Here is a 57,671-nt window from a genome sequence, read left to right as displayed (position 1 = left end):
CTCGGTATTGTATGACTATTTAACGGGGTATGACCATCTCCAATTTATTGCGAGTTTACAAGGTATTTCCAAAGAACAAATCATCGAAAATGCAGATCGGATTGGAATAACGAGTTATTTAAATAAAACAGTAGGAAACTATTCACTTGGAATGAAACAACATTTATTGCTTGCGATGGCGACGCTTAATAAGCCGAAGTTATTGATCTTAGATGAGCCATTAAATGGATTAGATCCAACAAGTGCGATTAAAGTAAGGAATTTGTTGTTAGAGTTAAACAAAGAAGGAGCGACCATTCTTCTTTCTTCTCATAATTTGGCTGAAATTGACCGTGTAACTTCCCAAGTGCTTTTCTTAAAAGATGGTGTCCTAATCGAGGAGGATATCTCGCAATTTGAGCGAGAATGTTATCAAATCGGGGTTGACGAAGCACCAGCTGCGGTACAGCTTTTAGAAAATGAGGGTATACAGGTTCAGGCAGAAAAATCTATAAATACAATAACTATCTATACAAAAGATATCTCTATTAACGAAATAGTATCCCTTCTTCTATCCAATCAGATTACGATACTGGATATAGAGAAGAAGGTATTAGGATCAGAGGATCGCTATCGAAAGATTTTCGAAGGTCAAAAGGATGCAGCGCTATGAGGTTGCTTTCATTTGAACTGAAGAAATTATGGAAGCAGAAAAAGATTTATTGGCTCTTACTGCTTATTGCAATTAGCGTCGGTTGGTTATTTTACAGTAATTATTCTGTTTATGAAGAGAAAGAAAAAAGAGCATTAGAAATTACAGAAACGTATCAAAATGATATCAACAATATACGAAGAGAATTAGAAGAACTGCGTAGGCAAGACGCGATAGAGATACATCAAGAGCAACAGTTAGACATGATTGTAAAAATGAATAGTTCACTCTTACCATGGAAGTATGCGATCGGTCAAGGACAGTGGGAGCGGATACCAGAATTACGAGGAGAGTTTCTACAATTTTTACAGGAATATGCGAGTCTCGGGGGAGAGTTTCCTTCACTAGAAGGAATAGAATTGGAGATTGCTATAAAGAAAAACGATTGGTTTATAGAGCATGGTCTTCCTTATGAAGATGAAGCATTTCCCGTTTCACCACATTTATTTGTTCAACAACTTGTAGCAATGTTGTTTGGAATCATTGGATTAAGTGGTTTGCTACTATTGTTTGGAAATATCGTAACAATAGAAAAAGAGCAAAAAACCACTTTAACATTAAAAACGCAACCAGTTCGTCGATGGCAACAAACACTTTCTAAAATGGGTAGTTTACTGTTCGTTCAAGCGTTATTTGTAGGGACAGTGCTAGTATTAAGCATTGTGATTCCACTAATCTTTACCGAGTACAAGCTTGTGCTTACTTATCCGCAAGTGCTTGTCACAAATGGTGAAGTCTCTGTTATCCCTATTTCTACCTTTTTAGCAAAGAGTGTAGGTATGTTTAGTGTGGCAAGTTGGTTTGCCTTTGCGCTTGTACTTTTCATGAGCAATTGGATCAGAGAATCCTTTACTATGCTAGTCAACATTGCTTTCCTATTAGGAACTATCCTTGTTGCGACAGAGTTTTTCCCAGCACTACAATCCATACTAAATCCGTTTGCCTTTTTCAGTTCATTTAGAGAGGAAATGGTACAAGGCGAGATTGTCGTTTATTTCGTATCCACCATCCTATGGTGTTGTATCCTTCTTGCGTTAAGCATTTATTTTCATGATAAAGAGTTAGGATTGCTGCCGTCTTCAGGAGAGAAAACGCCGTTTCAACAAGGTAAAACACAAGCTGGACAGTCGAAACTACGAAACATCCTTATTTTTGAATGGAGAAAGCTTGTTAGAAGAAAACTATTTTTCCAAACAAATGTCGTGCTTCTGTTACTCGTATTCATGGGATACTATTTGCTTGCACAGCAGTCCCTCGAAAAAGAACAAGCTTTCATCCAAAATGTAGAGGGTACCATTGAGTTTTATAATAATTTTACGGGTGCTTTAAAAATATATAAAGAAGAGGCAGAAAGAAACGAAGAACATAGGGAGTTTTATGAGGAATTAATTAAAGAAGAAGAACTGAAAATCGCCTATTATAAGGAATACCAAGCACTAATGCGAGATGCATTAGCAGGGTACCACAACAATGAGTGGGATAAATTTTATGAATATCTTCTTCATCATAATAGGGTTATTAACCAAGAAGAAGGTATCTATAAGCTTTCTAAAATAGTGCATGATTACGCTAGCGTAGGAAGATTTACAGTAGGAGCAAGTATTGATGAAAAACTTTGGATGATGGAAAAAAATGTTCGACCGATTTTCCCAGGATATTTCATACCGACGATGCATCATTACTTCCAGAAAGATGAAACAGATCGATATGAAGATTATATAGAAGCAAATACAAAAGTAGATCATAGCGGATTGTATTCACTTTATCTGTTATTTCAACATCATGTGCATTTAGCTCCAATGTTATTGTTATTATTTTTACTTGGTGGTGGCTTAGCAACAGAACGAGGAAAGAAACGAACACTTTCATTATTAAAAACATTGCCAATAGCAGAAAAACAACTATTTTTCGGTAAAGTACTGCATTCAAGTATGATTGCCACATTAAATATTTTTGGATTATTTTCGTTAGTATTACTAATAGCTACGATATTTAATAGATTTGGTGATTGGTATTACCCAATTCTTAAATATCATAGCTTTAGTTATTCGAATTCAGAGGAATATACAGGTAGCAAAGTGGAAGGATATGGCTATGAATTCTTACCTCTAGGTGAGTATCTATTCCATACAATAGCACTAACCATCCTAGTGATGTTGTTTTTACTTACCTTTACCATCCTTCTATCTGTTCTATTGAAAAATATACTATCAGTCTTTGCGACATCTGGGATTCTACTCGTAGCGGGGTATGTGCTAACGACCCAATTCTTAACAGAAAAAGCACACCTATCCCCATTCACCTATTTCAACATCCCCAAAATAACAAACGGGGAATTAGCAACAATAATCGATAACCAAAAGATCAATATTGTATCAGGGAGTGCAATTCTATCACTGACTTCCATCGCGTTTATCATTCTAGGGTATGGAATATTACGCTTTAAAAATAAGAAAAATAAAATAATAGTAGATTCTGGTGTGAGAATGTGAATTGAGGGGCCAGACACTTTAGTGCAAAAATGCATCGAAGTGTCTGGCCCTTTAATGCATTTTTACGAATATTTGTCCTACTCCAAATCATATGATGAACTGTTATCCCATTAATAAGTTTTAATAGTAAGTACAGGGAGTGTTCATTCATTATGGAATTAGGATTATTGCTAATATTTTTGGTCGTGCTAATCATCCCATTAACTGTAAAAATAATAGAAAGAAATATGGAGATGTTTCTCCTTTTCATGGGTGGAATAACAGTAATAATAAGCAACGTGTTAAACTGGCCTCTTTTTATAACTGCTGCCACCGATCCAATTAAAATTACGCTTGCCGTTTTCGGGGCGGGATTGATTTTTAAATGGCTGCAAACTCCCACTCGTATCATGGTAGCCCATGTAAGAAAAAAAGTGAGATTTACTTACTTGGTCTTTTTCCTTGTCGTTATTTTAGGAGTAGTGTCAAGTCTCATTACAGCAATTATTGCGGCGCTGGTACTCGTTTTTATCATTTCCGAGCTAGAACTTGGTCGAAAAGATGAAGTGAGACTTGCCATACTGGCCTGCTTTTCTATCGGATTAGGTGCAGCGATTTCTCCTATTGGGGAACCATTGTCTACGATTGCAATTAGTAAGCTAAATGAAGATATTTTCTATCTATTTAAGCTTATAGGAAAAGAAGTGCTGTTAGCTTTATTTATCTTTGGGGTATTGGCGGCTATTTTTGTAAAAGACACGGCGAAGGTAGAGGAGAATGTTGGTGAAATAAATAAAAAGGAAAGTTATGAAGATATTTTAGTACGAGCATTAAAGGTATACTTTTTCATTATGGGGCTGACTTTTTTAGGGGCAGGCTTTGAACCTATCATTTCCACCTATTTTTTATCCCTAGATCCATCCATCATATATTGGCTAAACATGACATCAGCGGTATTGGACAATGCAACACTCACCGCAGCAGAACTAAGCCCTGAGTTAGAAGACGATACCGTACGAGTGCTGCTGTTAGGCTTACTAATAAGTGGAGGGATGTTGGTTCCTGGTAACATACCTAATATTATTGCCTCAACGAAACTTCGTATTACGAGTAAGGAATGGGCAATGTGTGGCGTACCTCTTGGATTAATCATGCTTGTTTTTTATTTCTTTTTTGTACTATAAACAATTGAGTTTTGTGGACACTTTGGCGAAAATGAGCCAATGAATCGGTGGGACATGAATCGGAGGGACAGACCAACATGAATTTAAAATTCACCACTCAAAATGAAAATGGTTGATTAGCCTTGTTTCCTTTGTGGCGATGATAGAGATAGCCGAGTGTTAAGGCCGGGTGTCAGTGATGCTAATAGCTCGAGGGACAGACGGGTCTTATAGACTTAGTGCACCACGGATTGTTGCCATGAGCACGCAGGGTAGATTGCACGAACAGTCTTGAAGCTCGGCTACCACTACTTATTGCCGAAGGAGGCATTTATTATGGAAGTCATTCATCCCCGTGTATGTGGACTTGATGTTCACAAGAATAGTATTACAGCTTGTATTATTATCAAGCGCAAGAAAGAGATTCGTACCTTTGGTACGATGACAGATGATCTTTTAGAATTACTTGATTGGATACAAGAGAACCAGTGTCCAATTGTTGCGATGGAAAGCACCGGAGTTTATTGGAAGCCCATATACAACCTACTCGAAGTCTCAGACATTGAAGCACTAGTTGTTAACGCTCAACATATTAAGAATGTACCTGGAAGAAAGTCCGATGTTCGTGATGCACAATGGATTGCTCAATTACTTCAACATGGACTGATTAATGGTAGTTTTATTCCTAACAGAGAACAGCGCGAATTAAGAGAGCTTGTTAGATATCGTAGAAGTTTAATAGAAGAAACTGCTCGTGAATCTAATAGAATCCAAAAAGTATTAGAAGGTGCTAATATTAAGCTTGGGTCTGTTGCTTCAAATGTTCTTGGTGTCTCTGGAAGAAAGATGTTACGTGCTTTAATAGAAGGGAATTTGAATCCAGAAATATTGGCAGAAATGTCTTTAGGTGCACTTAGAAAGAAGATTCCTGCTTTACAAAAAGCTTTAAAGGGGCTAGTTGGAACTCATCAACAATTTTTATTAGCTAGACAACTTGACCATGTCGAATACTTGGAGAAACAGATCGAGTTTATCGATAAAGAATTGGCTGAAAGACTTAGCCCTTCATCAGAAGAGATTAATTTGGTTATGTCAATTCCGGGTATCGGTAAGAGAACTGCAGAACAGATTCTAGCTGAAGTTGGAACGGACATGAGTCGCTTTAATAGTGATAATCATTTAGCTTCCTGGGCTGGAATGGTTCCTGGAGAAAACGAAAGTGCTGGTAAAAAAAAAAGCGCGCGCACACGTAAGGGAAATAAGTACCTAAGGAGTGCTTTAGTAGAAGCAGCTAAAACTGTTGGTCGTTCTAAAAACTTTTTTGGAGCTAAGTACAGGAGGATTAAGGCTCGTAGAGGCGGAAATATTGCTTCAGTAGCTATAGGACGCTGTATTTTAATAGCTGTTTATCATATTCTGATAACTAAAAAGCCATTTCAAGATCTTGGTGAAGACTACCATTTAAATCGCAAGAAAGATCAAGAAGTCAAACGTGCCATTAAAAGAATTGAAAAGCTGGGTTATTCTGTAGAAATATCAGAACTACCAGCCTAATTTCGGTTTTAATATTATACTTTAATTTAAAGGTCATCCTTTTTTTAAAAAAGGATTTAAGACCTCTTCTTTAGTATGGCTTTCTATCGGAATTTATTTTCAGGGTAGACACTTTGGTGCAAAAATGCATTGAAGGGTCTGTCCTTTGATGCATTATAAAAAGAAAGTGCGATTCATAGCAAGAATGAACCGCACTTTGAGTAGGAAAAAGAACAGAAAGTGCGTTTCAGAAGAGTGATGAAAGGTACTATTGGTAGAGTAGAAGAGGAAAGTGCCGTTCACAGAAGGGATGAACCGTACTTTGAGCAAGAGAAAGAACAGAAAGTGCGTTTCAAGAGAGTGATGAAAGGTACTATTGGTAGAGTAGAAGAGGAAAGTGCCGTTCACAGAAGGAATGAACCGTACTATGAGCAAGAGAAAGAACAGAAAGTGCCGTTCATAGAAGGAATGAACCGTACTTTAAGCAAGAGAAAGAACAGAAAGTGCGTTTCAGAAGAGTGATGAAAGGTACTATTGGTAGAGTAGAAGAGGAAAGTGCCGTTCACAGAAGGAATGAACAGCACTATAAGCAAGAGAAAGAACAGAAAGTGCCGTTCATAGAAGGAATGAACCGTACTTTAAGCAAGAGAAAGAACAGAAAGTGCGTTTCAGAAGAGTGATGAAAGGTACTATTGGTAGAGTAGAAGAGGAAAGTGCCGTTCACAGAAGGAATGAACCGCACTTTGAGCAAGAGAAAGAGAAGAAAGTGCCGTTCATAGAAGGAATGAACCGCACTTTGAGCAAGAGAAAGAACAGAAAGTGCGTTTCAGAAGAGTGATGAAAGGTACTATTGGTAGAGTAGAAGAGGAAAGTGCCGTTCACAGAAGGAATGAACAGCACTATAAGCAAGAGAAAGAACAGAAAGTGCCGTTCATAGAAGGAATGAACCGTACTTTAAGCAAGAGAAAGAACAGAAAGTGCGTTTCAGAAGAGTGATGAAAGGTACTATTGGTAGAGTAGAAGAGGAAAGTGCCGTTCACAGAAGGAATGAACCGCACTTTGAGCAAGAGAAAGAGAAGAAAGTGCCGTTCACAGAAGGAATGAACCGCTCTTTGAACAGGAGAAAGAATAAAAAGTGGGGTTCAAGAGCAATGAAAGGCACTTTCAGTAGAGTAAAAGAGAAATGGTCGTGACAAGCTCCCCTTCACTCAAAACGTGGTAACATATAATTTAGAGATCCGAAATAAATATGTAATAGAAAGAAGCGGAAAGGGACTTGTTAGTATGGTTAAACCTTATAGTTTGTTCATTTTAAGCACCATCATTTTAGGATTAGGTATTTGTCTAGTAACAATGGCTGACCTTGGTACGACTGCTATTACGAGCCCACCATATGTAATGAGCCAATTTGTCCCAATTAGCTTTGGAATGTTAGTGATGTTAATGAACACACTTTATGTATTCATTCAATTGATCCTTTTAAGTAGTAAATTTCCTAAAACACAGTATTTGCAGCTGCTTGTAGGTCCTGTTTTAGGTGTGGCAATAGATTCCTGGTCTTATATAATTTCTTTCATTCCACAACCGTTTTATTCTGTTCAATTATTCATGGTGGTTTTAGGCTGTGTCGTTATAGCACTAAGCATTGTATTACAATTGAAGGCGAACGTCGTGAATAATCCAGCTGAAGGAATTGTAAAAGTAATTGCCATAAAGACAAATCAACCTTTTAGCACAATAAAACTAATGTTTGATGTTGTTTTAGTTATCATTGCCTTAATAATTTCCACTACTGCATTGGGAATGATTTATGGGGTTCGAGAAGGAACGATTATTTCCACAATACTTGTAGGCGCGCTTGTAAAAGTAATTCAGAATCTAACTAACGTTGAAAGGTTTTCTCCAGAGCCAGTTAAACTTGAGAAATAAAATATTCATGGCCGGTGCCACAGTTTTTGGTGTGCTGGCCTTTTTTTCTGCCGGAATCCATTTCAGAATTACTGTTCGTTTAGTGAAAAACGAATGTTAAGTTTATTATAATTAAATAACGTTCGATATAAAACGTTAATTATATGAGAGAATAGGTTTACTATTCTTTTTTCGTTTAGTAATTGAACATTATGAAACTCTCTCGCCTATATAGATGTTTTAATTATCTGAATATTATTGAAACAATCGGAGTAATACATTATGATTAACTAGTAGTAATTATCTATGAATATAATGTAATAGTCTCAGGAGGGCATTTATGATTAGTTTTAGGTGGACAGTTTCAAAGAAACTTTACGCTGGCTTTATTAGTGTAGTACTTGTACAAAGTGTATTAATTAGCTTATTATCATCCATTACATACAAGGAAGGAATAATATTTCTTCTAGTAGGCCTTTTCATCGGTTTATTCATTGCATTTTTCGTATCACGCATGATAACAAAACCTCTTGAAATCGTAAATCTAGGAATGAAAGAAGTAGCAGAGGGGAATTTAACGATCGATCCTATAGAAGTGAAAACGAAAGACGAAATGGCCGATCTTGCAAATTCCTTTAATATAATGGGGACAAATCTTGCTAATTTAATTAGAAAAGTACAAGTAGCTTCTGAAATGGTTGCCTCCTCCTCACAACAACTACTAGCAGGTTCAGAGCAAACATCTAGAGCAACAGAGCAAATTACGGAAGCCATACAAGCAATTGCTAGTGGATCGGAAAACCAAGTGGGGAGTGTAGCATCTGCAAATCAATCTATTTTTGAAGTAGCAAAAGGGATGGAACAAGCTTCTCAAGCTATTCAAACAGTAACTGATTTAAGTATAGAAACGAATCATAAAGCACAATCTGGCAACGAAACGGTATCTGAGACGGTAGCTCAAATGGGAACCGTACAGAACCGTGTTTCAGAAATTGATATTCATATTACTAGTTTAAAAGAAAGCTCAAATGAAATTGGCGAGATTACCGATCTGATCTCTAAAGTTTCTATTCAAACTAATTTACTAGCGTTAAATGCGGCAATAGAAGCTGCAAGGGCGGGGGAGCATGGCCGTGGTTTTGCAGTAGTAGCAGATGAAGTAAGAAAATTAGCCGAAGAATCGAGCAATGCGACGGAAAAAATTCGCCAAGTTATTGAAAAAGTCCAAGAAGATATTGTAAATGTCTCTAAATCAATGAATGAAGGTACAAGCTCTGTTACACACGCAATCGAAAAGGTAAATGAAACTGGCAGGTCTTTTCAGGAAATTACGCAAATGATCGCAGGTATTACATCTCAAGCGCAAGAAGTATCTGCTGTTGCAGAGGAGATAAGTGCTAGTTCCGAAGAGATGGTGCAGCAAATGAAAGGTATTACAACTATCTCCGAACAAACTGCTGACAGCTCTCATATGGTTGCTGCTTCTGCAGAAGAGCAAAATGCCTCCATGGAGGAAATTGCTGCATCTGCAAATGCTTTAAGCAATATGGCACAAGAGCTACAAGATCATGTTTCTATTTTTCGAGTGTAAATAAATAGAATTAGCTATGAAGTAGTAATCCTTTGTAGTTGAATCAATTTCATAATTACTGTTCGTTTAGTGAAAAACGAATGTTAAGTTTATTATAAGTAAATAACGTTCGATATAAAACGTTAATTATATGAAAGAATAGGTTTACTATTCGTTTTTCGTTTAGTAATTGTACATTATGAAACTCACTCACTCAGTTAGCTAGCATAATAAACGTTCACCAATTACCAAGGTGGGCGTTTATTTTTTCTTTCTTCACCTTCTACCTTCTGCGATGCAGCAGACAGAAAGCTATATTGGTATTTTACTATTCCTCTTTATGAAATTTGAAAGCCCATTTATCGAACAAATTAGGTATTCTCACCATAAGTTACATTATTTAGCGAAAACAATTTAGTAAAGTGAGGTAAATAGTGTGACAAAACCTATGATTATTCCTTCTGCATACGAATCAAAGCTAAGTCCGATTGAAACGGAAATCGCGATTAAACAGGTGAAGGAGTATTTTGAAAGAGACTTATCGGATAAACTTCGATTAGTGAGAGTTTCTGCCCCCTTATTTTTACAAGCAAAAACGGGTCTTAATGATAATCTGAATGGCGTGGAGCGAACCGTAACGTTCGATGCCCTCGACATAAAAGGAGATAAACTCGAGATTGTTCAATCACTTGCCAAATGGAAAAGAACCGCCCTAGCTAAATATGGATTTCCAGTCGGTACTGGGCTTTATACAGACATGAATGCCATTAGAAGAGACGAAGAACTCGACAACCTGCATTCCATCTATGTGGATCAGTGGGATTGGGAAAAAGTAATTTCGAAACAGGAACGTGCCATTGAAACATTAAAAGAAGAAGTAGAAAAAATATATAGCGCTATGAAGTCTACAGAAAGGCACATTCAGGAGTTATACCCTAGTCTAGAGCCTGTTTTGCCAAAAAAGATTCATTTCACGACAGCACAGGAACTAGAAATACTCTATCCATCTTCTACGCCAAAAGAAAGAGAAGATGCGATTGCAAAAGAACATGGGGCAGTGTTTATTATGCAAATCGGTGGAAAATTACGTTCAGGTGAGAAACACGACGGACGTTCCCCTGATTATGATGATTGGACAATGAACGGAGATATCGTTGTTTGGTATCCAACTTTAGAGCGTGCCCTTGAATTGTCCTCCATGGGTATAAGAGTAGATGCTAAGGCATTGCTACGACAATTAAAAGAGGCAAACTGTGAAGAACGAATCAAATTGGATTATCATCAAGCCATCCTCCATGGAAGACTTCCATACACAGTCGGAGGAGGAATCGGCCAATCGCGATTATGTATGTTTTTCTTAAAGAAAGCTCATATCGGAGAAGTGCAAGTATCAGTTTGGAATGAAGAGATTACTAGGGAGTGTAAGGAAGCGGATATTTTTCTACTTTAATAGTGTGTGAAGTTATCCCCCAATAATGCCTAGGTATCAAGTGATCGTTTGCGTTAATTCCAAGAAGGATTGTCACATTTTTTATGGCGATTTTTTGATAACTACAGCTTTTGTAAATAATACTGGTTTACATCCAGTTTTACATGGACACTTCCTAATCTTCTGAAGTTAGATGCATAAGTATTTTATAATGTGAAAAGACGAAGGGACCACTATCCTCTTCGTCTTTTCGTATAGATTGACCTTCCTGCAAAAATTAATTGTTAGCTTCCTTAAAGAACCATCTCTGATACCGTCTCCCGACATAATAAGTAAACCAGATGGATAGAAAACTCCAGTACCATTTCCATTTTTTATACTTAATCAATTTTGTGTATTTTACAGCGATTATTTCCAACAAAGTGATAGAAGAAGTATAGCTAAAATAATATAAGAGCTTATTCCAAAAGTTCCTTTTTTCTGGATAATGAATATTAAATAGTACATTTAAGCTGGGTAATACAAAATATTCAAATGTGAAGCTGCTTTTGATCGATTTTTTGAACAAAGTCTTAAACGGATATCTTATCATATCTTTTTCCACAATAAGCAACCCAAAAAGCCAAGTGACTGCTTGTTTAAATAAAAAAGCAACCATTGCTTCGCGTAATCTATGTATTGGGATGAACTTAATTAACAAAAAAGTCATCGCCAACCAGGAAGTAATTTCTATTACTTTTTCTTTTTTGTAAGCCATTCGTGCGTGCACCTACCACTTATTTGGAAATTAGTTATACTTCCATGAATTTATTGGTTAGAAGTAATTAGTGATAATATGTACAAAAGCCAGCGGAATTATATGCGAAAGTAAATAAAAATATTAAAAACCAGCCCCAGTAAGTTGGTACTCAAACTAACAGGGGCTGGCTCCTATTATTAAATTTATGCTTTTGAATCCGTCGCTCTCCTCATCTGAAACTTTCTCATTGCCCAAACAATAAGAGAAATAACGATTGAAACGCCAGTGTACAATAAAGCCCATCCAACTAATCCTTCCCAACCAACATTTGCAAAAAGAGGTAACAGCACTGTAGGGATGTTTAAAACGATAAACACAATGATTGGTGTCAATACATACCTTTTGAATCTTACGGTGTTAATTAGAGAAAAAACAATAGTGAATATTGGTGCAATTAGCGCATAAAGTAAATATTCCATAAGGGTGAATTCCTCCTGAACTTTAAACATCTTACACTCTAATGTTAAATGTTGGAGTTGAAGAAGTAAATACTAATTTCAGAAAAGATAGAGTATTGAAAAAAACACCTTTACCTATATTAAACTTCAAATTTTATTTGATTATTACTACTAACCTACTTGACAATAAAACTAAAAAGTCTTAATATTCAAATTGTTTAAGCTCTTTTTCGAGATAATAGAATGCTCCATACTTATTAAATTAGCTTTAATACTTCCTCTGTAAATTACAACTAATAATTTCCATAACTTGAAATGGGGAAAGAAAGTGATTTTAATAAGGATTTTTTTGAAAGGAATAGGACAAGCTCTTGAAAGAAAAAAGCCTTCCACTTTAGCAGTAATACTATCCACTAAAACATCAAATCATACTTTCGCTTTCCACTAAAAATAAAAACTTCACTTTAATAATTCAATCTAAGTAATAGAAAAGCAATATCGTACAATTTATTAATATTAACAACTTCGCTAGGTGGTTTTCGCGGAAGGTATACTTTCGCCTTAATCTTTAATAGCACAAATGAAAGAATGGCAAGAAGTAAGGAATGCTCATTCAAAGTTAAAGAATGTAGTGGAATTTGCTTGAATTTGAATGGAAGACAAAGAATCTCCCATCTCGATTTACCTATTTCTAGAGAGCAAGGATAACATTGTTAACGAAAGCTTAAGGCGACTTGCAAAAGAATTAGTTATGCTGCATTTGGAAAAGTATCAGATTTAAAGAGTTCATAGAACAGAATAATAATTATTTTAGAAAGGTTGGTTGTAATGGCATATAAAAATCGCAATGAGTCAACAGAGTTACTTATATTAGATTACTTAAACAGCAGGATGGTTTTGTCAGAAAGTGATAAGCGACATTTCATAAATTTAAAAAAGGGCTATGAGGGAGAAAAGATATTTGATTCTTTGATAGAGACAATCCAGTCTGATTGTATTATTCTAAACGATTTACTTTTAAAAAATAAAAGCACTATGTTTCAAATTGACTCAACAATAATATTTAAAGATTTAATTTACTTATTCGAAGTGAAAAATTATGAGGGTGACTTTTTCTATGAATCTGATATATTGTATCGATTTCCTAAATCCGAAGTTACAAATCCATTAAACCAATTAAAGCGAACCGAATCCCAATTGAGACAAGTACTCAATAATCTTGGATATAATTTTCAAATTCGACCATTTATCATTTTTATTAACCCCGAATTTACTTTATACAAAACACCTCTTAACATGCCATTTATTTTCTCAGCACAAATCAAGAGATTATTAGAAAAACTAAACGGCTTTTCTTCAACGATAAAGGAAAATCACAAAAAACTAGCGGAAGCATTATGTTCAATGCATATTGAAGACTCGCCATATAAAACCCTTCCAGCATATGAGTACAGCAATTTGAGAAAAGGAGTTTTATGTGAGAAATGTAGAGCATTCTCTAATATTGTTGAAGGCAATACATGTATTTGTAAAGAATGTGGGAATAAAGAAAGGCTCGGGGCCGCTATCATCAGGAGCATTAATGAGTTTAAACTACTTTTCCCAGATCATAAAATAACAACAAATGTCATTCATGAATGGTGTAAAATAGTAGATTCCAAAGAGAGGATACAAAGGGTATTGAAAAAAAACTTTATAAAAAAGGGAACTCATCAATGGATGTATTATGAGTAAAAATTAAGTTATCAAATCGATGGAGTGCGGTTCATAAGAGTAATGAAAGGTACTTAAGCTAGAGAAAAGAGGAAAAGTACGGTTCATAGAAGGAATGAGCCGGACTAATAGTAGGGGATATGCCAGAAAGTGCGGTTCATAAGAGTAATGAAGGGAACTTTAGTTAGAGAAAAAGAGGAAAGTGCGGTTCATAAGAGTAATGAAAGGTACTTTAGCTAGAGAAAAGAGGAAAAGTACGGTTCATAGAAGGAATGAGCCGGACTTTTAGTTGGGGATGTGCCAGAAAGTGCGGTTCATAAGAGTAATGAAAGGTACTTTAGCTAGAGAAAAGAGGAAAAGTACGGTTCATAAGAGTAATGAAAGGTACTTAAGCTAGAGAAAAGAGTAAAAGTACGGTTCATAGAAGGAATGAGCCGCACTTTTAGTAGGGGATGTGCCAGAAAGTGCGGTTCATAGAAGGAATGAGCCGGACTTTTAGTTGGGAATATACCAGAAAGTACGGTTCATAAGAGTAATGAAAGGTACTTAAGCTAGAGAAAAGAGGAAAAGTACGGTTCATAGAAGGAATGAGCCGGACTTTTAGTTGGGGATGTGCCAGAAAGTGCGGTTCATAAGAGTAATGAAAGGTACTTAAGCTAGAGAAAAGAGGAAAAGTACGGTTCATAGAAGGAATGAGCCGGACTTTTAGTAGGGGATGTGCCAGAAAATGCGGTTCATAAGAGTAATGAAAGGTACTTAAGCTAGAGAAAAGAGGAAAAGTGCGGTTCATAAGAGTAATGAAAGGTACTTAAGCTAGAGAAAAAGAAGAAAGTGCGGTTCATAAGAGTAATGAAAGGTACTTAAGCTAGAGAAAAGAGTAAAAGTACGGTTCATAGAAGGAATGAGCCGCACTTTTAGTAGGGGATGTGCCAGAAAGTACGGTTCATAGAAGGAATGAGCCGGACTTTTAGTAGGGGATGTGCCAGAAAGTGCGGTTCATAGAAGGAATGACCAGCACTTTTAGTAGCAGGTACCAAATAGGGACGGGTTTCCTTCGCATTTTTCAAATGTGAAAGAAACCCCGTCCCCATTTTCCCCATTTTACAGCCCCTAAAAACAAAAAATATCTATGTTGATCAATTAAAATTAGATTCCCATCTGGATCCTCGATCGTAAAGGGAGCTGGTGCTTCATTTCTTTCATCTTGGTTTTTTCTTGAGAAAGGGACGAGGTTAGTCCGAATTTTCTTCTTATAAATTCAAATTCCGATGATCCGGTTACTCTGTTCTAAAATAATTCTATGAAGCTATTAATTTTAGTAGAAAATCCACGATAACACCGATTCATGTATCTATTCCTTCTCTATTAGTTTTGCATACGATAAATTGTATCTGAATTTTAAAGGAGGAAAAAATATGAAATATGATAGTCAAGATTGTATTAACCTAAACCAATCTGCAAATGTAAATCAGTGTCCGAATACTAACGTTGCACCTGCAATAACACCTGCTGGAACAAGAATTTTGAGAGTACCAGTAACACTCGCGGAAATAGCGGTAAGTAGTAATCTAGTTGCTAATGTTACGTTTCCGGAGCCAGTTTTAGAAATTAAAGACGTAAAAAAACGAGTGAAAGTAGTTCATTGCCGTCTATTGTTACCTTCAGCACCACCACAGTTTGCGGCTGGCCCGTATCCACTTTTCTTAAAAGGTTACGTTAGAAAAAACATCCAATACGCTACTCCTAGCGGAGATGCTTCAGGTTCTTGTGTATCTTCTGATATTAGATCACTAACAATAGATGTTCCGTTTGAATGTATGACACAGGTTACTTTAAACTTATCTCCAGCACAATTGCCGGTATTAAATACACGTTCGGAATTTGACTTCTTTCGAGCACAAAGTTTAGGTATTGGATATCCGGAAAAAGATCATTTATTGTCTAGTGATTTATCGCAATTCCATCAATCAAGCACGCAATTCTACAACCAATTACCATATTGTGAGTTAATCTCCAGTAACATTTTACAGTACGATGAGTCAACGGATCGTGAACCATTACAAGGGAACGCTCCATTTGAAGAAGGATTTTTCTATAATATGGTAGAAAAAATGTCCCTGCAGTTTTCGATTAAAGTTCTACAAAATCAACAAGTTCGGGTAACTGCTTTGTAATAGATGGTTTGACTTTCTTAAGTTTAAAAGCGCAATATTAGCATTTGCTAGTAATGTGCTTTTTTGTTATTGAGTAAACTCTAGAATTAGTACTTTGTGTATAACTCTGTATTTTGAGTAGGTTACGTCTAGCTACGGGAGCTTGCTCCATTAAGACTTCCCTCTCCTCCTGTCGATAAGTCAACATCGATTTATTCTTTCAAGGAAGTGTTTCGTTTTAGGACAAATTACATAAAAAGTAATTCGCCTAATTTTTTCCTGTCCCTAGGTTAAGGCCTAGTCTTAGTCATTTATAATGCATACGATGAATTATCTTGACTGAATGGAGGATTATGAAATGACGAATTGCAGTGATGATAACAAAAACAATGATTGGGAATGTAACACTGCCCACCAAATGGAAAGTGTGGAATGTGAACCAGTGGTAAGTGTAGGGAAAGTCGTGACGAAGGTTCCTGTAGTACTTACTGAAGTGAAAGTGCAAGTTAATATTAGTTCAAAAGTGAACTTCCCGGAGCCTGTTCTTGAAATAAAGGATATTAAAAAACGAGTGAAAATTATACAATCTCGTTTATTACTACCAACAAATAAACTATTTATAAAAGGATTTATTCGAAAAAACATTCAATACGCTAGCCCATGTAATGAAATTGAAAAAAGTACAAAAACAACAGTTGCCTCCGATTTACATTCGTATACGATCGATATTCCGTTTGAGTGTGTGACGGAAATAAAAAAATTTTGGAGCAAGCCAATAATGCCGGTAGTAAATACACGTAATGAATTCGACTTCTTTATATCTAAACAACTACCAACGGGGTATCCAGAAAAAGACCAATATCAATCGAGTGATTTGTCTCAATATCATCAGGAAAGCTCTCAATATTATAATGAACTACCATATTGTGAATTAGTATCTAGTTGCATCATCGAATGGGATGAAGCGACCGATAGAACTACATTGCCTTATGAAGCTCCATTAGATGAGGGAATATTTACGAAATTAGAAGAAAAAATGGTATTAGATTTAACTTTAAAAGTACTTCAAAACCAGCAAATTTGCGTCTCTTCTTCCAAGTGTAAACACGAGCACAATCAAAATGATTGTGACTGCTTGTGTGATTGTGAATAATTAAGAAGACTTATGTTCCAAGTTGATATAAGAGGGGAGGGAGGAAAGGCTGCTTATTAAAGCGGAAATTTCCAAAACAGGATGACCTACGATTATTATGAGTCAGAAGATAACCTCAGGAATATTCAAAATGTAGAAACACTGGATATGCCAAAGGGTGAGGAGAAGAAAAAGAAAAAAACAAAAGCAAAATCTTCTAAGCGCTCAAGAGAAAATTCGCTTAATAGGAATGTTAAGTCCGATAGTGTAACATTACCGAAGCCACTAATACTACCACTTCCACAAGTCGTATCTAATGTAATTTTAAATGAAGATAGCGAAATTAATATAATGAAACATGAAAGGATAGAATTAAATACTTCTAATGAAACGCTAAAGAGTAAAATAGAAGAATTGGATAATAAAGAAGAAACGAAAGAAATTTCATTAACGGAAGTAGAGAAATTAATTGAAAATATTTTATTAACAATCCATCAAACTTCACAACATATAGACCAAAATGCCGAAGTGGAAAAAAACGAAATGGCAGAACATCATAATGAATCAATAGACGAAGAGATTCGCGAAAAACTTGAAGAAGAGCAAGATTTTTTTCATGATGCAGAAGAACTTAAGCAACAATTGGATCATCTGTTCCGAGAAGAAGTGCCCATGATAAGCGATGAACTGGACACTATCGAAGAACTAGGAATAGAAGATAAGTATTTTGCTGAAAATGAAGAAATATTAAATCGACCATTAAAAGAAAAAAGTGTAAAAGAAAAAACAACGGAAGAATCCTCAAAAGAAATAGATGAAGCTATACGTCATTTATCAACTACTATTAATAATATACATGCGATGAATTCTCCGATAAAGGAAGAAGAACACGTCCATGAAGAGTTATCGGATATTTATAAAAAGGAACAGGAATTCTACTCTGCAAATGAGAAAAAAAATACCGTAGAAAAGCATCGTCGAGTAAGAAAATCTACGTGCGAAAATGACTACAACTTCTTCTTTAGAAAGCCATTAGGAAGCTTTCAAAACGACTCTGTTATGAGCAAGGATAAAAACAATAGTGTTAGAAATCTATGTACAGAAACTAGGATAGAAGCAAGTCATACCAATAAGAAAATGGTGCCAATATTCAAACTGCCTATTTTTCTAGCAGAAGTGAACGCAGTAATAGATATAATTGATTTTTCAAACATGTTGCCACCGTTTGCTGAAGTATTGGAGATGGATTGGAAAGTGCATGCCGTTATAGTTCACGTTTTATCATCTTCTAATACGGTTGTTGTATCAGGAGCTTTTAGTGCAGTTGTTGATTATGTACCTAAAAATTCCAGTTCCATTCTTTCTAAAAAAATTAAATTTCCGTGGGAAAAGAGTCAAAAAGTAAAGTGGGTAAATAAAATCGAATTACCTTATCGTGAAAAAACAGAATACTTGTTTTATAAAGAAGAAAAAGATGATTCTGTTCATCATAAGTTAGTAGAAAAATTTGCTGAACCAATTGAACAGAACCTCAAAGAAACAAATTTTGTTTGGCACACTGATGCAACTGGTTGTATACAAGGGGTTGTAAAGCTGTCACTACAACTATTTCAACTACAAAAGATAGACCTCGACTTATTAGGGAAGGAATGGGATGTCTAATAAAAGACACCCCATTTTTTCTACTCTATGCTCTGTTCATTCTATTTTTAATTTTATTCATCAGTGGTGATGGTTGGTTTTGTCCAATTGTTTTAGGTGTACATGGCACGTATTTTCGTGGATCCAATTGTTGCGTTTGAAGTAATTTAAGCGCTAAGAAGATTTCCATTTTTTCTGTAACCTTGTTAAATCGGCCAAAGCGATCGAAATCTTTATACAAATCTAACTCAAAGATGTCCGAATATAAAAGTTTGCACTCAATTGGTTCATTGTAATACTCGAATGTAAATGAACCTGACTTACAACGAGTAGCACCGTGTTTAGACTTATCGAGATATCGATATTCTTCCGTTAGAGAACTTTTATTACTGAAGAACTGTTGAGCAGGATTGAAGATTTCTACTTCTTGATTAAAACTAAAAGGAACATCTACACTATAATCCTTTACATATCCACTGCAGGACTCTACATATTGAATGTTTTTATGAACTACACCAGTCACATAAACTTTAGCGATATTATTTCTAAATCTATCAATGTGTGACTCACATTGCTTCAATGAAATATTCTTTCTAATTACTTTTATCTCTCTCGCTGCTGTTGGAAGATGAATGTCTGCTTCCACATTTGCAAACAATTCCACTTCTGCAAGTACAACTGGAACATCGATTACAGGAACATCCTGTACCTCAACAACTTGTGGTGCACTACTATCTACACTACTATCTACACGCTTTGTTTTTGCAGTATCACATGGCTGCGCTGGAGGACATCCTTTTTGCTGATTACAACTTGTATTTCTTCTCACATGTTTCACTCCTTTAAAGTATGGTTGCAAATCAAAAGAAACTAGTAATTCTTTTATTCATTCTTTTGACTTACTATTTTATATGCTCAAATTAATATTTTGCATAGTCGCTTAGTGGATGACATTCGCACTTTTTCTATTACATGTAGAAATATTATTCATAGAAAGTACTTGTTTTATTCTTTTTTTAGTTAGTAATCTACTAATTCAGTAGGGAATAACATATTTTACAATTGTCTAACCATTCACCTATACCAAAAAAAAACATTTTAATATAATGTTATATCTTCATACTGAAAAGGAGGGATTCCTATGTGTGGAAAATGTCATGATCATGATCATGATCATAAAAAACATTACAATGATTGCCATTGTAAAAGACCGCTTGGTTATGTGGAAAGTTTTTGTTGTGATGATTATAAAGAAGAACACAAATGCTACGGTGATAAAATAGTTTGTTGTTGTGAATGGGTAAAGGTTTGTCATTGTAAAAAGTGCAAGCCAGTAGAGAAGAAAAAAGACTGTTGTGAATGTCATCGTTGTCATAAATGTGGAAAAAAGAAACGTTATAGTGACTACTAAAAAAGTGCACTCCTTCTTTTTCGAGGAGTGCACTTTTTTTCTGTTCCAATATAAGGGATAGGCTGATAAAACTTTCTAAAGAAAAATATCACTGATTACTTTATTTCCACACTCCTAAAATAAAGCACATTATCGTAAAAGTTACTATATGATAGCCAGCATTAATGAAGAACAGCTTTAAAGATTTTCTTTTCAAACAAGTATGTAATTCCAATAGTTGTTGCGACCTAGAAAAATCCTGCCATGAAGCCAGCGGTAGCTCCTATCGCTGCACTTCTTTCTGGACCTAAAAATAGGACTAATACAAAAGAAATTATGAGAGCAAGGATAAATGCACCACCGAATATGATTCCCATATTCCCCTTTTTTAGCGTTTCCTTATTAAAGTTGTTTTCTTTCATCCACACTTTGTGGAAAAGGGCAGAATACCAGATACCACCGATAACAAAGGCTGATAAGGCTTCAATAAATACTGCAAAATAATTAATAGAATCTAATGATTGTTGCAAGTCCAAGTTTCTCCCTCCTTTTTCTTCTCTTAATTTCGACCGACACAACTGTACTTTTCCCCTATAAAAGTGGAGAGGAACTCCATTTGAAATGTAGATGGGGATAAGACAAGACACCTAAGTGCATTCCAATCTGTGCACAGTCTGACCCTCAATTTATTTACAAAATCACTTGACAACAAAAAAGAAAAATCCTAAAATTTTACCGTAAATATTTTCATTTTTCAGATAAGTATCTCATGTACCCCCAGATTCGTTCGGTTGGACAAGCCTAATTCCGTATATCCACAGTACTATCAACCACAAAACTCATTCGTGTTTTTCAAAAGAAACTTACTTCCCATTCAGAGGTCTATCCATTTTTATTAATAAGGCGAATGAATAAAAGAAAGGGTGATTTAATCCAGGATTATTTATCATTCATTAGCTTGGAGCAATGATCTTAGTAAATTTATCATTGAAAGGTTGGTTCGAATGGCTTATAAAAATCGTGAAAAATCTAGCGAGTTACTTACTTTAGAATTGTTAAACGATAGAATGGAACTTCTAGAAGATGACATGAGACATTTTTTAAATCTGAAGAAGGGATATTTAGGTGAAATAGAGTTTGATGCTCTAACAGAAAAATTACAATCAGAATGCATTATTTTAAATGACTTACTGTTGAAAAATAAAAGCACGCACTTTCAAATCGATTCCTTGATATTGTTTCAAGAATTGATCTATTTATTTGAAGTGAAAAACTTCGAAGGGGACTTTTATTATGAATCGAGTAAGTTTTATACATTAAATAGGAAAGGAGTAAACAATCCACTAGACCAGTTAAATAAATGTGAATTAAATTTGCGACAATTATTACAGTCATTAGGGTTTAATGTAAAAATTCGTTCGTTCATCGTTTTCATCAACCCCGAGTTTACTTTATATCAAACACCACTGAACATGCCATGTATTTTTCCGACCCAATTAAACCAGTTTATGCAACAGCTAAATAACACCCGTTCCACGATAAAACCGAATAACAAAAAGCTAGCTGAAAAGCTTGTGGCCATGCACATACAGGACTCACCGTTTAAATCTATACCAGCATATGATTATGAACAGTTGCGGAAAGGGATTACGTGTGTGGGGTGTCGATCGTTTTCTATACGGATAGAGGGTTCTACTTGTACTTGTAATAGCTGCGGACGAAATGAGAAGTTTTCAAATGCGGTAGTCAGAAGTGTAAATGAATACAAATTACTATTCCCTGAGAAAAAAATAACAACCAATACTATTTACGAGTGGTGTAAAATTGTTGACTCTAAACAAAGAATAAAGAGAGCATTGCAAAAGAATCTTATTAAAAAGGGAAATAACCATGGAACATATTATGAGTAAAACTCTTATGATTAATATTAAGTTCATTATAGCTGAAAAAATAAACTGAATTGTAGTGCTCGCACTCAATTTGAATAAAGAAAAAGTCAAAAATGAACATGGAGGTTGTGCTCGCGTTCAATTTGAATAAAGAAAAAGTCAAAAATGAACATGGAGGTAGTGTTCACGTTCATTTTGAGTAAAGCAAAAGCCCAAAATGAACATGGAGGTAGTGTTCACGTTCATTTTGGGAAAAGAAAAAACGAAAAATGACCATGGGGGATGTGTTCACGTTCATTTTGAGTAAATCAAAAGCCCAAAATGACCATGGAGGATATGTTCACGTTCATTTTGGGAAAAGAAAAAACGAAAAATGACCATGGGGGATGTGTTCACGTTCATTTTGAGTAAAGCAAAAGCCCAAAATGACCATGGAGGTAATGTTCGCGTTCAATTTGAATAAAGAAAAAGTCAAAAATGAACATGGAGGTAGTGTTCACGTTCATTTTGAGTAAAGCAAAAGCCCAAAATGACCATGGAGGTAGTGTTCACGTTCATTTTGGGAAAAGAAAAAACGAAAAATGACCATGGAGGATGTGCTCACGTTCATTTTGAGTAAAGCAAAAGCCCAAAATGAACATGGAGGATGTGTTCACGTTCATTTTGGGAAAAGAAAAAACGAAAAATGACCATGGGGGAAATGTTCACGTTCATTTTTAGTAAAGAAAAAATGAAAAATGACCATGGAGGATGTGCTCGCGTTCAATTTGAATAATGAAAAAGTCAAAAATGACCATGGAGGTAGTGTTCACGTTCATTTTGGGAAAAGAAAAAACGAAAAATGACCATGGGGGATGTGTTCACGTTCATTTTGAGTAAAGCAAAAGCCCAAAATGACCATGGAGGATGTGTAGATAAAGAAAATCCCATGCATGTGATATTCTACTAATTTCCAGATAACTAATTCTCCCATTCTATATACTACCAGCCCGATCTTTTACATATGTTCGTCACACTTTATTAACAATTTAGAAAAAAAGATTTAACAAATATGTTGCCTAAGTTTGTGTATGCGTTTATAATAATTTACGAAAGCGGTTTCCGAAACTGGTTTCTGAAGTGGTTAGACTTACTAATACTAACTAATATAACCGTAAAGACGTGTTAATAATAAATTAATAGTTTTAAAGTATACACTTTTTCGAAAGTGGTTTCGTAAATAATGAATATTTTTTTAACAGGTAATGAAAGGGGTTACAACAATGGCGATTATACAATTTCCTAAAGATATGAAATGGGGTGTTGCTACAGCATCCTACCAAATAGAAGGTGCCGTTAAAGAAGGTGGCAGAGGAACTTCCATTTGGGACACTTTTTCTAAAACGCCAGGAAAAGTAGTAAATGGCGATAATGGAGATGTAGCTTGTGATAGTTACAATAGATTCAATGAAGACATTGAAATAATGGACGACTTAGGAGTAGACTTTTACCGCTTTTCTGTAGCGTGGCCAAGAATTTTCCCAACAGGAACAGGTGAAGTAAACAAAGAAGGTCTTGCCTACTACCACAAACTAGTAGACGGTTTACTTGAAAAAGGAATTGAGCCGATGTGTACGCTTTATCACTGGGACCTTCCACAAGCTTTACAAGATAAAGGTGGCTGGGACAACCGTGAGACAATCGATGCTTTCGTAGAGTATGCAGAAGTGATGTTTAAAGAGTTTGAGGGAAAAATTAAATACTGGATTACGTTTAATGAGCCATGGTGCATTTCCTTCCTATCTAACTACGTAGGGGCACATGCTCCAGGTAATACTGACCTTCAATTAGCAATAAACGTGGCACATCATATACATGTTGCTCATGGGAAAGCGGTAATGAGCTTCAGAGAATTAGGTATAACAGGACAAATTGGTTATGCTCCAAATGTAGAGTGGAATGAGCCATATAGCAATAAGCAAGAAGATATTGAGGCTTGCAAACGTGCAAATGCTTACTTCATGGATTGGTTCTTTGATCCAGTATTTAAAGGGTCATATCCACAATATATGGTGGATTGGTTCGAAAAGAAAGGCGCAACGTTGAATATCCAAGATGGTGATATGGAAATAATTAACCAGCCGATTGACTTCCTAGGAATTAACTACTACTCAGGTGGTGTAGGAAGATACAAGGAAAATGAAGGATTATTCGATCACGAAAAAGTGGACGTTGGCTACGATAAAACTGACATCGGATGGAATATTTACCCGGAAGGTTTCTATAAAGTGTTAACGCACATTTCAAATACGTACGGCGACGTTCCAATTTACATTACGGAAAATGGCTCTTGTTACAATGACGAGGCAGAAAACGGTCAAGTAAAGGATGAAAGACGTACGAATTACTTGAAACAACATTTAGTTTCGCTACATCGTAGTATGGAAGCTGGCGTGAATATTAAAGGTTACTTAACGTGGTCTTTACTAGATAACTTCGAATGGGCAGAGGGCTTTACAATGCGATTTGGAATCGTACACGTTAACTATCGTACGTTAGAGCGTACGAAAAAAGACAGTTTCTACTGGTATAAACATACCATCGCAAAAAACTTCTTTGAAGTGTAATCAATAAATAGGTTGATAAGTTGTGAGCGTCACGACAAAAGGTGGCGCTTGGAACTTTAAATAATTAGAAATAAAGCGCTTACTCCTAGACATACACAACTAAAGCTTTCAAAGGTCCGCTTTGAGGAGGTGAGGAAGTAGAGTAGTATCTAGATGTACTTGTCATAATAAATATTAAATTTTTTGGATTCTAAGGGGGAAAAGAAAATGAAAAAGTTTTTTAAACTTGCAGCAGCATCCGTACTTTCTGTATCATTACTTGCTGCTTGTTCTAACGACGGTGGTTCAAATGCTGGTAAAGACAAAGATAGCGAAAAAATTGGCAGCGGAGACGTTGAGTTAGTATTTTGGGAGTTCGGTAACACTGGATACGATAAGTTAATTGAAGAATATGTAGCGGAAAACCCGCACGTTACGATTAACTTGCAAAATAGTGATATGAACGACTTACATGACAATCTATTTACCTCTATTTCTGCAGGAACTGGCGCGCCAGACATCACGATGATTGAGGAAGCACAAATTGAAAGATACCGTAATGCAGAGCATGCATTCACAAACCTTTTTGATCATGGTGCAAAAGATGTAGAAGGCAACTACCTTGATTGGGTTTGGAAAAATGGAGAAAATGCAGATGGTAGTTTCTTATTCGGATTACCAACTGATATCGGTCCAACTGTAATGTTCTACCGTACAGACGTATTTGAAGAAGCTGGTTTCGATGCTTCACCAGAAGCTGTTTCTGAGTTAATTCAAACTTGGGAAGATTACGAGAAAGTAGCACAACAAATTAAAGAGAAAACTGGAAAGTTAATGACTGACTCCGGTGAACTTATTTACAACGCAAGACGTGACCAATCAACACAACAATATTTCAACACAAGCGATGAGTTAATTATCGAAGACCACAATCAATTAAAAGATGCATTCACTTACGTATCTAGCATGCTTGACCAAGGTTTAGTTGGAGATATTCCATTATGGACTCCAGAATGGTTTGCTGGAATGGGTGAAGGAACTTATGCAACAATGTTAGCTCCTGCTTGGATGCAAGGTGTTATTAAAGACAACAGTCCTGAAAATGGAATCTGGTCTATTACTACAATGCCAGAGGGTGCTGGTAACTGGGGTGGATCTTACTTAACAGTTCCAGCTGAGTCTAAAAATGCAGAAGAAGCTTACAAGTTTATCGCATGGTTAACAGCTCCAGAACAACAACTAAAAGCGTTCTTAGATTACGGTTTATTCCCATCATCTCCAGCAGTATACGAAATGGCTGAGTTCAAAGAGTATACAGATGAGTATTTCGGTGGAATTGCAACAGCTCAAGTATTCTCTGAAGCAGCACAACAAGTTGAGCCAGTTTACAAAGGTAGACTATACTATCCAGTTGATGCAGAAATTAAACAAGCTATTGATAACGTAGCTGCAGGTAACGATTCAGCAAAAGAATGGACAGAAGCTCTAGAAAGAATGCAACGAGTAATCGGTAGACAATAATAATAGCTTATCAGGGTATGACTTCTTGAAGTCATACCCTGAAAAAAATTACTTGTTGGTTCTATCTATTGTTTCGAGAGCTGCTCATCCCTATGTAACAATGGTATGGGCCATTCTCGAAAGCCAACAAGAACTAAAATAACTAAAACACCTATTTAAAGGGGGATTAAAGTTGAATATCATCAAAAAGTTTAACAACTTACCAGAAAAGAAACGTACCGCTTTATCCGCTTATTTATTTATTGCGCCATTCTTCATTTTATTTGCTATCTTTGGGCTATTCCCAATGATATTCAGTTTCTATCTATCATTCTTCAAGTGGGATGGATTAAATCCAATGGTTTTCAATGGATTCAAGAACTTTGCCTTTATTTTCGATGATCCTGTGTTCTTCTCTTCCATTAAAAATACGTTTATTATTGGGATTTTAGGAACGGTACCACAAATAATTGCGGCGCTATTAATAGCTTTTGCCTTAAACTCTGCGTTATTACGTTTTAGAAATACATTTCGTACCCTTATTTTCCTACCATACATTACATCAATCGTAGCAGTTGCCATTATTTTTGGAATCATTTTTAATAACCAACCATTTGGTTTTGCTAACTATGTGTTAAACTTTTTCGATATTGGCCCTATTCGCTGGAATGCAGAATATTGGCCTGTAAAAATAGCCATCGCAACAATGGTTTTCTGGAGATGGGTTGGTTACAATACAATCATTTTCTTAGCAGGTATGCAAAGTATACCTAAAGAGCTTTATGAAGCAGCAAAAATGGACGGGGCAACGGTAGGTCAACAGATTCGTCTTATCACATTACCAATGCTAAAACCAATCACGATGTTTGTTGTTTTCACAGCAACAATTGGAAGCTTACAATTATTCACAGAACCACTTATCTTCTTAGGTCGCGGTCTACGCGAAGAAGGTATTACAATGGTAGCTTACTTATGGCGTGATGCGTTCGTATATAATTCTTTCGGAACAGCATCAGCTGCAGCAATCGTATTATTCTTTATTATCATTTCATTAACGGCAATTAACTTATTGTTAACAAACTTAATCGGCCGTTCGAAAAAAATTAAGTAGGGGGGACGAAAATGGCAGCGCGAAAAGAAGTAGGAGAAGGAAAATTCTCAATCAAAAAAATATTAGTCTATTTAAGTTTAATTTTCGGTTCCTTAGTATCATTATTCCCATTTTACTATATGTTTGTCATGGCGACACGTCAAAATAGAGAAATCAACCAAGTGCCACCACCGTTCACACCAGGAACTGATTTAGTGACGAACTTTCAAAAAGTATTAAATAATATCGACTTCTTCGGGGCAATGTGGAATTCCTTTTTCGTTGCCACGACAATCACGATAGGAACACTGTTCTTAAGTTCACTTGCTGGTTACGCATTTGCGAAATTAGAATTCAAAGGGAAAACAGTTCTTTTTGGTATGATCCTTGTCACAATGATGGTGCCACCACAACTAGGATTAATACCACAGTACTACATCATTACAACATTAGGTTGGTTAAATGACTTTAAAGCACTTATTATTCCAGGATTAATTAATGCGTTTGGTATTTTCTGGATGAGGCAATATATAAAAGATGGTGTACCTTACGAGATTATTGAAGCTGCTAAGATTGATGGTTGTTCCAACTTCCGTATTTACTGGAACATTGTCGTACCGATGATTCTTCCAGCTTTTGCAACATTAGGTATCATTGTATTCATGCATGTATGGAATGACTTCTTATGGCCTCTTGTTGTGTTAAGAGATCCATCTATGCACACATTACAAGTTGCCTTACGCTCCTTGAATGATGCAAGACAAATGGATTATGGTATGATTATGTCTGGTACGTTCTGGGCAACTGTACCATTACTAATCGTGTTTTTACTATTCAACAAACTGTTCATCCAAAGCATATCTGAAGGTGCAGTAAAATAAATTTCACTTGAAAAAATAGGGGGTGTATTCGTTGGGAAAAGTAATGCAAATTGCCGAGTTTGTTTACAAGTTTATTGCGTTAAATGTCCTTTGGGTATTATTCGTGCTAGCAGGACTTGGACTATTTGGATTTATGCCAGCGACCCTAGCATTATTTCAAGTAATAAGAGAATGGATTAAGGGGGATAAAGAAATTTCTTTGTTCTCCAAATTCTATACTTTTTACAAACAATCATTTGTAAAGTCTAATATAATTGGTGCAATCTTCCTTGGGATATTTTATATTATTTATGTAAACTATTCTTTCGTTTCCCACTTCTATGATGAATCGATAAGAATATTTGTTTACATCCTTATCTTTGGGATAGCAGCAATCGCGATTATGACTTTTTTAAATGTATTTTCGGTAATGGCTCATTTTGAATATAAAACATTACAATATATTAAAGTAGCTGCTGGTCTAGTGTTTGCTCGCCCGTTTATTACAGTGATACAATTAGTTTGGTTGTTAGCATATTTCTTAATTGCTATCAACTATCCTAAGCCGTTTTTAGTAATAGGCGTAAGCGTTTTTGCCTATGTACTTATGAGTATAAATTATATGACATTTAAAAAATATAATGCAGCATAGAAAGCGAAGCAAGAGAGCAGGTAGAAAACATGGCTACAATCTATGATATCGCCAAGAAAACTGGCTATTCGGTTAGTACAGTTTCAAAGGTTTTAAATAACTACTCCGATGTAGGGGAAAAGGCAAAAAAAATTATCAATGAAGCGGTGGAAGAGCTTGGTTATTACCCAAGTTCTAGTGCAAGAACCTTATCCACGAAACGATCATGGACGATTGGTGTTGTCTTTGTCGAGGATTCTGGAATAGGTATGGAACACCCTTTCTTTAACGCAGTCATTGAAAGCTTTAAGAAAAGTGCAGAGCGAGAAGGATATGACCTTTTGTTTGCATCTAGTAAAATTGGAAAAGAAGAACGATCTTATTTAGACCACTTTTTATATCGTGGCGTAGATGGTGTCGTTGTTGTTTGTTCCACGTTGAATACGCCAGATGTGAATAAACTTATGGAATCGGACATTCCATCTGTAGTTATTGACCTTGATGCTCGTGGAGTTAGTGCTGTTTATAGTGATAACATCCATGGAAGTGAATTAGCTGTGGATTATCTATACGAACTAGGCCATAGAAGAATAGCTCATATTGCCGGTAACGAGCAATTGTACGTAGGTGTCCAAAGATTAAAAGGCTTTATAAGTGCGATGAAAAAGCATAATCTTGAGATACCAAAAGAGTATACTTTAGACGGTGGATTCTTTACCTTTGAAGATGGTAAAGAAGCGATGGAACAGTTATTGAAATTAGACGAAAGGCCAACAGCCGTTTTTGTAGCCGGAGACTTAATGGCTGTAGGGGCAATGGCGGCCGTTAAGGAACACGGTTTGCAAGTTCCGGATGATGTTTCCATCGTTGGCTTTGATGATATTCAAATCTCTCAATATATTACCCCTGGATTAACTACAATTAGACAAGATACATTACTAATAGGTCAAACTGCAGCAAACATGTTAATTGATCAAATTAATAATAAAAAGAAGCAGTTCATGTCTGTAAAAATACCAGTTTCACTCATCGAAAGAGACTCGTGTAGACCAATATAACTCTATTGGTCTATAACCTTTTTTATTTTTCTATTTACGAAAGCGGTTTAGTGACTCTTTTAGAATAAAAGAATCTTTAATATTGCACTATAATTTATAAGCTAAAAGAATTTCGCAATGGCCCCAAGGCCGAATTGCATAAAGATAAGACGGAAAACGTCCATGAGAAGAGCTGCCAAGGCCGATTTGCCTTAAAATTAGGTGAAAAGCGTCCATGAGAAGAGCTTCCAAGGCCGAATTGCCTTAATATTAGGTGAAAAGCGTCAATGAGAAGAGGTCCCAAGGCCGATTTGCATAAAGATAAGACGAAAAACGTCCATGAGAAGAGCTGCCAAGGCCGGTTTGCCTTAAAATTAGGTGAAAAACGTCCATGAGAAGAGGTCCCAAGGCCGAATTGCCTAAAGATAAGACGGAAAACGTCCATGAAAAGAGCTGCCAAGGCCGGTTTGCCTAAAGATAAGACGGAAAACGTCCATGAGAAGAGCTGCCAAGGCCGAATTGCCTTAATATTAGGTGAAAAGCGTCAATGAGAAGAGGTCCCAAGGCCGATTTGCATAAAGATAAGACGAAAAACGTCCATGAGAAGAGCTGCCAAGGCCGGTTTGCCTTAAAATTAGGTGAAAAACGTCCATGAGAAGAGGTCCCAAGGCCGAATTGCCTAAAGATAAGACGGAAAACGTCCATGAGGAGAAATCCTAAGACCTCATTCGTGAACGTAAACAATATAGATACTTTCTAGAGGATTAAAAAAATTAAGAGGGTGTAAAAATGTACAAACTAAATGACAACAACTCATTCGAAATAAACAATTATCAAGAACAATCCCCATTTTCAAGCTTCCTACCTGGAATTGCAGGCGTAGACGGAATCCCGATGTGGGTGTTTTATGTAAACAGAGGTCAAGGGATCGCAAGCTTTGGTGTACAAGATAAAAATCACGCAATGATGGAATTCTTACCTGCAGATAAATCCTATCAACACGTATCCAATCAAGGATTTAGAACGTTTGTGAAAATAAAAGAAAAGGATGGCTCCACACATTTTACAGAGCCATTCTCCCCAATGACATCAGCACAAGGTCACGTTCAAGAAAAGATGACGATTTCTGAGAATATGCTTGAACTAGAATATGTAGACTCAAATTTAGAATTAGAACTTCAAGTTGTCTACTTTACATTACCAAAGTCAGCAGTTGGTGGACTAGTCCGTCAAGTAACGTTAACGAATCTTTCCGAGAATGAAAGAGAAATAGAACTAGTAGATGGCTTACCATCCTTATTCCCTAGCGGAGTACCAAATGCAGCGTACAAAGAACTAGGTAATACGATAAAAAGCTGGTTTGATGTGAAAAATTTGGAACAACATATTCCTTTTTATCAATTAAGAGGAAGCATTGAAGATACATCAGAAGTAAAAGAAATTCATCACGGAAACTTCTACGCTAGCTTTTATCGAGATAGTAAAAACAATGAAAGCTTAGTAAAGCCAATTATTGATCGTGAATTCATTTTCGGAACAGATACGAGCTTAAACGTTCCACGTCTATTTATGAAAAATTCATTACACACACTAGTTGAGCAACCACAACAAACAACAAATAAAGTTTCTGCTGGTTTCTCATGGGCGATAGATACGGTTGCTCCACAGCAACACATCCAATTCCACACAGTGATTGGGTACGCTAAAAATGTTGAGTATGTACAAACATATGTAAAAGAAACGATAAATATTGCTGCTTTAGAGAAAATGAAAGAGCAAGCAAAATCAATCACGAAACCTATTACAAACAAAATTTCAACCAAAACAGCGCAACCATTATTTGATGCCTATGCAGAGCAAAGCTATTTAGATAATGGACTACGTGGTGGTTTTCCTACAGTCTTCGGAGAAGGAGAAGATAAGAAAGTTTATTACTTATTCTCCAGAAAACATGGCGACCTAGAAAGAGATTATAATTTCTTCTCTATTAGTCCGACGTACTATTCACAAGGTAATGGTAACTATCGAGATGTGAATCAAAACCGTAGGTGTGACATCTTATTCGAACCAAAAGTAGAAGACTATAACATCAAACAGTTCATGAACCTAGTTCAATTAGACGGATACAATCCTTTAGTAGTAAAAGGGGTTCGTTATGAATTGCCGGCAGACTTTTCACTTTCTAATCTTGTAGAAGGTGATGCTAATTTAGAAAAATTAGTTTCCTTCTTCCATAACAGCTATACACCTGGAGAGTTAAAACACTTTGTAGAAGAACAATCTATTACTTTATCCACTACTTTCGAAGAGTTTTTAACAGCTGTGTTATTACAATCGGAAGAAATGCAACAAGCTGAATTCGGAGAAGGTTATTGGATGGATCACTGGACATATAACCTAGATTTAATCGATAGCTACTTATCTATTTATCCTGACAAAGAAAAAGAGTTTTTCTTTAAGAAAGGTTACAAGTTCTTTGAAAGTCCAGTCAGAGTGAAAAGTAGAAAAGAAAAATATGTTGCGCGAAACGGAAAAATAAGACAATACGATGCAGTAGAAAAAATAAAAGAAAAGCAAGAAAAAGCAAAGAAAAATAATGGGGTTCTTTGGATAAAAGATCAATACGGTGAAGGCGATATTTACTACACAAGTCTCTATTCAAAACTAGTTATTCTTGCCCTAGTGAAAACTTCTACATTAGCCCCATTCGGGTTAGGGGTAGAAATGGAAGGGGACAAGCCAGGTTGGAATGATTCCTTAAATGGTCTTCCAGGAATGCTTGGTTCTAGTACTTCTGAGTTGTTTGAACTGAAGAGATTACTGGATATTCTACGCAGTGTAGAACTATCTGGAACAGAAACGATTGCTCTTCCGAAAGAAGTAGATGTGTTCTTACGTGAAGTAGTAGAGCAAATTGCTGGTTTAGACAGTTCACAAGAAAGCGAGTATCGATATTGGAATAATGTCACAACTGTTCGAGAAGAATACCGTGACTCCATTTATAAAGGATTAAGTGGAGAAGAAGTAACGTATACAGCAGATGAAATCTCAACGTACCTTCACATGCTCACTACTAGAGTGGAAAAAGGAATTCAAAAGGTGGAAGAATACAAGACTCCACTTATTCCAACGTATTTTTACTTTGAGCTTGACTCTAAAGGTGAGAATGTAGAAATGTACGAACAGTTGAAGCCAAAACCAGTAACTCCATTTTTAGAAGGAGTAGTAAAACAGTTAAAGTTAACAAAGGATAAAGCTTCAGCAAAAGCAATCTACAATGAAGTGAAACAATCAAATATTTACGATAAGAAACTTAAAATGTACAAAACGTCTATGAGTATCGCAAACGAGCCGTTAGAACTTGGACGTGCTAAGTCTTTCACTCCTGGTTGGCTTGAGAATGAGTCTATCTTCTTGCACATGGAGTATAAATATTTGTTAGCAACTTTAAAGTCAGGTTTGGCCGATGAATTTTTTGAGGATATGAAACAAGCACTTATTCCTTTCTTAGATCCAAAAATGTACGGAAGAAGTCCGCTTGAGAATTCATCGTTTATCGCAAGTAGTGCTAATCCTAACGAAGAGTTACATGGTAGAGGATTTGTTGCTCGCTTAAGTGGATCGACAATTGAGTTTATGAATATGTGGTTTATGATGATGGCCGGCGAAAAACCGTTCCGAATGGAAAAAGGGCAATTAGTTTGCGAACTGTCTCCTACATTGCCAGACTGGATGTTTGATGATAAAGGGGAAGTAACGTTCACTTTCTTAGGACAAACAGAGGTTACGTATGTAAACAAAAAGAAAGCCAACACATACGGAGAAGATGGAGTATCACCAACTTCTATCCAACTAACGAATATCGATGGAACACTGGAAAAGTTAAATACGTCTAGCATTGCTGGAAAAACAGCAGAAGCTATCCGACGTGGAGAAGTGAAAAAGATCGTAATAGAAATTGCTTAGAGAATGATAAGAGAGGGGAGAGTTTCCTCTCTCTCTTTAAAATATCCTTTAAGTATAGTAACTAAACAATTTTCCGAAAGCGCTTTCGCAACTTTTAAGGAGGTGACGTATTACATATAAAGTTTGTATTAAAGGGGAAAAAACTATTTTTTAGGGGGAAGAAAAATGGTAAAAAAATCGTTTAGTCTGTTCTTAGTATTTTTATTAGTAATGTCTAATTTTAGCTCTACACTAGCAGCAAACAACGAGAATGCAACAACTAATGATGATTGGACACTTGTTTGGGAAGACAATTTTGAAGGATCCGAATTGGACTTAAGCAAGTGGAGTTACGATAAAGGTAATGGTTTTTATGATAACAGCGGCACTTACATTTCCGGATGGGGAAATGAGGAATTACAATATTATCAAGAAGATAACGTTCGTGTGAGTGATGGGAAATTAATCATTGAAGGAAAAAAAGAAACAGCTTCTGATGACAAAGGAACATACCAGTATACTTCAGGCAAAATCCATACACAGGGGAAATTCAGTCAAAAGTATGGAAAGTTTGAAGCAAGAATGGCACTACCTGAAGGTCAAGGATATTGGCCGGCATTTTGGATGATGCCAGAAGAGGATAAATATGGTGGTTGGGCTGCCTCAGGCGAAATCGATATTATGGAAAACGCAGGAGGAACACCTCATAAAGTGGGTGGAGCCATTCATTACGGTGGGCAATGGCCAAACAATACGTACACAGCAAAAGATTACTATTTCCCAGCTGGACAAGATGTGACAGATTTTAATGTATATGCTGTGGAGTGGGAGCCAGGAGAGATCCGTTGGTATGTAAATGGTGAGTTATTTCAAACATTGAACAATTGGAGTTCAACAGGTACAGGGAATCCTACTAAGTTTGCTTATCCAGCTCCGTTTGACCAAGAATTCTATATTATTTTAAATCTAGCAATTGGTGGTTGGTACGGTGGCAATCCAGATGGCAGTACAGAATTCCCAGGTGAAATGATCGTAGATTACGTAAAAGTTTATGAGTTAACTGGTCGCGATTACTTAGAGCCGGTTGAACCAGTATTTGATCCAGAAGAACTTCCAGCAAATGCGAAAGAAGCAATTGATGGAAACTACGTGTACGATAAAGATTTTACTAAAGGAATTACGAAAATATCTAATGCACAAGAATTAGAGAATAATTGGGACAAGAATTTTTGGAATCTTGTGTATTTACCTGACTTTAACGGAAATGCAAGCGCTTCAGTAGAAGCAATTGAAGGGAAGAATTTTGCAAAAGTTGATATTTCTCAAGGTGGCAATCAGCCTTACTCTGTTCAATTAATCCAAAATGTTACATTAGGTAAAGGACGTTGGTATCAGCTTAGCTTTGATGCAAAATCAACAGCAAATCGAAACGTGAATGTGAAGCTTGGAGGAGGACCAGACCGTGGATATACAGCGTACTCACCAAGTGTTGATTTTAGTTTAACAAATGAAGTGCAATCTTATGAGTTAGCATTCCAAATGCAACATGAGACAGATATTGCGTCTCGTCTAGAGTTTAACATGGGATTAAACACAAACCCTGTTTGGATTGGAAATGTAAAAGTAGAAGAAATTGATCCGGTTGACCCATATAATGAAGATCAACCTAAAACACCATTAAGAAATGGAAATCATGTATATAATGGCTCGTTTGATTTAGGTAGAATCGATCGTATGACGTATTGGAACTTTAACGTAAATAACGCTACAGCAGAAGCTTCAGTACATCCTGATGCTAGACAATTAGAGGTAAATATCGATGAAGCTGGAGCAAATGAAGAAGCAGTTACGCTTGTGCAAAACGGAATGAACCTTTTAGCTACTGATGAATATAAGTTAACATTTCACGGAAAAGCATCGTCAAATAGAGACATTCAAGTTGCTTTCTTAAGCAAAGATGGAACAGAAACTTATTTAGAAAAACAACCGGTACAACTTACTTCTTCTATGGAAGAAAAAGAAGTGACGTTCGTAATGCCTAACGAAACAGATGTAGAAGGACAACTTGTATTCTACTTTGGTGGTAATAACCACAATGTTGTATTAGATAATGTAAAATTAGTACGTTTAACAAATAACAATGAAGCACTTAGTTTTGATGACATTTTCCCATTAAAAAATGGAGATTTTTCGAACGGTTTTTATAAATGGGACAAACATATTCAAGGTGATCACGAACCAGGAACGTCTCAAGCAACGATTAATGTAGTAGAAGGTCAATTAATAGCAACAATCGATAACGAAGGTTGGGAGCCATGGCATGTTTTATTGATGCAAAATGGAATGGATCTTCATCCAAATAAAACGTACTCCTTATCATTTGAGGCAAGCTCAACTGTTGATCGAAAGGTTGAAGTTGTACTTGAAAATGCAACATATAACCGTTTTTTCTCTGAAGTGGTGGATGTTACAGATTCCATGCAAAAATTTGAGTTTGAATTTGAAATGAGTTCTAGTGACAAAGTAGACTTAAAGTATTTACTTGGAAAAGTAGCAAACGCTGGAGAGATTGGGAACCATGAAGTAGTGATTGATAATGTTCGATTAGAAGTAAAAGAGGATAGTAAAATCTATTTCCCATTATCAAATGGTGATTTTACTTCTGAATTAGAAAATTGGCATGGACATGTCCAAGGTATTTATGAAGGCACATCAGATGCAAGTTTTTATGGAGAAGATGGAGTTGCTAACATTTCAGTTGGTAATGTAGGGGCTAATCCTTGGGATATCTCTCTTTCTCAAGAAGGATTAACACTTCATGAAAATCAGACATATGTAGTAGAGTTTGATGCAAAAGCGGATATAGATAGAAAGTTAGAATTAGTGCTAGATAACGGAGCACCGGGCTATCACCGTTATTTTGAAAGAATACTAGATTTAACGGAAGATTGGAATACGTATCGTTATGAATTTGATATGCCGGAAACAGATACAGTTGGCCTAAAGTTCTTAGTAGGTAAAGTGGGTGGCATAGAGTTAGAAGAAGCTCACAATATTTATCTAGATAATGTTCGATTAGAAGTAAAAGGTGCAAGAGCGGCACTTGCAGGTTTAGAAGAAGGGGAAGAAGCGCCAATCGAACAGCCATCTGAACCAGAAGAGCCAGTAGTTTCCCCAAATGAAAAAGAGTGGAAAGAAGTAGGAGAAAACTTACTACACGATGGATCATTTGAAACAACTACAGAATTCGGTAGTGGGGAAAATCTTGTAGAAGGTTGGAATGTCCATAATCAAGGAGTATATGAAGATTGGGCAGGATTAGCCTCGTTTTCTGTTGAAAATGAAGAAGCAAAAGTTCAATTTCAACAAGAAGGTTGGGAATGGTGGCACATCCAGCTATTCCAAGATGGCATCCATGTTCCAAGTGGCATGTATAAAATAGCATTTGATATGAAGTCTGAATTTGCTCGTTCTGTGAAGGTTGAGCTAGCTGGTTCCGGTGTTCCAATTCAGAGTTTTGAGATTGATGAAGAAATGCAAACATACTCTACTATTATTGAAGTAGCAGAAAATGGTTCGTATAAGTTCTTAATCGGTCTTGGAAGAGATGCTGCGGATGCAGAACTAGAAGTGCCGTACACTATGTTAATCGATAATGTGAAATTAGTAGCGGTGGAAGAATTAGAAATTGTGGAAGACCCTCAAGTACCTGTAGTGGATCCGGATGAGAAAGAAAACGAAACAGAACAGCCTAAACAAGAAACACCAAACAATGAAACAGACCAAGATAAAACAAAAGATGAAAAGTCTAATCAAGAAGGCGAAGATTTAGAACAGGAAGTAACACCACCGAGTTCTGAAGAAGATGGTAAAGCACTACCTAACACAGCTACCAATACTTTTAATGCGTTACTAATAGGATTGCTTATGTTTGCTATAGGATTTGGGATTCTATTTTTATCAAACAAAAGAAAATTATTAAGAGCTGAATAATTTTAAAAGCGAGAGAACTAGTTTGATGTTCTCTCGCTTCTTTATTTTAATTAGTTATAAGGCTGATGAAGTTCATCTAGCCAAAAAAATGGTTGAAGATGAACTTCATAAGGCCAATGAAGTTCCAAGCCTCTAGCCCAATATACTTGTTCATTCAATTAATGTTTATATAACAGATTTTTAGTAACCGTTACTTGTTTCAAAATGTTGTCATTCATTTCTTTTATTTCAAAGTGTAGATGATGGTACTCAAGGGTTTCACCTACATCAGGTATGTGCCCAAGCTCTTTAAAGATAAAGCCAGAGAGTGTGTCTGAATCCTCAGGAACTTTAGCCTTGAAAATTTCGTTAAAACGACTGATGGAAATTTTTCCATGACATGTTATATGAGTCTCTGTAAGCTCCACAATAAGAACTTCATCAGCCTCGTCCGTCTCATCTTCTATTTCTTGGCCAATCATCGCTTCAATTATATCTTCATGAGTAATGATTCCGGTTGTTCCGCCATACTCATCTATAACGATGGCTAAATGTTTTTTTTCTTTTAGCATCATCTTAAAAACTTTTTCTATTGGCATAAATTCAGTAATGAATAACGGCTCACTATCCATAAAATCCTTTATTTCTTTAGAAGAATCAAACGACCAGGAAAGTAGTTGCTTTGCGTGGAAAACACCAATGATATTGTCCATATTTTCTTTATAAACAGGGTATCGAGTGTATTTACTATCCATTACAAAACTTCGTGCATCTTCAAATGAAATGTCGCATGGTAGACCATGAATATCCATTCGTGGTGTCTTTAATGCATCTCTTACATCTTTTGTATAAAAATCAATAGCCCCTTTTATTCGCTGAGATTCTTCCTTTGCAAACGTACCTTCGGTTAGTCCAATGTCAACCATCGTTTTTATTTCTTCTTTAGAAAAACTTGACTCTTCTTGTCTTCCTTTTGATAGCAAGCCAATAACAAGTCGTGTAAATCTAGATAATAAGAAAATGAGCGGCTTAAATATTACAATAAGAATAGTAATGACTGGGGCAACGAAGAGCGCTATTCTAGTAGAAAACGTTGCAGCAATGGATTTTGGTAGCACTTCTGCAAAAATAATTAATACAACAGTCAACACACCTGTAGCGATACCGATATGGACTTCATGTTCAATTGCAATGATAGTAACAAGAGTAGGCAACATAATGTTAGCGATATTGTTTCCTATTAAAATTCCCGTAATAAACTCTTCTGGTTTTGAGATAAGTCTAAGCAACTTTTGAGCTTTTATATCATTGTTTTCAGCCCGAGTCTGAATTTTCATCTTGTTCGCAGCTGTTAAAGCAGTCTCACTACCGGATAGAAAGAAAGACATAAATAAAAAGAAAATTAGTGCAATAAACACTAATTAGCACCTCCACTATAAGTAGTTTATATATAACATAATAATTATTATCGTTTTTAATCGCAACTTTGTTGTTTTGTATTGGAATAAATTGTTTTATTCTTGATGAAGCTTCCTTTATTAGCGTACAATATGTATAACTAAATTATACGAAGGTGATAGAGTGAGTTACATAATATTAATAGTTGGCTTTGCTTTGTTAATTAAAGGTGCTGACCTCTTTGTGAAAGGTGCATCTAATATTGCGACAAACCTTAGAGTTTCTCCTCTTTTAATTGGACTAACGATTGTAGCTTTTGGAACTAGTTCTCCCGAAGCAACAGTAAGTATCGTAGCTGCTTTTGAAGGCAGTGCCGGAGTGGCATTAGGAAATGTCATTGGAAGTAACATTTTCAATATTACGTTTGTTGTCGGCTTGACGGCGTTACTCAATCCGTTAAAAGTAGAAAGTGAAACAATCCGAAAAGAAATTCCTTTTACACTTTTAGCTTCTGTAGCCTTGTTAATTTTAATAAGCGACCGTTTCCTTCAGTCTCTGAGCGATAATCTAATAACAAGAAGTGATGGAATAATCTTGCTCCTCTTTTTTGCAGTCTTCCTGTATTATGTATTCGAAGTAGCGAGAAAAAGTAGAAAAGAAGGCTTAGTGGAGTTAGACCAAAGAGAAATTACTCCTTGGAAAATAAACATCTTCTTAACATTAGGTGGTTTGGCAGCTATTATTTTCGGGGGTGACCTTGTAGTAAATAGCGCTACGAAAATCGCAACGACATTTGGAATGAGTGAAACGCTAGTAGGTTTAACGATCGTGGCAGTAGGTACTTCTTTACCGGAATTAATTACTTCTGTAACTGCTGCTATTAAAAAAGAAAGTGAAATTGCTCTTGGAAACATAGTTGGAAGTAACATTTTTAACATCCTCTTTGTACTCGGTAGTGCATCAACGATTTCCCCACTTTTAGTGGAGAGTAAAATCTTTATTGATATATTATTCATGATTGTATTAACACTTGTACTACTCGTATTCTCCAGAACAAATTATCGAATCGGGAAATATGAAGGTACTATATTAGCTATCGGTTATATTTTTTATGTGATTTATATAATTTTAAGAAATTAAAAAGTGTAAGGACTGACTTATAGGGCCAACCCTGGTATTTTAAAACTTAACTTACTGGAGGTCTGGCCCAATTATTATTGTTGATGATATAAAAACGTTAAAGTTATTGAACAGCCGTATATAGGGGTGAGGAGATAACATGAGATTCAACTACTAATAGACTACGAAAAAATGGAAGTTAGAAAATCAGAAAGATAAATAGATAGTTCCTCTAAGAATAACACCCACTCGTACACTCTACTTAGGGTAATTCTCTTTTTAAATTCACTAAATAATTTCAATTCTATAGGGCCAGACCACTAGCATGTTAAAAAACTTTAACTTGTAGGGGTCTGGCCAAATTTATTTTCCATTTTTATTAGGATAAAAATATACAAAAAACAAATACTACCTTTGAATATGCTTTCCGGGGGTGTGCGAGTAAGAGAAAGAACAGTAATAAATATTACATAATTAAAAATTAATAACTGTAGAGTACAAGGAGGAATTATTCAATGAAAAAGTTCACATTTGTTTTACTATCTTTACTAATCGTATTTACATTCACTACAGGTGCGTTCGCAGCTGAAAGTCCTACAGGTAAAAAGGATATCGTTGATACAGCGGTAGCAGCAGGTAGCTTCACAACATTAGCGGCAGCTTTAGAAAAAGCTGGTTTAGTTGAAACGTTAAAGGGCGAAGGGCCATTTACAGTTTTTGCACCAACAGATGAGGCATTTGCCAAGCTTCTAAAAGACTTAAATGTTTCCGCAGAAGACTTATTAGCAAGAGAAGATCTAAAAGACATTCTTTTATACCATGTAGTACCTGGGAAAGTCTTATCGAAGGATTTAAAGGATGGCCTGAAAGTGAAAACAGTGAATGGGAAAGAAGTTGAAATTAAGCTTAATCCAGTTCGAGTGAATCAAGCAAACGTTGTAACGGCAGATGTTGAGGCATCTAATGGTGTCATTCATGTAATTGACGCGGTGTTATTACCGTAATAACTAAATAAATATATCAAACAAGCTGAGTTCAACTATAAAGTGGACTCAGCTTGTTTATATTGCCCTACTTTAAACGAAGGCTATGTTAAAGGTTAGTATTGATTTTTGATACCTTTCTAGCGGTTGATTTCCGCGCAAGTCGTAGACTCCTGCGGGAGAAGCGGGGAGCGGGAGACCCCACAGGCGAAGCCGAGGAGTAGGTTTTTTCACGACAGTGAAAATAACCTTCCTTTTTACCGCCCGCGGAAAGCGGAGACTTGCGCGGAAATCAACAGCGGTCTTTAACAGAGCCTAAACGAAATTAAGACTACTACGTCTCAAGACTTATTAAAAATACGTCCTCAACAGGTTTTGTATGTTTCTTTTTCAGAATATAATGAAACTTATAGACTGGAATTAAGAGGTGAGGATGTTTGGAGAAGATTATTGAAGTTCGTGATATTAGTAAGAAGTATGTAAAGAGAAAAACGAAGGAAGTTATTACAGCAGTAAATAATATTTCTTTTGATGTGCATCGTGGAGAAGTACTTGGTCTGTTAGGGCCAAATGGTGCAGGGAAGACGTCGACCATAAAGATGATTTGTGGCTTGTTGCAAACCGATACAGGTTCTATCCACATAAATGGATTAAGTATTGGAAAAAAACGTCTAAAGGCATTAAAGCATATTAGTGCCGTATTAGAAGGGAATCGAAATCTATATTGGAGGTTAACTGTTCGCGAAAACTTAGAGTATTTTGCTGGAAACAGGGGAAGTTCTCGTAAGGAAGTAGCTTCGCAAGTAGAAAAACTATTAGAGCAGTTTGGGTTGAAGGAAAAAGAGACGGAACTCGTACAAGGTTTATCACGTGGAATGCAGCAAAAATTAGCAATCGCGGTTGCCTTATTAGCAAATACAGAAGTAATTTTACTAGATGAGCCAACATTAGGGTTAGATGTGGAAGTTAGTTATGAACTACGGGAAATTTTGAAGAGAATTGTGAAGGAAGAAAAGAGAACCATTATTATAAGCTCACACGATATGCCAGTTGTACAAGAGTTATGTGACCGTACGATTATTATTAACAAAGGTACAGTTGTAGTGGATGAAAAAGTGGAAAACTTAATGAAGCTATTTGAGACGAAAGCTTACTCTATTAAACTAGGTGAAGTACTGTCCACATCACAAAGAAAAAAGCTAGAAATTAATTTCCCGTTGAGTACATATACAGAAAACTCTCATCAAACGGTGGTGGAAGTGAACTTAGAGCGGAGTGAAGACATTTATAATTTATTTGATATTTTTAAAGAAGAAGGGACGCTTGTAGAAAGCATTGATCGGACAACGATCGATTTTGAACAAGTGTTTATGCAAATCGTGAAGGGAGAAAAGCGATATGCAATGGCTTAACTTATTGAGTACGAACTTTCGAAAAGAATATATAGAGCTGAAACGTTATTTACCAAATACTATTGCACTACTACTAACTTTCTATATTGTCTTTTTAGCGGCGTTTTTTGGCATTATGTTTATTGGAGATCCAGCAAGTTTTGAAGCGAATGTTCAATACTCTATCGTAAGTGTCGTGTTTTGGGGGTTAACTTTAATGACTTTGAACTTTATTGGTTTCACTGTCATAACGGAGGCGATGAGGGGTACGTTAGAGCAATTGTACATGTCGCCAATGGGTGTTTGGAAAATAATGCTTAGTCGTGTAATAGGTCAACTTTTCTTGCAATCAACTATGATGACATTTTTACTCTTTGCAGCTATGCTAACTTCAGGACAATGGCTGAACTTGAATCCAATGACGACAATCCCTATTATTCTCCTAACGATGGTTAGTATGATTGGGGTTAGTTTTATGATTGCTGGGTTGGCAATCATTTTTAAACAAATCCAAGCTTTCTTGCAAATTTTCCAATTTGTATTAATGGCGCTAGTCTTCGTTCCATTAACAGTGGCACCTTATCTAGTATTCGCTCCATTCGTAAAAGGAGTAAACATGGTAAGGAATGTAATGATGGAAAATCTCTCTTTATCTCAGTTGCCTTGGTCTGATTATAGTATTTTATTAGTTAATTCAGTCGTTTACTTAATCCTCGGGCTACTCGTGTTTAGGCTTTGCGAAAAGACTGCAATAAAGAAAGGGTTGTTAGGACAATATTAGGAAGAAGCACATTACAACGATTAAAGATGTAATGTGCTTCTCCTTTTTTGTAGCTATTCATTAGACTTATAACGGTACCAAATGGCAACGGGTATGAGTAAAAGGGAAAGTATTCCTCCAGTAATGGATAGGGTAGAAAAGCTTGTGTAAGCAACAATAATCCCAGATAATACTCCTCCAGCTGCACCAGCTAATGCGATAAAAACATCAACAGTACCTTGTGTTTTTGCTCGATTGGATGGGCTTGTAGAATCAACGAGCAATGCGGTTCCACTTATTAACCCAAAGTTCCACCCGAGTCCAAGCAAGGCAAGAGCAACCCCTAACATCCACATAGAATCAGTAGCAAATGAAGCTAAAATACCTGAGAAGAGGAGAGTGATTCCAGCCGTAATGGCCATCGCGATGCGGCCAACTTTGTCCACGAGAATACCGGTTACTAAGGATGGAAGGTACATAGAGCCAACGTGAATACCGATAATTAGTCCAATCGCATTTAATCCGTGACCGTGATGCCCCATATGTACAGGTGTCATCGTCATAATTGCAACCATTACAATTTGTGTGACAATCATAACACTTGCACCGAGCATAATTCCTTGTTTGTTTATAAAAGAGGAGGCAAGCTCAGATGTTGCGGTTTCATTATTCTTATTTTGTTCAGTAATAAGTTGAGAAACAACTAAAGGGTCTGGCCTCATGAAAATAAAGATTACTAAACCTGCAAGGATGTATGCTGTAGCAGCTAAAATAAATGGACCTGCTAAAGGTGGAATTCCGATAGATATTGCAAATGTTCCCATTACCTCCACTAAATTTGGACCTGCAACTGCACCGAATGTGGTAGATACTAATGCGATGCTCACGGCAGTCGCTCGTTGTTTAGAAGTAGCTAAGTCGGTCCCAGCATAACGAGATTGCAAGTTTGTGGCAGCACCAGAACCATAGATTAATAAAGAAACAAATAAAAGTATAATGTTACTAAATATAGCAGCAATAATGACTCCAATCGCACCTATACTACCAACTAAAAACCCAAAAGTTAGTCCAGGACGACGACCATACCTTTGAGAAATTCGACCAACTAAAAGTGCTGCTCCTGCTGATCCTAAAGTAAACAGCGCTACAGGTAACCCTGCAAAACTCTCTGTGCCAAGCATGTCTTTAGCAAGAAGAGCCCCAACCGTTATCCCAGCTGCAAGCCCAGCTCCACCAAAGATTTGAGCAATAACAATGATTATTAATGTTCGTTTATATAGTCCTTTTTGTTTGTCAGTGGATTTTACATAACTTTGCAAACCTAATTCTTTTGCAGACTGATTTTCCAAAATGTTTTTCCTTCTCTCATTAAGATAGTAAGTCCAAAGTTATCTTATCATGTGAAGGAGATAGATAGCTTTTAATATGCTCTTGAATATAAACATATCAATGGATCGGTCTAGAAAACTATCCGTTCAAGTATAATCCAACCAATAATAGGATAATAGATAAGAAAATAAAGCTAATAATAAAATACCCAATAAATCTTATCGGTTTTGGCAGTTTAGCTAAATCTACTTTCGCCGGAGCTGCCCCTATTCCTTTCAAATGGCCTAAAGCATCGTTGAATGGTTTCTTATCAGGCATGATGTCACTCCTAAACATTTAAATTAAAATTCAACTAAAAATGGATGAATTTCCTCATTTAAACAAAGCTCTATTCGTTCTCTAAAATTTTTCCACGTTACCATATCTAATGCTTGTTCAATTGGAAAATAACCAACTTCTACAGCTTCAGGAGTTGTCGTTAATTTTCCTCCAATTGGTTTTCCTAAATATAATGTATTACAAATGGAGTCTTTAACATTTTGAAAAATACCACAAAACTTCGTGATTTCTATATCTATTCCAGACTCTTCTTTCACTTCTCTAACTGCAGCGGAAGTAAACGATTCCCCTTCTTCCACTTGGCCACCAGGCATTTCCCATCCTCTACGCGGTCCTTTTATTAATAACAGTTCATTCTGTTCATTTAAAACTATTACGGCAGCAGAAACAATATGTTTTGGTGGGGTCATTGTGAGCCTCCTAATTAGGATTTTTATTAGATGTGTTTAATTTTACCATTATTATTTAGTAAAACACTAGAATGAATGAATACAAAAAGACCAGCCTTTACTATATTAGAAGGCTGGCCTAATGCTTTGAATTACCTTCTACCTTTTCCCTTAACGCTAGAAGTTATCTTCTTCCACTTTGCCTTTTCTGCTAATTGAGCCTGCTTGTTTGTTTTTCTTTCTAAGTAAGCAAGTTCTTTTTGTAATTTGAAGTAACTTTGTAATCTGTTATCGTCCATTTGGCCTTCCGTTATTGCCAGTTGTACAGCACAGTTTGGTTCATTTTTATGGGTGCAATCTCTGAATTGACACTGCCCGGTTAACGCTTCAATGTCTTGAAAGCTTTGAGAAATAGAGTGATCCGCTTCCCAAAGTTGTAATTCTCGCATACCAGGAGTATCTAGAACAAGCCCGCCACTGTTGAGTAAATACAATTCTCTATATGTTGTTGTATGCTTACCTTTATCATCATCTTCTCTTACTTCTTTAACTTCTTGTTTATACTCGCCGATTAAATAGTTCGTTAATGTTGATTTTCCTGTACCTGATGAACCAAGTAAAGCTACCGTTTTTCCTTCTTGAAAATACGGCTGTAACGCCTCGATTCCTGTTTCTTCTTTTACACTAATGACATGAATGGGTATTCCGAATGCAACAGCTTCCACTTCGTTAATTAGTGACTCTACATCCTCACACAAATCAGCTTTTGTTAGCAACACAACTGGATTTGCTCCACTTTCCCAAGCCATCACTAAATATCTTTCGAGTCTACGTGGGTTAAAATCGTGATTGAGAGATTGCACTAAGAAAACTGTATCAACGTTTACGGCAACAATTTGCTCTTCTGTATTTTCGCCAGCGACTTTTCTAGAAAACTTACTGAAGCGAGGAAGAAGATGATGAATCGTTGCTTTCCCTTCCGACTCTCTCACACTAATAACGACCCAATCACCGACTGCAGGAAAGTCTACACGTGCGTGAGCCACAAAGCGAAACTTTCCAGATACTTCGGCTAACAATTCTCCTGTTTCAGTAGCTACTCGGTAAAGCCTTTTATGCTCCAACATAACCCTACCAACCGTATATTGACTAGCATTTTCCATTTCTAAAAAACTATTTTCTAATGTTTTATTCCAACCAAGTTTTTGTATATTCAATTTCTTTCCTCCTATTTTTCGGACAATAAAAAAAGACCGCGGTAAATTCACGGTCTTTTAAGAAAATAAAAACCATGAGCTAATACACAGCCCATGGTTTTAGTGTCCTACTTAAATAAAGAAGAAGTTTAACTAAAGATATACAAGGGCTGTGTACAAGTATTTGATTCGACATTTACAACAATGAATAATTTTCTCATACAACATCCCTCGCTTTCCGTTCCATAATATATTTCTATAATATGTTAATTTTTCCAATTTGTAAAGAAGGTGTTTTTTTATTTTTATAAAACAGGCTTCGTTTTCTGTTAGAATATAGTAATGGAAACAGGGAAATACAATTAGTAAGTAGGTCTATAGGAGGCACATACATGACGAATAACGATATTTTAATAAGATTAAGATACGCACTAGATATAAGGGATATCGATATGATAGAGATATTCAAACTAGGCGGAGTCGATGTGACAAAAGAAGAAGTGCAAAAAATGCTATCAAAGCCAGTGGAAGATGAGTATAATGCGTTAGGCGAATTAATAGAAAATGATGAATATATGAGTTGTAACAACAAAATGCTCGAATCTTTTTTAAATGGTTTTATTACGTTTAAAAGAGGCAAGCAAGAGCCAAAACCTGGTCAGCCAGAATTCCCGCCACTTACTAATGAACATGTGAATAACATGTTATTAAAGAAGGTGAAAATCGCTCTAGCTTTAACAAGCGAGGATATGTTAGAAATTATTGAAGAACCAGGATCTGCGACTATTTCAAAAGGAGAACTAGGGGCTTTCTTAAGAAAAAAAGGCCACAAAAACTATAAAGAATGTGGCGATAAGTACGCTAGAAACTTCTTGAAGGGGTTAGCTTTGAAGCATAGAGGATAATAGTAGAGGAGGTCAGGCCCGTGTTGGAGGCTTGTCCTTTTTTATTTATTAGTTGGTATGTTTGTTTGTATGTGTTGAGTTGGGGATTGAAACAGAAGTGAATGAGATTGAAACACAACCCATGAAAATTGAAACACAAATATAGAGGATTGAAACAGAAAGACTAGCTGGGATAGTGACTGAAACAGAAGTGAATGAGATTGAAACACAAACCATGAAAATTGAAACACAAATATAGAGAATTGAAACAGAAATGCTAGCTGGGATACGGATTGAAACAGAATTGAATGAGATTGAAACACAAACTATGTAAATTGAAACACAAATATAGAGGATTGAAACAGAAATGCTAGCTGGGATAGTGATTGAAACAGAAGTGAATGAGATTGAAACACAACCCATGAAAATTGAAACACAAATATAGAGGATTGAAACAGAAAGACTAGCTGGGATAGTGACTGAAACAGAATTGAATGAGATTGAAACACAAACTATGTAAATTGAAACACAAATCAAGAGGATTGAAACAGAATTAGGATATTTACCTTTAAGAAGGAAACTTCCTATCTTTTGTGGAACTTAAAAAAGAGTGAATCTAAACAAAAAAGTCACCATAAAGGGGAAAACAAACATGAAAAAGATTAAGGTAGGCATTATCGGCACCGGATTTGGAGCAAAAGTACATGCACCAGTTATGAAAAGTCACCCTGGATATGAAGTTACAGCTATTTCAAGTGTTGCGCGCGGAAGACTTGATGAAATAAAAGAAGAGACAGGCATTCAAAATGTATACAACAACTGGCAAGACATGGTCGCTAAAGAGGAGTTGGACTTAGTTGTCGTTGCTTCTGCTCCGTTACTTCATCACGACATGGTCCTAAAAGCATACGAAAAGGGTGTACACGTACTATGTGAAAAACCAATGTCATTTAACAAGCAAGAATCCGAGAACATGATAAAGGCAAGAGATGAAGCAGGGAAATTAGGATTTATCAATTTTGAATATAGATTCTTACCAGCAAGACAAAAGATTAAGGAAATGATAGAAAGTGGTAAATTAGGAAAAGTACTCCATGTGAATTTCTCTTTAAATATTGCAGGCTATGAAAGATATGCAACAAATAAGCGTGGCTGGTTAAGTCAAAAAGATCAAGCTGGAGGGATGCTTGGGGCAGTTGGTTCTCACTTGTTTGATTCCCTTCTTTGGTGGACGAATGCGAAGATCAATTCTTTATCTGGCCAGTTAACAACTCACGTACCTGAATATATAGATGAAAACGGTGAAAAAGAAGTACGTACTGCAGACGATGCGTTTCAAGCGATTGGAGATTTTGTTGGCGGGGGAACTTTCTCTGTAGGTTGTTCCATCGCAGTTCGCCACGCAGAAGGATGGCAACTAGAAGTTTACGGAACAGAAGGAACTCTAAAAATGCAAGAAGATAGCAAAGTGCAGCTTGGATTAGGTAACGAACTGCTTGAAGAAGTGGAGCTAGAGTCAGCCTTAGACATTCCAAATGGGATGAACCAAGTAGCAGCGGGTTACTATAATGCGTTGTATCGCTCTATCGATTCATTGTATAAGGCGTTAGCAGAAAACGAAATACACCCACATCTACCAACATTAGAAGATGGTCATCAAGTGCAAATGATACTTGATGCAATAAAAGTGTCACATGAAGAAAAAAGAACAATAATATTGGAATAGAATGCAAGAGGAACAGGAGACTGTTCCTCTTTCTATTCCATTCAGGAAAATAAAAATATTTTTTTAAAAAATTTTTTCTTTGATATAAAGCGGTTTTTCCGTACCAACATGACAAATGTCATACTCTGCACATGACACCTGGTACTAACAAGAATTTTTTGTTTGGGTATACTTATGAATAACAACAAAAACACAAGGAAGTGAATGTGATTTATGAGTATTCAACAAAACACGAAAAACCTTAAAAAACAGGTGGCACCATTTGAGCAGTCTCAAACAATGCAAAGTATATGGCAATTGGTAAACACATTAGTTCCTTTTTTCCTATTATGGTATCTGACGTATTTAAGTCTATCCGTATCTTACTGGTTAGCGCTGGTTCCTGCTGTATTAGCAGCTGGATTTATGACAAGAACATTCATCATTTTCCATGACTGTACACATCATTCTTTTTTCAAAAATCGTAAATTAAATAGAGCAGTAGGAACGTTTACTGGGGTATTAACATTATTCCCGTTCGACCAATGGGGATATGAGCATTCAGTGCATCACGCAACAAGTGGTAACTTAGATAAGCGTGGTGTTGGTGATATTTGGACACTAACAGTGGAAGAGTATATTGCTGCACCATTAAAAACGCGTATTGCGTACCGTCTATACCGCAGCCCTTTCGTTATGTTTATTTTAGGTCCAATTTATGTGTTCCTTTTTAAAAATAGATTTAACCGTAAAGGTGCAAGAAGAAAAGAAAAAAATAATCTTTATTTAACAAATATTTTAATTGTCACAGCTGTTGTATTACTATGCTTGGCAATTGGATGGCCGGCATTTTTAATCGTACAAGGAACTATTTTTATGATTTCAGGTTCTATAGGAGTTTGGTTGTTCTACGTACAACACACTTTTGAAGATTCTTATTTTGAAGAAGATAAAGAGTGGGAGTATGTGAAAGCAGCTGTAGAAGGTAGCTCATTCTACAGACTACCTAAACTATTACAATTCTTAACAGGTAATATTGGTTATCACCATGTTCACCATTTAAGTCCAAGAGTACCAAACTATAAATTAGAAGAGGCACACAAAAATACGCCTCCATTAAACAATGTTCCAACGATTACACTTATGACAAGTTTAAAGTCACTGCGTTTCCGCTTATGGGACGAAGAGGCTAAGACATTTGTTACATTTAGAGATGTAAAGCATTTGTTAAAAGAGAGCAATTCCGTTCAAACTAAAACAGGAGCTCAACAGTAACTACAAAGACTTTCCTGATGAAGGAAAGTCTTTACTTTATAAAGAGTAGAGAGTCGTCTGATAGGGAGAGAACATAAATGATGAGAATTGTCATTGCCGAAGATCAGAAAATGTTGCTAGGAGCCATTGGTGCCTTACTTAATTTAGAAGACGATATGGAAGTGGTTGGGCAAGCGAGTAATGGGGAAGAAGCCATTGACCTTGTTCATCAGTTAGACCCTGATATATGTATTATGGATGTGGAAATGCCAATAAAATCTGGTCTTGATGCGGCGGAAGAACTTAAAGCTCATCGATGTCATGTAGTTATTTTGACCACTTTTGCTAGAGACGGATATTTCAGAAGGGCTCTAGAGCTCAATGTAAAAGGGTACTTGCTGAAAGATACTCCTAGCGATGAGTTGGCAAATTCCATTCGAAGTATAGCGAACGGAAAGAGACTATACTCTCCGGAACTATTAGATGACTGCATTTATGTTACAGGTGATCATGCTCTTGAAAATGGCACACACCAAAACAAAACAGTTCAAACAGTAAAAAGCTACTTCTCCACTATGATGGAAAAAATAAAAACACCAACAGGTTGACGGGGGATGTGAAAAAACATTCACCCGTTTTTTTGTGGATTTGAACTTATTTTGTGTAACGAAAAAAGGAAAACAAAATCTATTAAGGCTGATGAAGTTCATTATGCCCAATGAAAAAAGGAAAAGTGAACTTGATAAGGCCGATGAAGTTCATTATGCCAAGTGAAAAAAGGAAAAATGAACTTGATAAGGCGGATGAAGTTCATTTTGCCAAGTGAAAAAAGGAAAAGTGAACTTGATAAGGCTGATGAAGTTCAGTTTGCACAAGAGAAAAAAGAAAATAAAATTGATAATGCAAATGAAGTTCTACTATCCAACTATCTGAAGGGGAAATTACCGTTTCAACAAGAAAAAGAGTTATTAGCCCCAACTCACCAATCCACTTCAACCACACCCCACTATAAAATCAAAAAGACCCCAACCCCTTATTCGTAAGCTTAATCATCAAATCTGCCATTTCCTTCGGTGATTTATCCATCCCGTTATCTAACCAACTTTTAATAACGTGAATACTTCCACTCACAACAAACATACTTATATATTCGGAGGTTTCTTTCTCGATGGTATTACTAGACATCCAGTTTTTTACGGTAAACTGATGGGCAATGAACATCACTCTTTTTTGAAAAGAAGGGTCACCATGCTCACTAAATAGCGTGTGGCATATATCCTTGTTTTCCGCCACATACTCTAACATTTTCTCCGTCATTTGAAGTGCTTCTTCTTCTTTCGCGTAATTGTATTGACCTAATGTTTTATTCATATCATCAATAATTTCTTCTTCTATTTTGAATAAAAGGTCAAATTGATCTGTGTAATGAGAATAAAAAGTAGACCTATTTATGTCAGCCAGTTCACATAGTTCTTTTACGGTAATGCTTGAAACTGGCTTTTCTTTCATAAGTGTCATTAGACTTTCCTTCAAAACCATTCTTGTATACTTTTTACGTCTATCCATTTTAGAAGTCATCATAACTCATCCTTTTTATGACAATATTAACGTTATCCAACAGAAACAACCTGTTATGTTGTGTACTGTACGTAAGTAAATAAACTGTTTGTTGATTACCCAACACGGTGTTTATATAATGGTAAAGTGATTACGCTAATAACGCAAGTGAGGGATTTATTATAGATATTTCAGGTCTCATTTTAAAATATAAAAAGTCAATTGTATACGTTTTTATGATAGTGGCCGTCATGGCAGCTGTGGCACAATTTTTTGTGACTATTAATTATAATATGGTAGATTATTTGCCCGATGATGTTCAGTCGACACAAGCATTAGAAGTGATGGAAGCAGAATTTACAGCAGCCGTACCGAATACGCGTGTCATGATAAATGACGTCACGATTCAAGAAGCATTGCTTTTTAAAGAAAAACTTGCAGCCATTGACGGAGTGTCGGATGTTATTTGGTTAGATGATGTGATGGATGTAAAAACTCCGCTAGAAATGGCAGACAAAGATATGGTGGAGGCTTATTACCAAGACAAAAAGGCCTTGTTTTCTTTAGATATCCGTAGCGGTGATGAAGTAGTGATAACAGATGCTATTTATGAGTTGATTGGCGAAGAAAATGCGATGGCAGGAGAAGCACTTGATACTGCTACTTCGCAAAAAATGGCTGGCAATGAGTCGCTATACGCTGCAGCGCTTCTTGTTCCAATTATTATTTTTATTTTAGTCATTTCCACGACTTCATGGGTGGAGCCAATATTTTTCTTAACGGCGATTGGAGTATCTGTTCTTATAAACTTAGGAACAAATATTTTTATTGGAGAAATTTCCTTTGTCACACAATCTGTTGCACCAATTTTACAATTAGCCGTATCGTTAGATTATGCAATCTTTCTCCTTCATAGTTTTGCTTATTATCGAGAAAGAGTAGAAGACCCTGAACAAGCGATGAAGCTTGCGATGAAAAAGTCTTTCCCAGCGATTACAGCTAGTGCGGCTACAACCTTCTTCGGTTTCACAGCGCTAATGCTAATGAAGTTTGAGATTGGTTCAGACTTAGGTTTAAACCTTGTAAAAGGCATTCTACTAAGCTTTATAAGTGTGATGGTGTTTTTACCAGCATTAACATTATGTTTTTATAAGTGGATGGACAAAACACAACATAAAAACTTTATCCCAAGTTTCAAAGGAATCGGCGATAAAGTGGTGAAGATGAAAATCCCTAGTTTAATCATTGTTTTTGCTATTTTAGTACCGAGCTTTTTAGCTCAAAGTAATACTTCTTTTACGTATGGACTCGGAGAATTACCGGAAAACACTCGAGCAGGAAGCGATTTAGTTGTAATTGAAGAAGTGTTCGGTGAGTCTACCCCGATAGTTTTATTAGTACCAAAAGGGGATTTAGTAAAGGAAACGGAACTCGTAAACGAATTAAAGGAAGTTGAGTATGTTACTAGCGTTATCTCCTATGTAAATATGATAGGTCCAGTTATTCCACCGGAGTATTTAGACGAATCAATTACAGCAGATTTTTTCTCAGAAAACTATAGTCGAATTATTCTTTATACAAGTGCAGGAAAAGAAGGAGATGTTCCATTTTCTTTAGTGGAGACGGTGCAAGAAAAAGCTTCGTTCTATTATGGAGATGAAGCATTTACTTTAGGGGAAAGTGTAACATTGTTTGATATAAAAAATACGGTGAAACGAGACAACACTTTAGTAAATATAATGACGATAGTCACTATTGCGATTGTGCTTCTATTTACTTTTAAGTCTGTCAGCATTCCTGTAGTTTTATTAATTACAATTCAATCGGCAGTATGGATCAATTTATCGGTACCGTACTTTACGGACACTTCGCTCGTGTTTGTAGGTTACTTAATAATAAGTACCGTACAACTCGCAGCAACGGTTGATTATGCGATTCTTTTAACAGAAGCTTACAAAGAGCATCGTAAAGAAATGCCAGCTTTAAAAGCGATAAAACACACATTGGATGAAAAAACATTCTCTATCTCGATATCCGCAGCGATTCTCTCGAGCGTTGGCTTTATTTTATGGATCACATCTTCCAATCCAATCGTAGGTTCCATCGGATTACTACTTGGAAGAGGGGCGTTACTAGCTTTCGTGATGGTTTTATGTTTCCTACCTGCGATGTTGTTAGTGTTTGATAAGTTTATTAATAAAACGACATATAAAGCAAACTTTTATAAGGAGAAATGATGATGAGAAAAAAGAGATTTTTACTTGTTTCCTTAGCGCTATTGTTATTCTTGCCTTCATTTCTTGTGGATGCGGCCCCGAATAATAGTTCTACGAAAAAATCAGAAGAGGTAATGTCTGATGGAATCGCGGCAGACAAGGATGAAGTAGTATACGCGACGTTAAGTGCTGATGGCAAACTGAATGAGATTTTTGTAGTTAATATTTTTGACGTGGCTAAGCCCGGAACGATAATTGATTACGGTCATTATAGTAGTTTGAAAAATTTAACGGACTTATCCCAATTAGAGCAGCTAAATCATTCGGTTAAAATAGACGCACCTAAAGGGAAGTTTTATTATCAAGGGAATATGGATAAGACGAGTGAAATGCCTTGGAATATGACGATTTCCTATTTTCTAAATGGTGAGAAAATGGCGCCAGAAAAGTTAGCAGGGAAAGATGGTCGCCTGCAAATTAAAATCGAGACGACTGCAAATGAAAAAGTAGACCGTTCGTTTTACGAAAACTTCTTATTACAAATCGGGCTTGTACTTTCACCAGAAATTTTCACTAATATAGAGGCTCCTGACGCTATGATTGCAAACGCTGGAAAAAACAAGCGAGTTACCTTCACGGTTATGCCAGAGCAAGAAGGAGACTTTCTTGTTGAAGCAGATGTAGTTGATTTGGAGATGGACGGTATTGAAATTACAGCTGTTCCAGCATCTTTTTTCTTAGATGTTGAAGTGGATGGATTGACAGATGACATTAAGACATTAGCAGATGCCATAGCAGAAATTCATAACGGAGTTTCTGAATTGAAAACGGGAGTTTCGTCCTTAAATAGTGGGGTAAGAAGCTTACGTGATGGCTCTGCTCAATATCAAGACGGCATGAATGAAATAAATGGAGCATCTTCTGAACTAGTGGCAGGATCGGCGGAAATCAACAGGACGCTTGCTACGATTAGTGAGTCGATAAGCGATGGCTTAGGCTCTTTTGATAGTAGTGAATGGGATTTAACTGAACTCGAAGGTCTGCCAGAAAATCTTTCTCAGCTAGCAACTGCCTTAAGTACCATTGCGGAAGAGCTAGATAAGCTTGATGGAAGTTACTCAGAAGCACTTTCCGTACTGGATGGTGCTATGAAGGAAATACCAGCTTACTCTATTTCTGATGAACAAATTGAAGAACTGTACAATAGTGGTGCGGAAAAAGAAGTCATTGATAGGTTGTTAAAAACGTATTACGCTAGCCTTTCTGCAGTAGAAGCTTACGAACGTGTAAGAGGAAATTTTCAACAAGTAGATGGAATGCTTCGTGAGATAAGCGGAAATGTGCGTGAATGGAGTAATTCGTTACAGGTGTTGGCCACAGAGCTCAAGAACGCACTAGAAAATATGGATATGCTTTCTTACATTACAGAATTAGAAGACGGGATGAAGGCATTTTCTACAGGTTACGGAGATTTCCACGCAGGCTTAGTAAGTTATACGAATGGTGTGGACCAATTAGCACGCTCTTATCGTGATATTCATTCTGGAATTGTAGAAGTTTCCAATGGTACGAACGAACTGGATGCAGGAGTTGGCCGATTAGAGAACGGTACGAAGAAGTTATATGAAGCAACAAATGATTTACCAGAACAAATGCGAGATGAAATTGATAAAATGCTTGCAGATTACGATAAATCCGACTACGAGCCAGTATCATTTGTCTCAGCGGAAAATGAAAATGTAAACTCTGTTCAGTTTGTTATGAAAACAGAGAAGATAAAGAAACCAGAAGTAGACAGCTCTGCACAAGTGGAAGAGAAGAAGAAAGGTTTCTGGGCTCGTTTACTAGATTTGTTTTCTCGTGATAGAGGGTAAAATTATGATGGAGGGTCTTCTAGGGATAGAGGGCTCTTTTTCTTTACTTCTTAAAGTGAAAAAGTAGTATAGTAAAAGAAATGGATAAATCCGGATATACTTATTTTCAGGATGCACATACAAAATCATACACTTTCCCCGTAAAAAGGAGCAAAACAATGCACAAAATCATGCTTATTGAAGATGATGTTCAACTATGTGAACTGACTTGTGATCAACTACAACGTTACGGATATAAAGTGCACGTACCGAACGACTTTCAAAACATAGTTAATGAGTTTACATACATCCAACCTGATCTAGTCTTGTTAGATATTAATCTACCATACTATGACGGCTATTTTTTATGTCGAAGCATTCGTCAGCAATCGAACGTCCCAATCATCATTATTTCTGCAAGAAGTTCAGAAATGGATCAAATAATGGCGATAGAACTTGGTGCCGATGATTATGTTACGAAACCTTTTACATTTGAAATCTTACATTCAAAAGTAAAAGCTTCCATCCGAAGAGTGTACGGAGAGTATGCGCTAAAAGACACAACTCAACTTTGTGTTCATTCTTTATGCGTGGACAGTCAAACACTTGTTGCTTCCTATCAAGGAAAAAGTACCGACCTGAGTAAAAATGAATACAAGTTGTTAAGGAAATTTCTCGAGCACCATCATGCGTATGTTCCGAGAGAAGTGTTAATGGAAGAAGTGTGGGATTCGCAGACTTTTGTAGACGATAATACGTTAACGGTAAATATGACGAGAATAAAGCAAAAGCTTGCCGCCATTGGATTAGCGAACGTTATTAGTAGTAAACGAGGTGTTGGCTATATGTTAAGTGTGGTAGCAGAAAAAGGTCGAAAAGATGTTTAAACGCTTCATAAAAGATAGAGCCATTCTCATCGCATTTTACCTATTTAACATCATTTCGGTCATTACCTTTTTTCACTTAAGTGAAAGAGCAAACAGCGAAGTTTTATACCCTCTAACGATTGGGTTATTTTTACTTGGTGTGTACCTATTGATTGATTGGTTTCGCTATTATCAAGTAAACCGTGCTTTAGAAAAACTATTATGCAATCAATATACGGAGCTTCACGCTTACACAGAAGAACAGAAAGCATTTTTACGTTTATTAAACAAAAAGAATCAAGAGCACTCAAAAGACAAAAATGAGCAAAAAGAAAAGAACAAAGAAAGATTATATTTTTTATCACATTGGATGCACTACTTAAAGACGCCAGTTTCCGTTATAGAGCTTATGATACAAAAAGAAAAGCAAAATGAGGTAAGGCCAACCATATTAGAAAAGATTCAAGCGGAAAACAAGCGATTACATACGTCGATTGAACAAGGATTAACGATGATTCGAATGGATCGTTTTGAAAACGACTTGGAAGTTCAAGCGGTTGATCTTATTACATCATTAAGAAAATTGATTAACAACCGAAAAGTTGAATTTATCTATCAATCGGTTTTTCCAGTTATTAAAAGTGAACGGGAACATGCCCTCGTTATAACGGATTCAAAATGGAATGAAGTAATGTTAGAGCAAATCATTTCGAATGCAGTGAAGTATTCAACTGTAGAGGACGAAAGCAAAAAGCTACGGTTTCAAGTTCGTTTGGAAGGCGACGAAACGGCATTATCTATCATCGATGAAGGAGTAGGAATCCCACCGCATGATTTAGAAAGAGTGTTTGAACCTTTTTTTACAGGAGAAAACGGTAGAAAATTCTCCAACTCTTCAGGCATTGGTCTTTATCTTTGTAAAAGAATTTCAG

Annotated in this window: 49 protein-coding genes (2 of these 49 only partly in view); 39 read left to right on the top strand and 10 right to left on the bottom strand. The window is 36.3% G+C overall.

Features of this window, described 5'->3' with window-relative positions:
* From CDZ92_RS12880 to asnA, 12 genes are all read left to right on the top strand, one after another.
* Positions 1–652: the 3' portion of an ABC transporter ATP-binding protein gene (locus tag CDZ92_RS12880; protein WP_096155608.1), read on the top strand. The gene continues 242 nt to the left of window position 1, outside the view; the window shows 652 of its 894 coding nt (coding positions 243–894); the start codon falls outside the window, past its left edge; its stop codon occupies positions 650–652.
* Positions 649–3,183 carry an ABC transporter permease subunit gene (locus tag CDZ92_RS12875; protein ID WP_096155607.1) on the top strand — a complete coding sequence of 845 codons (2,535 nt, stop codon included), beginning with the start codon at positions 649–651 and terminating at the stop codon, positions 3,181–3,183. Before CDZ92_RS12880 ends, CDZ92_RS12875 begins: the two co-directional genes overlap by 4 nt.
* Positions 3,184–3,335: 152 nt before the next feature.
* On the top strand, positions 3,336–4,346 hold the full coding sequence (locus CDZ92_RS12870; RefSeq protein WP_096155606.1) for a DUF1646 family protein: 1,011 nt from the start codon (positions 3,336–3,338) through the stop codon (positions 4,344–4,346).
* A 315-nt stretch (positions 4,347–4,661) separates the two neighbouring features.
* Complete coding sequence (locus tag CDZ92_RS12865) at positions 4,662–5,879, top strand: IS110 family transposase (RefSeq protein WP_096155605.1); 1,218 nt, start codon at positions 4,662–4,664, stop codon at positions 5,877–5,879.
* Positions 5,880–6,116: 237 nt separating this feature from the next.
* Positions 6,117–6,380 carry a hypothetical protein gene (locus CDZ92_RS12860; RefSeq protein WP_141395228.1) on the top strand — a complete coding sequence of 88 codons (264 nt, stop codon included), beginning with the start codon at positions 6,117–6,119 and terminating at the stop codon, positions 6,378–6,380.
* Complete coding sequence (locus CDZ92_RS20045) at positions 6,380–6,538, top strand: hypothetical protein (protein ID WP_176483768.1); 159 nt, start codon at positions 6,380–6,382, stop codon at positions 6,536–6,538. The genes CDZ92_RS12860 and CDZ92_RS20045 overlap by 1 nt, the downstream gene beginning before the upstream one ends.
* Positions 6,538–6,696 (top strand): hypothetical protein, encoded by a 159-nt coding sequence (locus CDZ92_RS20040; protein WP_176483769.1) that lies wholly within the window; start codon positions 6,538–6,540, stop codon positions 6,694–6,696. Before CDZ92_RS20045 ends, CDZ92_RS20040 begins: the two co-directional genes overlap by 1 nt.
* Complete coding sequence (locus CDZ92_RS20035; RefSeq protein ID WP_176483768.1) at positions 6,696–6,854, top strand: hypothetical protein; 159 nt, start codon at positions 6,696–6,698, stop codon at positions 6,852–6,854. The genes CDZ92_RS20040 and CDZ92_RS20035 overlap by 1 nt, the downstream gene beginning before the upstream one ends.
* Positions 6,854–7,051: a hypothetical protein gene (locus CDZ92_RS12855; RefSeq protein ID WP_096155603.1), complete on the top strand. Its 198-nt coding sequence runs from the start codon at positions 6,854–6,856 to the stop codon at positions 7,049–7,051. Before CDZ92_RS20035 ends, CDZ92_RS12855 begins: the two co-directional genes overlap by 1 nt.
* 91 nt (positions 7,052–7,142) lie before the next feature.
* Entirely contained in the window at positions 7,143–7,787 is a 645-nt protein-coding gene (locus tag CDZ92_RS12850) for a YczE/YyaS/YitT family protein (protein WP_096155602.1), read from the top strand.
* Positions 7,788–8,106: 319 nt separating this feature from the next.
* Positions 8,107–9,357: a methyl-accepting chemotaxis protein gene (locus CDZ92_RS12845; RefSeq protein ID WP_096155601.1), complete on the top strand. Its 1,251-nt coding sequence runs from the start codon at positions 8,107–8,109 to the stop codon at positions 9,355–9,357.
* 427 nt (positions 9,358–9,784) lie between these two features.
* Positions 9,785–10,786, top strand: coding sequence for an aspartate--ammonia ligase (gene asnA / locus CDZ92_RS12840; protein ID WP_096157005.1), 1,002 nt, complete (start codon positions 9,785–9,787; stop codon positions 10,784–10,786).
* A 256-nt stretch (positions 10,787–11,042) separates the two neighbouring features.
* Here asnA and CDZ92_RS12835 read toward each other — a convergent pair whose 3' ends face one another.
* Entirely contained in the window at positions 11,043–11,522 is a 480-nt protein-coding gene (locus CDZ92_RS12835; protein WP_096155600.1) for a CBO0543 family protein, read from the bottom strand.
* 185 nt (positions 11,523–11,707) lie between these two features.
* The gene (locus CDZ92_RS12830) at positions 11,708–11,983 is read right to left on the bottom strand and encodes a hypothetical protein (RefSeq protein WP_096155599.1); all 276 of its coding nucleotides are present in this window, start codon (positions 11,981–11,983) and stop codon (positions 11,708–11,710) included.
* An 807-nt stretch (positions 11,984–12,790) separates the two neighbouring features.
* Between CDZ92_RS12830 and CDZ92_RS12825 the strand changes: the two genes are divergently transcribed.
* From CDZ92_RS12825 to CDZ92_RS12805, 4 genes are all read left to right on the top strand, one after another.
* Positions 12,791–13,696, top strand: a complete 906-nt coding sequence (locus CDZ92_RS12825) for a nuclease-related domain-containing protein (protein ID WP_096155598.1) — start codon at positions 12,791–12,793, stop codon at positions 13,694–13,696.
* Positions 13,697–15,090: 1,394 nt separating this feature from the next.
* Positions 15,091–15,849, top strand: coding sequence for a CsxC family protein (locus tag CDZ92_RS12815; protein WP_096155596.1), 759 nt, complete (start codon positions 15,091–15,093; stop codon positions 15,847–15,849).
* A 337-nt stretch (positions 15,850–16,186) separates the two neighbouring features.
* Positions 16,187–16,981: a CsxC family protein gene (locus CDZ92_RS12810; RefSeq protein ID WP_096155595.1), complete on the top strand. Its 795-nt coding sequence runs from the start codon at positions 16,187–16,189 to the stop codon at positions 16,979–16,981.
* 147 nt (positions 16,982–17,128) lie between these two features.
* Positions 17,129–18,622 (top strand): hypothetical protein, encoded by a 1,494-nt coding sequence (locus CDZ92_RS12805; RefSeq protein WP_141395227.1) that lies wholly within the window; start codon positions 17,129–17,131, stop codon positions 18,620–18,622.
* A gap of 25 nt (positions 18,623–18,647) precedes the next feature.
* Here the strand turns inward: CDZ92_RS12805 and CDZ92_RS12800 are convergent, their stop codons facing one another.
* Positions 18,648–19,430, bottom strand: a complete 783-nt coding sequence (locus CDZ92_RS12800) for a CsxC family protein (protein ID WP_096155593.1) — start codon at positions 19,428–19,430, stop codon at positions 18,648–18,650.
* A gap of 312 nt (positions 19,431–19,742) precedes the next feature.
* Here CDZ92_RS12800 and CDZ92_RS20030 point away from each other — a divergent pair, with 312 nt between their 5' ends.
* Positions 19,743–20,012 (top strand): hypothetical protein, encoded by a 270-nt coding sequence (locus CDZ92_RS20030; RefSeq protein ID WP_176483767.1) that lies wholly within the window; start codon positions 19,743–19,745, stop codon positions 20,010–20,012.
* Between the two features lie 227 nt (positions 20,013–20,239).
* On the opposite strand, the gene CDZ92_RS12795 is transcribed toward CDZ92_RS20030, so the two are convergent.
* Positions 20,240–20,527, bottom strand: a complete 288-nt coding sequence (locus CDZ92_RS12795) for a DUF1761 domain-containing protein (protein WP_176483766.1) — start codon at positions 20,525–20,527, stop codon at positions 20,240–20,242.
* 468 nt (positions 20,528–20,995) lie between these two features.
* Between CDZ92_RS12795 and CDZ92_RS12790 the strand changes: the two genes are divergently transcribed.
* The 9 genes from CDZ92_RS12790 (at position 20,996) to CDZ92_RS12750 (ending at position 37,521) form a co-directional block, all read left to right on the top strand.
* Entirely contained in the window at positions 20,996–21,901 is a 906-nt protein-coding gene (locus tag CDZ92_RS12790) for a nuclease-related domain-containing protein (protein ID WP_096155591.1), read from the top strand.
* A gap of 1,241 nt (positions 21,902–23,142) precedes the next feature.
* The gene (locus CDZ92_RS12785; protein ID WP_096155590.1) at positions 23,143–24,486 is read left to right on the top strand and encodes a GH1 family beta-glucosidase; all 1,344 of its coding nucleotides are present in this window, start codon (positions 23,143–23,145) and stop codon (positions 24,484–24,486) included.
* A gap of 207 nt (positions 24,487–24,693) precedes the next feature.
* On the top strand, positions 24,694–25,986 hold the full coding sequence (locus CDZ92_RS12780) for an ABC transporter substrate-binding protein (protein WP_096155589.1): 1,293 nt from the start codon (positions 24,694–24,696) through the stop codon (positions 25,984–25,986).
* Positions 25,987–26,158: 172 nt separating this feature from the next.
* A complete protein-coding gene (locus CDZ92_RS12775; protein WP_096155588.1) occupies positions 26,159–27,076 on the top strand; it encodes a carbohydrate ABC transporter permease in 918 nt (305 codons plus the stop codon).
* Between the two features lie 11 nt (positions 27,077–27,087).
* Positions 27,088–27,936 carry a carbohydrate ABC transporter permease gene (locus tag CDZ92_RS12770; protein WP_096155587.1) on the top strand — a complete coding sequence of 283 codons (849 nt, stop codon included), beginning with the start codon at positions 27,088–27,090 and terminating at the stop codon, positions 27,934–27,936.
* A gap of 31 nt (positions 27,937–27,967) precedes the next feature.
* A complete protein-coding gene (locus CDZ92_RS12765) occupies positions 27,968–28,567 on the top strand; it encodes a YesL family protein (protein ID WP_096155586.1) in 600 nt (199 codons plus the stop codon).
* 29 nt (positions 28,568–28,596) lie between these two features.
* The gene (locus CDZ92_RS12760; RefSeq protein ID WP_096155585.1) at positions 28,597–29,604 is read left to right on the top strand and encodes a LacI family DNA-binding transcriptional regulator; all 1,008 of its coding nucleotides are present in this window, start codon (positions 28,597–28,599) and stop codon (positions 29,602–29,604) included.
* 768 nt (positions 29,605–30,372) lie between these two features.
* Positions 30,373–33,549: a hypothetical protein gene (locus CDZ92_RS12755; RefSeq protein ID WP_096155584.1), complete on the top strand. Its 3,177-nt coding sequence runs from the start codon at positions 30,373–30,375 to the stop codon at positions 33,547–33,549.
* 165 nt (positions 33,550–33,714) lie between these two features.
* On the top strand, positions 33,715–37,521 hold the full coding sequence (locus CDZ92_RS12750; RefSeq protein WP_096155583.1) for a carbohydrate binding domain-containing protein: 3,807 nt from the start codon (positions 33,715–33,717) through the stop codon (positions 37,519–37,521).
* A gap of 158 nt (positions 37,522–37,679) precedes the next feature.
* Here CDZ92_RS12750 and CDZ92_RS12745 read toward each other — a convergent pair whose 3' ends face one another.
* Positions 37,680–38,918, bottom strand: a complete 1,239-nt coding sequence (locus tag CDZ92_RS12745; protein ID WP_096155582.1) for a hemolysin family protein — start codon at positions 38,916–38,918, stop codon at positions 37,680–37,682.
* A gap of 163 nt (positions 38,919–39,081) precedes the next feature.
* Here CDZ92_RS12745 and CDZ92_RS12740 point away from each other — a divergent pair, with 163 nt between their 5' ends.
* The 4 genes from CDZ92_RS12740 (at position 39,082) to CDZ92_RS12725 (ending at position 43,172) form a co-directional block, all read left to right on the top strand.
* Positions 39,082–40,038: a calcium/sodium antiporter gene (locus tag CDZ92_RS12740; RefSeq protein ID WP_096155581.1), complete on the top strand. Its 957-nt coding sequence runs from the start codon at positions 39,082–39,084 to the stop codon at positions 40,036–40,038.
* Positions 40,039–40,532: 494 nt separating this feature from the next.
* Positions 40,533–41,021, top strand: coding sequence for a fasciclin domain-containing protein (locus CDZ92_RS12735; protein ID WP_096155580.1), 489 nt, complete (start codon positions 40,533–40,535; stop codon positions 41,019–41,021).
* A gap of 416 nt (positions 41,022–41,437) precedes the next feature.
* On the top strand, positions 41,438–42,412 hold the full coding sequence (locus CDZ92_RS12730; RefSeq protein WP_096155579.1) for an ABC transporter ATP-binding protein: 975 nt from the start codon (positions 41,438–41,440) through the stop codon (positions 42,410–42,412).
* Positions 42,399–43,172 (top strand): ABC transporter permease, encoded by a 774-nt coding sequence (locus tag CDZ92_RS12725; RefSeq protein ID WP_096155578.1) that lies wholly within the window; start codon positions 42,399–42,401, stop codon positions 43,170–43,172. Before CDZ92_RS12730 ends, CDZ92_RS12725 begins: the two co-directional genes overlap by 14 nt.
* A gap of 53 nt (positions 43,173–43,225) precedes the next feature.
* On the opposite strand, the gene CDZ92_RS12720 is transcribed toward CDZ92_RS12725, so the two are convergent.
* The 4 genes from CDZ92_RS12720 to rsgA form a co-directional block, all read right to left on the bottom strand.
* The gene (locus CDZ92_RS12720) at positions 43,226–44,503 is read right to left on the bottom strand and encodes an MFS transporter (RefSeq protein WP_096155577.1); all 1,278 of its coding nucleotides are present in this window, start codon (positions 44,501–44,503) and stop codon (positions 43,226–43,228) included.
* 115 nt (positions 44,504–44,618) lie between these two features.
* On the bottom strand, positions 44,619–44,798 hold the full coding sequence (locus CDZ92_RS12715) for a hypothetical protein (RefSeq protein WP_096155576.1): 180 nt from the start codon (positions 44,796–44,798) through the stop codon (positions 44,619–44,621).
* 23 nt (positions 44,799–44,821) lie between these two features.
* Positions 44,822–45,229, bottom strand: a complete 408-nt coding sequence (locus CDZ92_RS12710; protein WP_096155575.1) for an NUDIX hydrolase — start codon at positions 45,227–45,229, stop codon at positions 44,822–44,824.
* 131 nt (positions 45,230–45,360) lie between these two features.
* Entirely contained in the window at positions 45,361–46,425 is a 1,065-nt protein-coding gene (gene rsgA / locus CDZ92_RS12705) for a ribosome small subunit-dependent GTPase A (RefSeq protein ID WP_255249816.1), read from the bottom strand.
* A gap of 371 nt (positions 46,426–46,796) precedes the next feature.
* On the opposite strand from rsgA, the gene CDZ92_RS12700 reads away from it, so the two are divergent.
* The 5 genes from CDZ92_RS12700 to CDZ92_RS12680 all read left to right on the top strand — a co-directional run bounded on the left by CDZ92_RS12700 (position 46,797) and on the right by CDZ92_RS12680 (position 51,290).
* The gene (locus tag CDZ92_RS12700) at positions 46,797–47,309 is read left to right on the top strand and encodes a DUF1456 family protein (RefSeq protein ID WP_096155574.1); all 513 of its coding nucleotides are present in this window, start codon (positions 46,797–46,799) and stop codon (positions 47,307–47,309) included.
* 631 nt (positions 47,310–47,940) lie between these two features.
* On the top strand, positions 47,941–49,014 hold the full coding sequence (locus tag CDZ92_RS12695) for a Gfo/Idh/MocA family protein (RefSeq protein WP_096155573.1): 1,074 nt from the start codon (positions 47,941–47,943) through the stop codon (positions 49,012–49,014).
* A gap of 213 nt (positions 49,015–49,227) precedes the next feature.
* A complete protein-coding gene (locus CDZ92_RS12690; protein ID WP_096155572.1) occupies positions 49,228–50,268 on the top strand; it encodes a fatty acid desaturase in 1,041 nt (346 codons plus the stop codon).
* 77 nt (positions 50,269–50,345) lie between these two features.
* Positions 50,346–50,855 (top strand): response regulator, encoded by a 510-nt coding sequence (locus tag CDZ92_RS12685; protein ID WP_096155571.1) that lies wholly within the window; start codon positions 50,346–50,348, stop codon positions 50,853–50,855.
* Between the two features lie 207 nt (positions 50,856–51,062).
* Positions 51,063–51,290, top strand: coding sequence for a hypothetical protein (locus tag CDZ92_RS12680; RefSeq protein WP_141395226.1), 228 nt, complete (start codon positions 51,063–51,065; stop codon positions 51,288–51,290).
* Here the strand turns inward: CDZ92_RS12680 and CDZ92_RS12675 are convergent.
* A complete protein-coding gene (locus tag CDZ92_RS12675) occupies positions 51,262–51,828 on the bottom strand; it encodes a TetR/AcrR family transcriptional regulator (protein ID WP_319830044.1) in 567 nt (188 codons plus the stop codon). The genes CDZ92_RS12680 and CDZ92_RS12675 overlap by 29 nt on opposite strands.
* A gap of 212 nt (positions 51,829–52,040) precedes the next feature.
* On the opposite strand from CDZ92_RS12675, the gene CDZ92_RS12670 reads away from it, so the two are divergent.
* From CDZ92_RS12670 to CDZ92_RS12655, 4 genes are all read left to right on the top strand, one after another.
* Complete coding sequence (locus CDZ92_RS12670) at positions 52,041–54,041, top strand: efflux RND transporter permease subunit (protein ID WP_176483765.1); 2,001 nt, start codon at positions 52,041–52,043, stop codon at positions 54,039–54,041.
* 2 nt (positions 54,042–54,043) lie between these two features.
* Complete coding sequence (locus CDZ92_RS12665; RefSeq protein WP_255249815.1) at positions 54,044–55,894, top strand: YhgE/Pip domain-containing protein; 1,851 nt, start codon at positions 54,044–54,046, stop codon at positions 55,892–55,894.
* 158 nt (positions 55,895–56,052) lie between these two features.
* Complete coding sequence (locus tag CDZ92_RS12660; RefSeq protein WP_096155566.1) at positions 56,053–56,760, top strand: response regulator transcription factor; 708 nt, start codon at positions 56,053–56,055, stop codon at positions 56,758–56,760.
* Positions 56,753–57,671: the 5' portion of a sensor histidine kinase gene (locus CDZ92_RS12655; protein ID WP_096155565.1), read on the top strand. 83 nt of this gene lie beyond the right edge of the window; 919 of the gene's 1,002 nt are visible here — the first part of the coding sequence; its start codon is at positions 56,753–56,755; its stop codon lies beyond the right edge, outside the window. Before CDZ92_RS12660 ends, CDZ92_RS12655 begins: the two co-directional genes overlap by 8 nt.

This window comes from Bacillus sp. FJAT-45066 (assembly GCF_002335755.1).
Taxonomy (GTDB): domain Bacteria; phylum Bacillota; class Bacilli; order Bacillales; family Bacillaceae_I; genus Bacillus_CD; species Bacillus_CD alkalisoli.
This window is presented reverse-complemented; position numbering and strand designations above follow the sequence as displayed.

Bases quoted from the DNA above. Each gene is read 5' to 3' on its own strand.
- CDZ92_RS20040 (WP_176483769.1), top strand. From the start codon at position 6,538: ATGAAAGGTACTATTGGTAGAGTAGAAGAGGAAAGTGCCGTTCACAGA.
- CDZ92_RS12785 (WP_096155590.1), top strand. From the start codon at position 23,143: ATGGCGATTATACAATTTCCTAAAGATATGAAATGGGGTGTTGCTACA.
- CDZ92_RS12725 (WP_096155578.1), top strand. From the start codon at position 42,399: ATGCAATGGCTTAACTTATTGAGTACGAACTTTCGAAAAGAATATATA.
- CDZ92_RS12875 (WP_096155607.1), top strand. From the start codon at position 649: ATGAGGTTGCTTTCATTTGAACTGAAGAAATTATGGAAGCAGAAAAAG.
- CDZ92_RS12670 (WP_176483765.1), top strand. From the start codon at position 52,041: ATGATAGTGGCCGTCATGGCAGCTGTGGCACAATTTTTTGTGACTATT.
- CDZ92_RS20045 (WP_176483768.1), top strand. From the start codon at position 6,380: ATGAAAGGTACTATTGGTAGAGTAGAAGAGGAAAGTGCCGTTCACAGA.
- CDZ92_RS12770 (WP_096155587.1), top strand. From the start codon at position 27,088: ATGGCAGCGCGAAAAGAAGTAGGAGAAGGAAAATTCTCAATCAAAAAA.
- CDZ92_RS12865 (WP_096155605.1), top strand. From the start codon at position 4,662: ATGGAAGTCATTCATCCCCGTGTATGTGGACTTGATGTTCACAAGAAT.
- CDZ92_RS12695 (WP_096155573.1), top strand. From the start codon at position 47,941: ATGAAAAAGATTAAGGTAGGCATTATCGGCACCGGATTTGGAGCAAAA.
- CDZ92_RS12715 (WP_096155576.1), bottom strand. From the start codon at position 44,798: ATGCCTGATAAGAAACCATTCAACGATGCTTTAGGCCATTTGAAAGGA.
- CDZ92_RS12675 (WP_319830044.1), bottom strand. From the start codon at position 51,828: ATGATGACTTCTAAAATGGATAGACGTAAAAAGTATACAAGAATGGTT.
- CDZ92_RS12760 (WP_096155585.1), top strand. From the start codon at position 28,597: ATGGCTACAATCTATGATATCGCCAAGAAAACTGGCTATTCGGTTAGT.
- CDZ92_RS12810 (WP_096155595.1), top strand. From the start codon at position 16,187: ATGACGAATTGCAGTGATGATAACAAAAACAATGATTGGGAATGTAAC.
- CDZ92_RS12735 (WP_096155580.1), top strand. From the start codon at position 40,533: ATGAAAAAGTTCACATTTGTTTTACTATCTTTACTAATCGTATTTACA.
- CDZ92_RS12850 (WP_096155602.1), top strand. From the start codon at position 7,143: ATGGTTAAACCTTATAGTTTGTTCATTTTAAGCACCATCATTTTAGGA.
- asnA (WP_096157005.1), top strand. From the start codon at position 9,785: ATGATTATTCCTTCTGCATACGAATCAAAGCTAAGTCCGATTGAAACG.
- CDZ92_RS12845 (WP_096155601.1), top strand. From the start codon at position 8,107: ATGATTAGTTTTAGGTGGACAGTTTCAAAGAAACTTTACGCTGGCTTT.
- CDZ92_RS12710 (WP_096155575.1), bottom strand. From the start codon at position 45,229: ATGACCCCACCAAAACATATTGTTTCTGCTGCCGTAATAGTTTTAAAT.
- CDZ92_RS12700 (WP_096155574.1), top strand. From the start codon at position 46,797: ATGACGAATAACGATATTTTAATAAGATTAAGATACGCACTAGATATA.
- CDZ92_RS20035 (WP_176483768.1), top strand. From the start codon at position 6,696: ATGAAAGGTACTATTGGTAGAGTAGAAGAGGAAAGTGCCGTTCACAGA.
- CDZ92_RS12825 (WP_096155598.1), top strand. From the start codon at position 12,791: ATGGCATATAAAAATCGCAATGAGTCAACAGAGTTACTTATATTAGAT.
- CDZ92_RS12860 (WP_141395228.1), top strand. From the start codon at position 6,117: ATGAAAGGTACTATTGGTAGAGTAGAAGAGGAAAGTGCCGTTCACAGA.
- CDZ92_RS12780 (WP_096155589.1), top strand. From the start codon at position 24,694: ATGAAAAAGTTTTTTAAACTTGCAGCAGCATCCGTACTTTCTGTATCA.
- CDZ92_RS12815 (WP_096155596.1), top strand. From the start codon at position 15,091: ATGAAATATGATAGTCAAGATTGTATTAACCTAAACCAATCTGCAAAT.
- CDZ92_RS12755 (WP_096155584.1), top strand. From the start codon at position 30,373: ATGTACAAACTAAATGACAACAACTCATTCGAAATAAACAATTATCAA.
- CDZ92_RS12750 (WP_096155583.1), top strand. From the start codon at position 33,715: ATGGTAAAAAAATCGTTTAGTCTGTTCTTAGTATTTTTATTAGTAATG.
- CDZ92_RS12835 (WP_096155600.1), bottom strand. From the start codon at position 11,522: ATGGCTTACAAAAAAGAAAAAGTAATAGAAATTACTTCCTGGTTGGCG.
- CDZ92_RS12870 (WP_096155606.1), top strand. From the start codon at position 3,336: ATGGAATTAGGATTATTGCTAATATTTTTGGTCGTGCTAATCATCCCA.
- CDZ92_RS12665 (WP_255249815.1), top strand. From the start codon at position 54,044: ATGAGAAAAAAGAGATTTTTACTTGTTTCCTTAGCGCTATTGTTATTC.
- CDZ92_RS12690 (WP_096155572.1), top strand. From the start codon at position 49,228: ATGAGTATTCAACAAAACACGAAAAACCTTAAAAAACAGGTGGCACCA.
- CDZ92_RS12805 (WP_141395227.1), top strand. From the start codon at position 17,129: ATGCCAAAGGGTGAGGAGAAGAAAAAGAAAAAAACAAAAGCAAAATCT.
- CDZ92_RS12855 (WP_096155603.1), top strand. From the start codon at position 6,854: ATGAAAGGTACTATTGGTAGAGTAGAAGAGGAAAGTGCCGTTCACAGA.
- CDZ92_RS20030 (WP_176483767.1), top strand. From the start codon at position 19,743: ATGTGTGGAAAATGTCATGATCATGATCATGATCATAAAAAACATTAC.
- CDZ92_RS12685 (WP_096155571.1), top strand. From the start codon at position 50,346: ATGATGAGAATTGTCATTGCCGAAGATCAGAAAATGTTGCTAGGAGCC.
- CDZ92_RS12830 (WP_096155599.1), bottom strand. From the start codon at position 11,983: ATGGAATATTTACTTTATGCGCTAATTGCACCAATATTCACTATTGTT.
- CDZ92_RS12660 (WP_096155566.1), top strand. From the start codon at position 56,053: ATGCACAAAATCATGCTTATTGAAGATGATGTTCAACTATGTGAACTG.
- CDZ92_RS12790 (WP_096155591.1), top strand. From the start codon at position 20,996: ATGGCTTATAAAAATCGTGAAAAATCTAGCGAGTTACTTACTTTAGAA.